58 protein-coding genes and 1 pseudogene (2 of these 59 cut by a window edge) are annotated in these 55,818 nt (G+C 68.4%); 37 read left to right on the top strand and 22 right to left on the bottom strand.

The window, feature by feature from the left end; genetic code table 11:
• A protein-coding gene (locus OG205_RS30830; RefSeq protein ID WP_330271484.1) for a DUF885 domain-containing protein crosses the window boundary here: on the top strand, window positions 1–514 show its 3' end. 896 nt of this gene lie to the left of the window's left edge; the window shows 514 of its 1,410 coding nt (coding positions 897–1,410); its start codon lies off the left edge, out of view; the stop codon is at window positions 512–514.
• Here the strand turns inward: OG205_RS30830 and dctA are convergent.
• The gene (gene dctA, locus OG205_RS30825; RefSeq protein ID WP_330271483.1) at window positions 404–1,738 is read right to left on the bottom strand and encodes a C4-dicarboxylate transporter DctA; all 1,335 of its coding nucleotides are present in this window, start codon (window positions 1,736–1,738) and stop codon (window positions 404–406) included. The two genes, OG205_RS30830 and dctA, sit on opposite strands and share 111 nt — an antisense overlap.
• Before the next feature lie 85 nt (window positions 1,739–1,823).
• Here dctA and OG205_RS30820 point away from each other — a divergent pair, with 85 nt between their 5' ends.
• Window positions 1,824–2,642, top strand: coding sequence for an endo alpha-1,4 polygalactosaminidase (locus OG205_RS30820; RefSeq protein ID WP_330271482.1), 819 nt, complete (start codon window positions 1,824–1,826; stop codon window positions 2,640–2,642).
• Here OG205_RS30820 and OG205_RS30815 read toward each other — a convergent pair.
• Window positions 2,615–3,355 (bottom strand): SRPBCC family protein, encoded by a 741-nt coding sequence (locus OG205_RS30815; RefSeq protein ID WP_330271481.1) that lies wholly within the window; start codon window positions 3,353–3,355, stop codon window positions 2,615–2,617. The genes OG205_RS30820 and OG205_RS30815 overlap by 28 nt on opposite strands.
• Window positions 3,352–3,957: an ArsR/SmtB family transcription factor gene (locus OG205_RS30810; RefSeq protein WP_330271480.1), complete on the bottom strand. Its 606-nt coding sequence runs from the start codon at window positions 3,955–3,957 to the stop codon at window positions 3,352–3,354. The genes OG205_RS30815 and OG205_RS30810 overlap by 4 nt, the downstream gene beginning before the upstream one ends.
• A gap of 144 nt (window positions 3,958–4,101) precedes the next feature.
• On the opposite strand from OG205_RS30810, the gene OG205_RS30805 reads away from it, so the two are divergent.
• The gene (locus tag OG205_RS30805; RefSeq protein ID WP_319976003.1) at window positions 4,102–4,275 is read left to right on the top strand and encodes a hypothetical protein; all 174 of its coding nucleotides are present in this window, start codon (window positions 4,102–4,104) and stop codon (window positions 4,273–4,275) included.
• On the opposite strand, the gene OG205_RS30800 is transcribed toward OG205_RS30805, so the two are convergent.
• The 3 genes from OG205_RS30800 to OG205_RS30790 form a co-directional block, all read right to left on the bottom strand.
• Window positions 4,257–5,234, bottom strand: a complete 978-nt coding sequence (locus tag OG205_RS30800) for a TIGR03617 family F420-dependent LLM class oxidoreductase (protein ID WP_330271479.1) — start codon at window positions 5,232–5,234, stop codon at window positions 4,257–4,259. The two genes, OG205_RS30805 and OG205_RS30800, sit on opposite strands and share 19 nt — an antisense overlap.
• Before the next feature lie 18 nt (window positions 5,235–5,252).
• Entirely contained in the window at window positions 5,253–5,954 is a 702-nt protein-coding gene (locus OG205_RS30795; RefSeq protein WP_330271478.1) for an excalibur calcium-binding domain-containing protein, read from the bottom strand.
• Window positions 5,955–6,072: 118 nt separating this feature from the next.
• Window positions 6,073–6,525 (bottom strand): DUF4442 domain-containing protein, encoded by a 453-nt coding sequence (locus OG205_RS30790; protein WP_330271477.1) that lies wholly within the window; start codon window positions 6,523–6,525, stop codon window positions 6,073–6,075.
• A 174-nt stretch (window positions 6,526–6,699) separates the two neighbouring features.
• Here OG205_RS30790 and OG205_RS30785 point away from each other — a divergent pair, with 174 nt between their 5' ends.
• Together OG205_RS30785 and OG205_RS30780 are read left to right on the top strand one after the other, a co-directional pair.
• Complete coding sequence (locus tag OG205_RS30785; RefSeq protein WP_330271476.1) at window positions 6,700–7,221, top strand: MarR family winged helix-turn-helix transcriptional regulator; 522 nt, start codon at window positions 6,700–6,702, stop codon at window positions 7,219–7,221.
• 2 nt (window positions 7,222–7,223) lie between these two features.
• Window positions 7,224–8,864, top strand: a complete 1,641-nt coding sequence (locus OG205_RS30780) for an MDR family MFS transporter (RefSeq protein WP_442916603.1) — start codon at window positions 7,224–7,226, stop codon at window positions 8,862–8,864.
• A gap of 60 nt (window positions 8,865–8,924) precedes the next feature.
• On the opposite strand, the gene OG205_RS30775 is transcribed toward OG205_RS30780, so the two are convergent.
• A complete protein-coding gene (locus OG205_RS30775; protein ID WP_090070060.1) occupies window positions 8,925–9,431 on the bottom strand; it encodes an inorganic diphosphatase in 507 nt (168 codons plus the stop codon).
• A 124-nt stretch (window positions 9,432–9,555) separates the two neighbouring features.
• On the opposite strand from OG205_RS30775, the gene dacB reads away from it, so the two are divergent.
• From dacB to hpt, 4 genes are read left to right on the top strand one after another with little or no spacing between them, the layout of a single operon-like run.
• The gene (dacB, locus tag OG205_RS30770; protein WP_330271474.1) at window positions 9,556–11,649 is read left to right on the top strand and encodes a D-alanyl-D-alanine carboxypeptidase/D-alanyl-D-alanine endopeptidase; all 2,094 of its coding nucleotides are present in this window, start codon (window positions 9,556–9,558) and stop codon (window positions 11,647–11,649) included.
• Window positions 11,650–11,677: 28 nt separating this feature from the next.
• Window positions 11,678–12,721, top strand: coding sequence for a zinc-dependent metalloprotease (locus OG205_RS30765; RefSeq protein ID WP_330271473.1), 1,044 nt, complete (start codon window positions 11,678–11,680; stop codon window positions 12,719–12,721).
• The gene (tilS, locus tag OG205_RS30760) at window positions 12,718–13,629 is read left to right on the top strand and encodes a tRNA lysidine(34) synthetase TilS (RefSeq protein WP_330271472.1); all 912 of its coding nucleotides are present in this window, start codon (window positions 12,718–12,720) and stop codon (window positions 13,627–13,629) included. The genes OG205_RS30765 and tilS overlap by 4 nt, the downstream gene beginning before the upstream one ends.
• A gap of 17 nt (window positions 13,630–13,646) precedes the next feature.
• Window positions 13,647–14,195 (top strand): hypoxanthine phosphoribosyltransferase, encoded by a 549-nt coding sequence (gene hpt / locus OG205_RS30755; protein WP_319975994.1) that lies wholly within the window; start codon window positions 13,647–13,649, stop codon window positions 14,193–14,195.
• Between the two features lie 538 nt (window positions 14,196–14,733).
• Here hpt and OG205_RS30750 read toward each other — a convergent pair.
• Complete coding sequence (locus OG205_RS30750) at window positions 14,734–16,392, bottom strand: substrate-binding domain-containing protein (RefSeq protein ID WP_330271471.1); 1,659 nt, start codon at window positions 16,390–16,392, stop codon at window positions 14,734–14,736.
• A gap of 365 nt (window positions 16,393–16,757) precedes the next feature.
• Between OG205_RS30750 and ftsH the strand changes: the two genes are divergently transcribed.
• From ftsH to OG205_RS30710, 8 genes are all read left to right on the top strand, one after another.
• On the top strand, window positions 16,758–18,953 hold the full coding sequence (gene ftsH, locus OG205_RS30745; protein WP_330271470.1) for an ATP-dependent zinc metalloprotease FtsH: 2,196 nt from the start codon (window positions 16,758–16,760) through the stop codon (window positions 18,951–18,953).
• Window positions 18,950–19,597 carry a GTP cyclohydrolase I FolE gene (folE, locus tag OG205_RS30740; protein WP_319975991.1) on the top strand — a complete coding sequence of 216 codons (648 nt, stop codon included), beginning with the start codon at window positions 18,950–18,952 and terminating at the stop codon, window positions 19,595–19,597. Before ftsH ends, folE begins: the two co-directional genes overlap by 4 nt.
• Window positions 19,598–19,629: 32 nt before the next feature.
• Entirely contained in the window at window positions 19,630–20,415 is a 786-nt protein-coding gene (folP, locus tag OG205_RS30735) for a dihydropteroate synthase (RefSeq protein ID WP_319976122.1), read from the top strand.
• Entirely contained in the window at window positions 20,408–20,803 is a 396-nt protein-coding gene (gene folB, locus OG205_RS30730; protein WP_330271469.1) for a dihydroneopterin aldolase, read from the top strand. Before folP ends, folB begins: the two co-directional genes overlap by 8 nt.
• Window positions 20,800–21,294 carry a 2-amino-4-hydroxy-6-hydroxymethyldihydropteridine diphosphokinase gene (folK, locus tag OG205_RS30725; protein ID WP_330271468.1) on the top strand — a complete coding sequence of 165 codons (495 nt, stop codon included), beginning with the start codon at window positions 20,800–20,802 and terminating at the stop codon, window positions 21,292–21,294. Before folB ends, folK begins: the two co-directional genes overlap by 4 nt.
• Entirely contained in the window at window positions 21,291–21,743 is a 453-nt protein-coding gene (locus tag OG205_RS30720) for a DUF3180 domain-containing protein (protein ID WP_330271467.1), read from the top strand. Before folK ends, OG205_RS30720 begins: the two co-directional genes overlap by 4 nt.
• Window positions 21,744–21,874: 131 nt before the next feature.
• Window positions 21,875–23,320 (top strand): DUF6779 domain-containing protein, encoded by a 1,446-nt coding sequence (locus OG205_RS30715; RefSeq protein WP_330271466.1) that lies wholly within the window; start codon window positions 21,875–21,877, stop codon window positions 23,318–23,320.
• Window positions 23,321–23,390: 70 nt separating this feature from the next.
• Window positions 23,391–23,729 carry a VOC family protein gene (locus OG205_RS30710; RefSeq protein ID WP_330271465.1) on the top strand — a complete coding sequence of 113 codons (339 nt, stop codon included), beginning with the start codon at window positions 23,391–23,393 and terminating at the stop codon, window positions 23,727–23,729.
• 26 nt (window positions 23,730–23,755) lie between these two features.
• Here OG205_RS30710 and OG205_RS30705 read toward each other — a convergent pair whose 3' ends face one another.
• Genes OG205_RS30705 through OG205_RS30695 form a run of 3 tightly spaced genes read right to left on the bottom strand, consistent with a single transcriptional unit; the run spans window position 23,756 to window position 26,239 of the window.
• Entirely contained in the window at window positions 23,756–24,841 is a 1,086-nt protein-coding gene (locus OG205_RS30705; RefSeq protein WP_330271464.1) for an NADH-quinone oxidoreductase subunit D, read from the bottom strand.
• A 43-nt stretch (window positions 24,842–24,884) separates the two neighbouring features.
• Window positions 24,885–25,307: a DUF1203 domain-containing protein gene (locus OG205_RS30700; protein WP_330271463.1), complete on the bottom strand. Its 423-nt coding sequence runs from the start codon at window positions 25,305–25,307 to the stop codon at window positions 24,885–24,887.
• A 17-nt stretch (window positions 25,308–25,324) separates the two neighbouring features.
• On the bottom strand, window positions 25,325–26,239 hold the full coding sequence (locus OG205_RS30695; protein WP_330271462.1) for an SAM-dependent methyltransferase: 915 nt from the start codon (window positions 26,237–26,239) through the stop codon (window positions 25,325–25,327).
• Between the two features lie 30 nt (window positions 26,240–26,269).
• Between OG205_RS30695 and OG205_RS30690 the strand changes: the two genes are divergently transcribed.
• The 5 genes from OG205_RS30690 to OG205_RS30670 all read left to right on the top strand — a co-directional run bounded on the left by OG205_RS30690 (window position 26,270) and on the right by OG205_RS30670 (window position 30,585).
• Window positions 26,270–27,415 carry a PrsW family intramembrane metalloprotease gene (locus OG205_RS30690; protein ID WP_330271461.1) on the top strand — a complete coding sequence of 382 codons (1,146 nt, stop codon included), beginning with the start codon at window positions 26,270–26,272 and terminating at the stop codon, window positions 27,413–27,415.
• 102 nt (window positions 27,416–27,517) lie between these two features.
• A complete protein-coding gene (locus OG205_RS30685; RefSeq protein WP_330271460.1) occupies window positions 27,518–28,408 on the top strand; it encodes a Rossmann-like and DUF2520 domain-containing protein in 891 nt (296 codons plus the stop codon).
• A 1-nt stretch (window position 28,409) separates the two neighbouring features.
• The gene (panC, locus tag OG205_RS30680) at window positions 28,410–29,300 is read left to right on the top strand and encodes a pantoate--beta-alanine ligase (protein ID WP_330271459.1); all 891 of its coding nucleotides are present in this window, start codon (window positions 28,410–28,412) and stop codon (window positions 29,298–29,300) included.
• A 9-nt stretch (window positions 29,301–29,309) separates the two neighbouring features.
• Window positions 29,310–29,780, top strand: a complete 471-nt coding sequence (gene panD, locus OG205_RS30675) for an aspartate 1-decarboxylase (RefSeq protein WP_330271458.1) — start codon at window positions 29,310–29,312, stop codon at window positions 29,778–29,780.
• Window positions 29,781–29,790: 10 nt separating this feature from the next.
• Window positions 29,791–30,585 (top strand): type III pantothenate kinase, encoded by a 795-nt coding sequence (locus OG205_RS30670; protein WP_319975978.1) that lies wholly within the window; start codon window positions 29,791–29,793, stop codon window positions 30,583–30,585.
• Here OG205_RS30670 and OG205_RS30665 read toward each other — a convergent pair.
• Entirely contained in the window at window positions 30,575–31,330 is a 756-nt protein-coding gene (locus OG205_RS30665; RefSeq protein ID WP_330271457.1) for a class I SAM-dependent methyltransferase, read from the bottom strand. The genes OG205_RS30670 and OG205_RS30665 overlap by 11 nt on opposite strands.
• A 136-nt stretch (window positions 31,331–31,466) precedes the next feature.
• Between OG205_RS30665 and lysS the strand changes: the two genes are divergently transcribed.
• From lysS to OG205_RS30640, 5 genes are all read left to right on the top strand, one after another.
• Complete coding sequence (lysS, locus tag OG205_RS30660) at window positions 31,467–32,921, top strand: lysine--tRNA ligase (RefSeq protein WP_330278264.1); 1,455 nt, start codon at window positions 31,467–31,469, stop codon at window positions 32,919–32,921.
• 114 nt (window positions 32,922–33,035) lie between these two features.
• Entirely contained in the window at window positions 33,036–33,386 is a 351-nt protein-coding gene (locus OG205_RS30655; RefSeq protein WP_330271456.1) for a histone-like nucleoid-structuring protein Lsr2, read from the top strand.
• 313 nt (window positions 33,387–33,699) lie between these two features.
• Window positions 33,700–34,692, top strand: a complete 993-nt coding sequence (locus OG205_RS30650; protein WP_330271455.1) for a FecCD family ABC transporter permease — start codon at window positions 33,700–33,702, stop codon at window positions 34,690–34,692.
• A gap of 11 nt (window positions 34,693–34,703) precedes the next feature.
• Window positions 34,704–35,771, top strand: a complete 1,068-nt coding sequence (locus tag OG205_RS30645; protein ID WP_330271454.1) for a FecCD family ABC transporter permease — start codon at window positions 34,704–34,706, stop codon at window positions 35,769–35,771.
• Window positions 35,768–36,565 (top strand): ABC transporter ATP-binding protein, encoded by a 798-nt coding sequence (locus tag OG205_RS30640; RefSeq protein WP_330271453.1) that lies wholly within the window; start codon window positions 35,768–35,770, stop codon window positions 36,563–36,565. The genes OG205_RS30645 and OG205_RS30640 overlap by 4 nt, the downstream gene beginning before the upstream one ends.
• Window positions 36,566–36,936: 371 nt before the next feature.
• On the opposite strand, the gene OG205_RS30635 is transcribed toward OG205_RS30640, so the two are convergent.
• A complete protein-coding gene (locus tag OG205_RS30635; protein WP_330271452.1) occupies window positions 36,937–37,734 on the bottom strand; it encodes a (2Fe-2S)-binding protein in 798 nt (265 codons plus the stop codon).
• A 317-nt stretch (window positions 37,735–38,051) separates the two neighbouring features.
• On the opposite strand from OG205_RS30635, the gene OG205_RS30630 reads away from it, so the two are divergent.
• From OG205_RS30630 to OG205_RS30600, 7 genes and pseudogenes are all read left to right on the top strand, one after another.
• Window positions 38,052–40,613, top strand: coding sequence for an ATP-dependent Clp protease ATP-binding subunit (locus tag OG205_RS30630; RefSeq protein WP_330271451.1), 2,562 nt, complete (start codon window positions 38,052–38,054; stop codon window positions 40,611–40,613).
• Window positions 40,614–40,694: 81 nt separating this feature from the next.
• Window positions 40,695–41,914, top strand: a pseudogene (locus tag OG205_RS30625) (IS30 family transposase).
• A gap of 246 nt (window positions 41,915–42,160) precedes the next feature.
• Window positions 42,161–42,778, top strand: coding sequence for a YbaB/EbfC family nucleoid-associated protein (locus tag OG205_RS30620; protein ID WP_330278262.1), 618 nt, complete (start codon window positions 42,161–42,163; stop codon window positions 42,776–42,778).
• Window positions 42,775–43,089 carry an ESX-1 secretion-associated protein gene (locus tag OG205_RS30615; protein ID WP_330271450.1) on the top strand — a complete coding sequence of 105 codons (315 nt, stop codon included), beginning with the start codon at window positions 42,775–42,777 and terminating at the stop codon, window positions 43,087–43,089. The genes OG205_RS30620 and OG205_RS30615 overlap by 4 nt, the downstream gene beginning before the upstream one ends.
• Window positions 43,090–43,096: 7 nt before the next feature.
• The gene (locus OG205_RS30610; protein ID WP_330271449.1) at window positions 43,097–44,224 is read left to right on the top strand and encodes a WXG100 family type VII secretion target; all 1,128 of its coding nucleotides are present in this window, start codon (window positions 43,097–43,099) and stop codon (window positions 44,222–44,224) included.
• Window positions 44,225–44,277: 53 nt separating this feature from the next.
• On the top strand, window positions 44,278–45,066 hold the full coding sequence (locus OG205_RS30605; RefSeq protein ID WP_330271448.1) for a hypothetical protein: 789 nt from the start codon (window positions 44,278–44,280) through the stop codon (window positions 45,064–45,066).
• Between the two features lie 2 nt (window positions 45,067–45,068).
• Window positions 45,069–45,713, top strand: coding sequence for a hypothetical protein (locus OG205_RS30600; RefSeq protein ID WP_330271447.1), 645 nt, complete (start codon window positions 45,069–45,071; stop codon window positions 45,711–45,713).
• Here OG205_RS30600 and OG205_RS30595 read toward each other — a convergent pair.
• Window positions 45,692–46,324 (bottom strand): DUF6928 family protein, encoded by a 633-nt coding sequence (locus tag OG205_RS30595; RefSeq protein ID WP_330271446.1) that lies wholly within the window; start codon window positions 46,322–46,324, stop codon window positions 45,692–45,694. The genes OG205_RS30600 and OG205_RS30595 overlap by 22 nt on opposite strands.
• Window positions 46,325–46,419: 95 nt before the next feature.
• On the opposite strand from OG205_RS30595, the gene OG205_RS30590 reads away from it, so the two are divergent.
• A complete protein-coding gene (locus OG205_RS30590) occupies window positions 46,420–47,442 on the top strand; it encodes an endonuclease/exonuclease/phosphatase family protein (protein WP_330271445.1) in 1,023 nt (340 codons plus the stop codon).
• On the opposite strand, the gene OG205_RS30585 is transcribed toward OG205_RS30590, so the two are convergent.
• Genes OG205_RS30585 through OG205_RS30575 form a run of 3 tightly spaced genes read right to left on the bottom strand, consistent with a single transcriptional unit; the run spans window position 47,414 to window position 49,978 of the window.
• Window positions 47,414–48,208, bottom strand: coding sequence for an SIR2 family NAD-dependent protein deacylase (locus tag OG205_RS30585; RefSeq protein WP_330278261.1), 795 nt, complete (start codon window positions 48,206–48,208; stop codon window positions 47,414–47,416). The two genes, OG205_RS30590 and OG205_RS30585, sit on opposite strands and share 29 nt — an antisense overlap.
• Window positions 48,208–48,519 (bottom strand): antibiotic biosynthesis monooxygenase family protein, encoded by a 312-nt coding sequence (locus OG205_RS30580; RefSeq protein ID WP_030480510.1) that lies wholly within the window; start codon window positions 48,517–48,519, stop codon window positions 48,208–48,210. Before OG205_RS30580 ends, OG205_RS30585 begins: the two co-directional genes overlap by 1 nt.
• A 10-nt stretch (window positions 48,520–48,529) precedes the next feature.
• Window positions 48,530–49,978: a M1 family metallopeptidase gene (locus OG205_RS30575; RefSeq protein WP_330271444.1), complete on the bottom strand. Its 1,449-nt coding sequence runs from the start codon at window positions 49,976–49,978 to the stop codon at window positions 48,530–48,532.
• A gap of 15 nt (window positions 49,979–49,993) precedes the next feature.
• Here OG205_RS30575 and OG205_RS30570 point away from each other — a divergent pair, with 15 nt between their 5' ends.
• Complete coding sequence (locus tag OG205_RS30570) at window positions 49,994–50,740, top strand: alpha/beta fold hydrolase (protein WP_442916602.1); 747 nt, start codon at window positions 49,994–49,996, stop codon at window positions 50,738–50,740.
• Here OG205_RS30570 and OG205_RS30565 read toward each other — a convergent pair.
• From OG205_RS30565 to OG205_RS30555, 3 genes are read right to left on the bottom strand one after another with little or no spacing between them, the layout of a single operon-like run.
• Window positions 50,689–51,198 (bottom strand): 2'-5' RNA ligase family protein, encoded by a 510-nt coding sequence (locus OG205_RS30565; RefSeq protein WP_330271443.1) that lies wholly within the window; start codon window positions 51,196–51,198, stop codon window positions 50,689–50,691. The genes OG205_RS30570 and OG205_RS30565 overlap by 52 nt on opposite strands.
• Window positions 51,198–52,067, bottom strand: a complete 870-nt coding sequence (locus OG205_RS30560; protein ID WP_330271442.1) for an A/G-specific adenine glycosylase — start codon at window positions 52,065–52,067, stop codon at window positions 51,198–51,200. Before OG205_RS30560 ends, OG205_RS30565 begins: the two co-directional genes overlap by 1 nt.
• Window positions 52,068–52,125: 58 nt before the next feature.
• Window positions 52,126–52,638 carry a beta-class carbonic anhydrase gene (locus tag OG205_RS30555; protein ID WP_319975960.1) on the bottom strand — a complete coding sequence of 171 codons (513 nt, stop codon included), beginning with the start codon at window positions 52,636–52,638 and terminating at the stop codon, window positions 52,126–52,128.
• A 154-nt stretch (window positions 52,639–52,792) separates the two neighbouring features.
• On the opposite strand from OG205_RS30555, the gene OG205_RS30550 reads away from it, so the two are divergent.
• Window positions 52,793–53,464, top strand: coding sequence for a hypothetical protein (locus tag OG205_RS30550; protein ID WP_330271441.1), 672 nt, complete (start codon window positions 52,793–52,795; stop codon window positions 53,462–53,464).
• A gap of 166 nt (window positions 53,465–53,630) precedes the next feature.
• On the opposite strand, the gene OG205_RS30545 is transcribed toward OG205_RS30550, so the two are convergent.
• Together OG205_RS30545 and OG205_RS30540 are read right to left on the bottom strand one after the other, a co-directional pair.
• Window positions 53,631–54,734 (bottom strand): LacI family DNA-binding transcriptional regulator, encoded by a 1,104-nt coding sequence (locus OG205_RS30545; RefSeq protein WP_330271440.1) that lies wholly within the window; start codon window positions 54,732–54,734, stop codon window positions 53,631–53,633.
• Window positions 54,735–54,868: 134 nt separating this feature from the next.
• Window positions 54,869–55,818: the 3' portion of a LacI family DNA-binding transcriptional regulator gene (locus tag OG205_RS30540; protein ID WP_093594115.1), read on the bottom strand. Its footprint extends 88 nt past the window's final position; only the last 950 of its 1,038 coding nucleotides appear in the window; its start codon lies beyond the right edge, outside the window — the gene reads right to left on this strand; its stop codon occupies window positions 54,869–54,871.

The following is a 55,818-nucleotide window of genomic DNA, read 5'->3' as shown; positions in this document are numbered from 1 at the left end:
CGAGGCCGTGCCGGGACATCACTTCGAGCACTCGAAGGCCGCGCTGCTGAAGGACCTTCCGGTTCTCAGGCGCAAGGCTCCGATCAGCGTGTTCAGCGAGGGCTGGGCCCTGTACTGCGAACGGCTCGCCGACGAGATGGGCCTCTACAGCGACGACGAGGACAGGCTCGGCATGCTCACGATGGACGCCATGCGCGCGGGCCGGCTCGTCGTCGACACCGGCCTGCACGCCCTGGGGTGGAGCCGTCGGCAGGCCGTCAGCTTCCTCGTCGAGAACACGCCGATGGGGCTCGCGCAGATCGAGTCCGAGGTGGACCGCTGTCTCGGCGAACCCGGCCAGGCGCTCGCGTACGCGTTGGGGCGCCTCAAGTTCCAGGAACTGCGCGCCACCGCGGAACGAGCGCTAGGGACGGCGTTCGACGTCCGCGACTTCCACGAGGCCGTCCTGCGCCACGGCAGGCTCACCCTCGCGCTCGTCGACGAGGTCGTGACCGCGTGGATCGCCGAGCACTGACCGCATCTGCTCGACGTCGAGCATGCCTTCCCAGCGGGACACCACGAACGTCGCCACGCAGTTGCCCAGCAGGTTCGTGAAGACCCGCATCGAGTCCATGATCCGGTCGGCGCCGAGCAGCAACGCCACTGCCGCGGCGGGGATCGAGCCGACCGCGGCGACGGTGGCGGACAGGGCCAGGAACGCCGAACCCGGCACGCCCGCCATGCCCTTGGAGGTCAGCACGAGCACCAGCACGATGGTCAGCTGATCGCCGAGGTCGAGCGGGATGTTCAGTGCCTGCGCCAGGAACAGCGTGGCCAGCGACAGGTAGATCGAGGCGCCGTCGAGGTTGAACGAGTACCCGGTCGGCAGCACCAGGCCGACGGACGTGGGTGCGCAGCCGGCGCGTTGCAGCTTCGCCATCATCCGCGGCAGCACGGCTTCCGACGACGCCGTGCCCAGCGCAAGAAGAAACTCCTCCTTGGTGTAGCGCAGGAACTGGAGGAGGTTGACTCGCGCGAACACCCACGCGATCACCCCGAGCAGGGTGCAGAACAGCAGGGCCGCGCCGTAGGACGCCAGGATCAGCCACAGGTACGTGCGCAACGACCCCAGGCCGTACTGCCCGACCAGGAACGCCATCGCGCCGAACGCACCGAGCGGCGCCAGTTTCATGATGTAGCCCAGCACCGCGAAGAACGCCAGGTTGATGCGCTCCAACAGGTCCACGACCGGTTTGCCGCGTTCGCCGAGCTGGGCGAGCGCGCAGCCGAACAGCACCGCGAACAGCAGCACCTGAAGCAACGCGTTGCGCGCCAGCGCGTCCACCACACTGGAAGGGATGAGGTCGAGCAGGAACTGGACGACGCCGGGGAGGTGGCCGCCCTGCGTCTTCGCCTCGACGGCGGAGGCGTCCAATGTGGACGGATCGACGTTCATGCCGTCGCCGGGACGCACGACGTTGCCGACGAGCAGGCCGAACGCGAGCGCGGCCGTCGACACGACCTCGAAGTAGATCAGCGCCTTCAGCCCGATCCGGCCGACCGCGCGCAGGTCCCCGACCTTCGCGATGCCCGTCGCCACCACGCAGAAGATCAGTGGTGCGATCACCATCTTGATCAGCTTGATGAAGCCGTCGCCGATCGGCTTCAGGTCGGCGCCGAACGAGCGGAAGAAGTGACCGACCAGCACACCGGCGACCACGGCCACGAGGAGCTGCAGGAAGAGCGACCGACTTTTCACCTGACGGAAGCTAAATCTCATTTATGAGCAATGGAGTGCTTTGCTGTTACGCCTGCGCTACCCCATGGATGACAGACTGCCGCGCATGAAAACCGCCGCGGCGGTGGCCGCCCTGCTCCTGCTGGTCACCTCCTGCTCGGACGAGCCGGACCTGCCTCCACGGGAGATGCCGCCCGCCGGCGGGCAGCTCGACTACCAGCTCGGCGGGGCCTACCAGCCCGATGTGCCGGTCAAGATCGTCGTGCGGGACCGCAGCAAGATCGTCGACGGCCGGCGCTACAACATCTGCTACCTCAACGCCCTGCAGACCCAGCCGAACAAGGCGGAGGGCGGGCTGGACTGGTGGCAGAAGAACCACGCCGACCTGCTCGTGAAGAAACCGGACGGTGAGGTCGCGATCGACCCGGAGTGGCAGGAGGGCATCCTCGACATCTCCTCCGGCGACAAGCGGACCAAGATCCTGGAGATCCAGAAGAAGTGGATCAAGGACTGCAAGACGTCCATGTTCAAGGGCGTCGAGCCGGACAACCTCGACTCCTACACGCGCGCCGAGGGGGCGTTCGATCTCAACGCCACCAAGGAGTTCATGAAAGCGTTCGTCAAATACGCGCATGAACAGGGCCTTGCGGTGGCGCAGAAGAACACCGCGGAACTGGGCAGCGCGGGCAAGAAGGAGATCGGCTTCGACTTCGCCATCACCGAGGACTGTCAGGCGCGCGACGAGTGCGGCTCCTACGCGGAGGCGTTCGGCAACGACTTCTTCCAGATCGAGTACACCGACGAGGGGTTCAAGAAGTCCTGCTCTGATCGCGGCGGACGGGTCTCGGTGATCCGCCGCGATCGGAACGTGGTGCCGTACGGGCACGAGGACTACGTCTACGAGGTCTGCCCGCCCACGGTCTGAGTCAGGAAGGCCTGCCACTTCTCGGCCTGCCCGGTCGCGTCGCCGAAGAGGTGGTGACCGAAGGCGCTGGTGCCGTGGAACCGGTAGATGCCCTCAGGACCACGCACGCCGAGGAAGTTGTGCAGGTCGTGACGGACGACGTAGTCCACGACCCCGTTGATGCCGAACGGCTTCAGCGTGACCTCGTCACCGACCTGCGCGTCCTCGGGAACGCCGAGGGCCTTGAGCAGCACCGGCCAGTTGTCGGCGCCCTCCGGCTGCTCCGGCCACTGGGCGAACACGTAGGTGCCCGGCCTGCCCGCGAAGTGCTTGACGTACTCGGCCATCGTGAACAGGTACATGTCCCAGCCCTTCGACTGCTGGTCGACGAACTCGTCGCCCCAGCCGTCGGCGAGGATGCCGGTGTGCACGAACCGCAGCACGGTCGTGCCCTGGTCGCGGCCCTCGATCAGGTACTCCATCGCGTGGAACGTGCCGTCCTCGCCCTTGTCGCTCTCGTAGGCGAGGCGCTTGCCCGGCTCCCACGAGGTGATCGTCGAGGACTCCTGGAAGAACCCCAGGTCGAGTGACATGCGGCCACCCACGCGTCCGTCGACCGTGTGCGGGCCCATGAACCACGAGTCGATGCCCGGGCCGGTCGCGATGGCGTCCCAGACCTGCTCCGGGGTCCCGTCGACCTCGATCTCCTTGCTGATCTCGAACTCGTGGGTCACGACTCTTCCTCCTTGGACGCGTTGGCGTTCACGCTCGGATGCAGGGCGACGACGACTCGGTGCGGACGCCCTCCTTCTGCCTGTTCGTCGTGGTACTTGGCGACCAGCTGCGTCATGAAGCCGGCGAGCTCCTCGGCGAAGGCCGCGCGGTCCGCCGCCGTGGCGAACCGGACCTCACCGTCCAGCGCGAAGGTCGCGAGCCGCTTCTTCGCCTTGGTCGACCCCGTGATCAACGTGCCGACGTCGCGCACCAGCCTCGCCGAGACCGCCAGCAGCCACCGCGCGGACAACCGGTCGGGCGACCGCGCCGGGTCGGGTTGCACGGCCGCGAGCGCCGTCGGGGAGATGACGTAGGAGGCGGCGGTCGCCTGCATGAGGCGCTCGTTCACGTTGCCCTTGCGCCGTTCCTCGACGAGCTCCACCAGGCCGTGCTGCTCCAGCGTGCGCAGGTGGTAGTTCACCTTCTGCCTGGGCAGCCCGACCTTCGCGGCGAGCATCGTCGCCGATCCGGGCTCCACCAGCTCCGCGAGCAGTCGCGCCCGCACCGGGTCCAGCGACACCTCGGCCGCCGAAGGGTCCTCGATCACCGCCACTTCGAACATGGCGTCAGCGTCACACCGAAAACAAAATTAGTCAAGAACTGAGTTGCTGTCGGTAACTTTGCTCCACCTGGGTGGCGTTCGAGCCGGTACCGTAAGCGGCGTCTCGATTGGTCGTTGCTTGTTCGCAACCCCTGAGGAGACGACATGATGATGATGCTGGCCCTGACCCTGCTGGCGCTCCCGTTCGCCCTGACCGCCGCCAACGTCGGCAGACGCAGGTGGATCCGCAAGAGGGGCGTCGCCAGGGTGCGCGCCGAACTCGGCGGTTTCCACGCCGAGCTGGCACGACAGGGGCTCAGTCACTTCTCGGGGCGCTGAGCCGGATCCTTCTGGAGCACATCGCCTGAAGGAGAGATCCTGGTGACGACGTCGCCGTAGCGCGCCAGCAGCGCGTCCGTGACGGTCTCGGCGGTGCCCAGGACGCAGAACTCGGCCAGCACCTCGTCCGTGATCAGCTCGCTCATCTCCGCCCACTGCTGCCGCCGTGACATGCGGTGCAGCTCCTCGTGCAGCGCGCCCCAGCCGTGCAGGTCCAGCACCGGCTTGTACGCGGGCGTCGACCCGTAGAACGCGATCTGCCGCTTGACGTCCGCGATCTCCTCGTCGTTGGTCGCGGCGAACACCGGGCCGCTGATCTCGAAGCCCTCCAACGTCTTTCCGGCCTTCGCCCGCCCGCGCTCCAGCGCAGGCAGCGTCACCTCGCGCAGGTACCGCTCTGTCGTGAAGTTGTGGCACAGGAAGCCGTCCGCGACCTCGCCCGCCACCTCGGTCATCAGGCCGCCGACGCCCGCGAGGTAGATCGGCGCGGTGCCGTGCGGGTTCGGGCCCGGATCGAAGAACGGCGTCATCAGCGTGTGCTTGTAGAACTCGCCGCGGAACGCCAGCCGTTCGCCGGTCTCCCAGGCGTGCCAGATCGCGCGGATGGCCAGGACGAACTCGCGCATGCGTGCGGCCGGCTTGCTCCACGGCATCGCGAAGCGCTTGGTGATGTGCGCCTCGACCTGCGAGCCCAGTCCGAGGTTGAACCGGCCCGCCGACAGCAGTCGCAGGTCGTTCGCCGTGGTCGCGACGGTCATCGGGTTGCGCGCGAACGCCACCGCGATCGCCGTGCCGAGCTCGACCCGCTCGGTCGCCGCGGCGGCACCGGCCAGCGCGAGGAACGGGTCGTGCTTGGTCTCGGCGAGCCAGAACCCGTCGTAGCCCCGGTCCTCCGCCCGCTTGGCGATCGCCCCGGCCTCGCCTGGGGTGTAGTCGACGGCACTGTTGTCCAGCTTCATGCCGATGAGGCTATTGGGTCACCGGTATCCGTACCGGGACTCGCAGGCGACGCCGTTGCGGTTGTCGTCGAGCTCGACGCGGTAGCCGGGCTGGCCCCAGTAGAGCGGCGCCTTGCCGGCCCTGCGCACGTCGTCGCAGCTCGCGTAGAAGACCGGCTTCGGCGTGGCCGTGGTGGCCGGCGGCTTCGGCTTGGTGGTGGTCGTCGTGGGCGGCGGCGGGGGAGGAGGCGGGGCCGAGGAGGTCTCCAGGGCGTCCTTGCCGCCGCACGGCGTTCCCCACAGCCCCATCGGAACGCGCTGCGCGGCGCCCTCGGCTTCCTTCTGCACGGGCGTCGGGGCGCCCGCGATGCGACCGGCGCCGTTGCCCAGAGCGAGCAACGCGTAGTCCGTGCCGTCGGCGAGAGTCAGCGCGCCGGTGGTCTTGTCGTAGCGCACCTGCTGGTTGAGGAGCATCGCCTTGGCGAAGCCGGCGGCGGCCTCAGCCCAGCACGGTCCCGGCTGGGCGAGGCCCGTGACCTCGGCCTTCGATCCGTCGGAGAGCATCACGGCACGGCCGTCGACGATCGACGCCACGCTGATGCCCAACTGGGCGGGCGCGACCGTGACCGACGACGCGGTCACCGGCGTGTCCTCGACCGGTTTCTCCACGGCAACGGGCCTCGACTGCTGTACCTGCGCCGCGCATCCCGCGGTCAGCGCGACCAGCAAGATCCCGCCCACAGTTCTCCACCCCGACATAACTCCAGATAGTGCCCTCGGAACGGAGAGTGGCCAAGGTTACGTATTTCGACCGGAACGGTTCACCGCAGTTTCGAACTGAAATACGGAGATGCCCAGTTCAGCGTGCGGGCTTCAGCGTCCAGACGACGGTCATCTCGCCGGTGGTCACGCCCTCGGCGTTGGTGATCGTGATGGTGACGGGGAATTCGGGGCGCGCACCGGACTCCAGTTCGGCCAGAACCTCGTCCGCGGAACGTCCGAGAACGGCCTCGGCGCGCAGCACGCCCATCGCGATCTTCTTGTAGGAGATGTCGGCGCGGACCGCGAGCGGCGTGGCCTTGCCGAGGTGCGCGGAGAACGCGGCCATCACGACGGCGCCGGACGTGGACTCGCCCAGGCCGAACATCATCGCGGCGTGCGGGCCGCCGATGTGGTTGTGCAGCTCCGGGGTGTCCGGCAGCGACGCGACGACGCGGCCTGCGGAGACCTCCTCGAACTCGATGCCCGTGGTCTTCACGTACGGCACGGCCTGCTTCATGGCATCGGCGACGAACGACACGTCTTGGCTCATGAGAGGCATGCTACCGGCGAGTAACCCAGGCTGCTACCCGTCGGTAACAACTACTCGCCGCGTCCGTACAACTCCACCGTGGAGTGAGACTCGGAACTCACTTGCATTCCGGTGGACCGAGATGGATGCTTGTACTGAGCAACTAGTTGGGTGCTACAAGCAACGAGGTGTCAGATGGTCGATCTGGGCAGGTGCTTCGGCACCGGCATCGATCCGGAGCACGAGCTCGCGGACCGAGTCGGGATGGCGATGGTCCGCATGAACAAGATGCACGCCCAGGTCGCCCATCAGATGGCCAAGCAGGGCATGGACAAGTCCGCCTTCGTGCTCCTCGCGACGCTCTCCGGTCTCGGAGAGTGCCGCTCGAGTGCGCTCGCGGAGGCGGTGCTCTCCGACCCGTCCACGGTCAGCCGGCAGGTCGCCGGTCTGGTGAAGGACGGGCTCGTCGAGAGGCGTGCTGATCCTGCGGACGGACGGGCCAGTGTTCTCGCGGTCACCGAAGCGGGCCGCGAACTGATCCGGAACCGGCGCAGGCAGCGCAACGAGGCGATTCAACAGGTGTTCGCGGACTGGGCCGAAGAGGACCTCAAGGGCTTCGCGGACCTGTTCGAACGCTTCGTCCAGGACTACGAGCGCACGATTCCGGCGCTTTTGACCGAACGCGGGACGGGGACCCGCGCAGGAGGGGAAGTCTAGAAATGTCAACCACAACCGATGCGACACCCACGCCAGGGGTCTCCCTGACGCATCGCCAGATCATGACGATCCTGTCCGGTCTGCTGCTGGGCATGTTCCTCGCGGCGCTGGACCAGATGATCGTCGCCAGCGCCATGAAGACCATCGCGGACCAGCTGCACGGACAGACGTTGCAGGCGTGGGCGACCACCGCCTACCTGATCACCGCGACCATCACGACCCCGTTGTACGGCAAGCTGTCGGACATCTACGGGCGCAAGCCGATGTACCTCGCGGCGATCTCGCTGTTCCTCGCGGGCTCACTGCTCTCGGGCATCGCGACGTCGATGTACGAGCTCGCCGCGTTCCGCGCGGTGCAGGGCCTCGGCGCCGGCGGTCTGATGTCGCTCGCGTTCGCGATCATGGCGGACATCATCTCGCCGCGTGAGCGCAGCAAGTACTCCGCCTACTTCATGGCCGTGTTCGGTTCGGCCAGCGTGCTCGGGCCGGTCATCGGCGGCGTGTTCGCCGGTCTCAACTCGTTCCTCGGTGTCACCGGGTGGCGCTGGGTGTTCCTCGTGAACGTGCCGATCGCGCTGCTCGCGCTGTTCGTCGTCGCCCGCGTGCTGAACATCCCGCACCAGCGGGTCAACCACCGCATCGACTTCGGTGGCGCCATCGCGCTGACCGTCGGCCTGGTGCCGCTGCTGATCGTGGCCGAACAGGGCCGCGAGTGGGGCTGGGCCTCGGCGACGTCGATCGCCATGTACGTGGTCGGTGTGCTCGGCCTGGTGGCGTTCGTGTGGGTCGAGAACCGCATGGGCGACGAGGCGATGCTGCCGATGCGGATGTTCCGCAACCACACGTTCTCGCTGGGCAACGCGATCAACTTCGTGCTCGGCATCGGCATGTTCGGCGGCATGGTCTCGCTCCCGCTGTACCTGCAGATCGTCAAGGGCGTCACGCCGACCACGGCCGGTCTGATGCTGCTGCCGATGACGTTCGGCATCATGTCGGCCACCGCGATCGCCGGCAAGGTCACGTCGAAGACCGGGCGCTACAAGGTGTTCCCGATCATCGGCGCCGGACTGATGGCGGTCGCGCTGTTCCTGCTCAGCACCATCGGCACGGACACGCCGAGCTGGCTGGTCATGGGCTACATGTTCATCATGGGCGCCGGCCTCGGCCAGTGCATGCAGACGCTGCTGCTGGCGATCCAGAACGACGCCGAGCCGCGTGACATGGGTGTGGCGACCGCTTCGGCGACGTTCTTCCGCCAGATCGGTGGCACCGTCGGTACCGCGGTGTTCCTGTCGATCCTGTTCACCACGGTCGGCGACAAGATCGCGGAAGGCCTGAAGGCCGCGGCGCAGACCGACGCGTTCAAGATCGCTCTGGGGCAGAACCCGGAGTTCGCGAAGATGCTGCAGGGCGGTGGCGGATCCGGTGTGGACATCAACAACACCGAGTTCCTCAACGGCCTCGACCCGGTGCTGGCGAAGCCGTTCCTCGACGGGTTCTCCAGCGCGATCGACACGGTGTTCATGACCGGCGGCATCGTGATGATCGCGGCGTTCGTCCTCGTGTGGTTCCTGCGCGAGAAGCCGCTGTCGACCAGGTCCGGCCTGGAGCGCGTGGCGGACGCGGAGTCCATCGCCGTCTGAGTTCTACACGGGCAACAAAAAGAGGGGCCGCTCCGAGCGGCCCCTCTTTTTCGTCGTCAGCTAGTGCAGCGTTTCGCCGCGCGCCTCGGCGTCCTTGAGACGCTGGTAGGAGCGCTTGACCTCGGCCTCGGCCTCGGTGCGGCCCACCCAGCTCGCGCCCTCGACGCTCTTGCCGGGCTCCAGGTCCTTGTAGACCTCGAAGAAGTGCTGGATCTCCAGGCGGTCGAACTCCGCCAGGTGGTGGATGTCGCGCAGGTGCTCGTGGCGCGGGTCGAAGGCCGGGACGCACAGAACCTTGTCGTCGCCGCCCTTCTCGTCGGTCATGCGGAACATGCCGATCGCGCGGGCGGCGATCAGGCAGCCGGGGAACGTCGGTTCCTGGACGAGGACGAGGGCGTCCAGCGGGTCGCCGTCCTCACCCAGGGTGTTCTCGATGAACCCGTAGTCGGCCGGGTACTGCGTCGACGTGAACAACGTGCGGTCGAGGCGGATGCGGCCACTCTTGTGGTCCACCTCGTACTTGTTGCGCACGCCCTTGGGGATCTCGATCAGGACGTCGAATTCCACTGGTCCTCGCTCATGTAGCCCATTCGTGATGCCCACTAGTGTGGACCACAACGCCTTGTCAACCCTCATCGGAGCGGTGGTTGGTGGGTGTGAGATTGCCCGTACCGAGCTGACGGAGGTCCACTTGCCGGACGAGCCCCAGTGGCCGACCGAGGACGACGACGCCGGGTCGGCCGCTGCCGCGTCGGAGTCGACGGTGCAGGTCAGCCGCCCGTCCGTCGACCAGCCGACGATGCGTTTCCCGCTCGCCGCGATCCTGTCGGCACCGTCCACTCAGGAGCCTCTGCGTTCGTCGCCGGTCCGTTCCGTCCCGAACGGTGTGGGCGCCGGTCATTCCTCGTCAGGTGTGCCAACGACCGGCTCCGGCGGTTCCGGCGGGCCTTCCGGCGGATCCGCCGGTGGGAAGTCTCACGGGGCGATTGGTCCAGAAGTCGGCCAACCTCGGGCCACGCCGACGCGGATCGAACCGAAGAACGACCAGACCCGCGTCGTGCCGAGGCCGGAGCAGAGGACCACGGAGCTCTCGGTGCCGAACGCCAAGACGGCGCGCGTCGACCAGCTGCCGAACTCCGAGCCGTCGTGGTTCGACAAGAAGAGCCGGCCCGAGCAGCAGCCCGCGCGGCCCGAACAGCGGCAGCCGCGCCCCGAACAGCCGCGCCCCGAACAGCAGCGTCCCGAGCAGACCAAGCGCGTCGACCAGCTCCAGCACCAGGAACCGCCGCGCCAGGAGCAGCAGCGTCCGGTGTCACCGCCGCCCCCGCCTGCCCGGCAGGAGCCGAAGCCCGTCCGCCAGGAGCTGCCCGTCACCGGCTACGAGGAGGAACCGGAGGACCGCCTCGCCACCGACGACGAGCCCAGGAAGGGCCGCAGGTCCCTCGTCGTGGTCCTGAGCCTGCTGGTCGTAGCGGCGCTGGCCGGCGCCACCATCTACGCGGTCAAGGAGTTCGGCGGCACCAAGGCGATCGAGACCAGGCCCCCTGCCGCTCCCGCGAACGTCCAGCCGCTGGTCAAAGCCGTCACCGCGGGCGCACCGGCGCCGACCCCGGCAGGCGTGGCGCAGGCGCTCGCCGGACCGGCGGCCAGCAGCGCGCTGGGCACGCTCACCGGCAGCGTCATCGATCCCGCCAGCGGTGCCGCGCTGTGGCAGCAGGGCGACACCACGCCCGCGACCCCGGCGTCGAGCCTCAAGATCCTCACGGCCGCCGCGGCGTTGCTCAGTCTCGAGAAGACCGACCAGCTGTCCACCAAGGTCGTCCAGGGCGCGGAGCCCGGCACCGTGGTGATCATCGGCGGCGGTGACCCGACGATCTCCGGTGCGCCCGGCAAGTCGGTCTACCCCGGCGCCGCGACGCTCGACGACCTGGTCAACCAGGTCAAGGCCAAGGGCCCGGTCACCAAGGTCCAGTTCGACCTGAGCCGGTACAAGGGCGAGGCGCTCGGGCCGCAGTGGGAGACGGCGGACATCGCGGGCGGCTCGGTCGCGCCGATCGTGCCGTTCATGCTCGACGGCGGCCGGGTCGACCAGTCCAACGTCAACGGCACGCGCACGGGCAGCCCCGGCCAGGCGGCGGCGGACGCGTTCGCACAGCGCGTCGGGGCCTCCGGAGCCACGGCGGGCGCGGCTCCCGCGGGCGCGCAGGTGCTCGGCGAGATCAAGTCGGCGCCGGTCGAGCAGCTCGTCGACAACATGATGCAGATCTCGGACAACGTCCTGACCGAGGCGATGGCGCGCGAGATCGCGATCAAGACGGGCAACGAGGCGTCGTTCGCGGGCGGCGTCAAGGCCGTGCGGGACGTGCTGACCAAGAACGGGTTCGACCTCACCACCGCGAACTTCGTGGACGGCAGCGGGTTGTCCGCGTCGAACAAGATCCCGGCCAAGCTGCTCACCGACGTGCTCACGGCGGCGGCCAAGCCCACGCTGGACGACGCGCGCACCGCGAAGCTGCGGCCGTTGCTGACGGCTCTCCCGGTCGCGGGCGGCAGTGGCACCCTCGCCGGTCGCTACGGCGGGACCGCGGCGCCGGGAAAGGGCTGGGTGCGGGCCAAGACCGGCACCCTCACCGGGGTCAACGCGCTCGCCGGCATGGTCGTCGACGTGGACGGGCGGGTGCTCGTGTTCTCGTTCATGTCCGCGAGCAACCGCAACCCGGAGACCGAGGTGCGGCCCGCACTCGACGTGCTGGCCGCTGCGTTGCGGGGTTGTGGCTGTTCGTAGCGGGCCGTGCGCAGGTAGCGTCGGAAGCGTGAACGGCGCGACGGAGGCAGAGCTCGGCCCGGTGGACTGGGAGCTGGCGGTTTCGACCGCCACGCGGCTCGTCCGGCCGGGCCCCGTGATCGGCAAGGACGAGGCCGACCACGTAGTAGGCAGACTTCGCGAACTCGCGCCCCAGGCGGAGGTGCACGTCCGCGAGCTGACCGGACTCGGTCAGGGGCTGCCGCTGCTGCCGGGCGAGGTCGTCGACAGACCGGCGTGGGTCGCGGCCGCCGCGCAGGGCCTCGCCGCGCTGACAGCGCCCGCGATGCCGCGCCAGACAGGTCCGATGGCGGGCATCCTCGCGGGCACGGCCGGTGTGCAGGCGGGCGTCGTGCTGGCGTTCCTGTCCTCACGGGTGCTCGGCCAGTACGACCCGTTCAGCCCGAACGAGCAGCTCGCCGGGCGTCTGCTGCTGGTCGCACCGAACATCGTTGGCGCGCAACAGGCTCTGGACGTGCCGGACGACGACTTCCGGATGTGGGTGTGCCTGCACGAGTGCACGCACCGGCTGCAGTTCACCGGCGTGCCGTGGCTGCGCAGGTACTTCTCCGACCAGGTCACCGCTTTGCTGTCCTCAATGGACGAAGAGCGCGCGCCGCTGTCCGACCTGATCCGCGACTTCCGGCACAAGCTGCGCGAGGGCGACGGCCCGATGGGCCTGATCGAGCTCATCCAGTCGCCCCAGCAGAAGGCCGTGCTGGACCGGCTGATCGCACTGTCCACTTTGCTCGAAGGCCACGCCGACCACGTGATGGACGCGGTCGGCCCGTCGGTCGTGCCGTCCGTGTCGACGATCCGCACCCGCTTCAGCGCGCGGCGCAAGGGCGGCGGCCTGCTCGACCGGATCCTGCGCACCGTGCTCGGCGTCGAGGCGAAGGTGCGCCAGTACGAGGAGGGCGCGGAGTTCACCTCGTACGTGGTGGAACGGGTCGGGATGGACGGCTTCAACTCGATCTGGACGTCCGCCGAGACGTTGCCGACCCGAGCCGAGATCGCCGAGCCCATGAGCTGGCTGCGTCGCGTGTCACCGTGAACGGACCGGTCGCCGAGATCCGGGTGGCGGTCCGTCGGTTCCTGGACGAGGTGCGCCCGGAGGCGGTGACCGTCGCCGTGTCGGGTGGTGCGGACTCCTTGGCGTTGGCCGCCTGTGTGGGTCGGCTGGTGCCCGGCGCGTTCGCTGTGGTCGTCGATCACCAGTTGCAGCCGGGGTCGGACGACGTTGCTTCGCGGGCGGCTCGGCAGTGCTCCTCGTTCGGGCTCGTGGCTCGCGTGGAGGCCGTGGAGGTGGCCGGGCCTGGTGGTCCCGAGGCTGCGGCCCGCAACGCCCGCTACGCGGCTCTCAGGCCGTCGTCCGGTGTCGTGCTGCTCGGCCACACCCTCGACGACCAGGCTGAGACGGTGCTGCTCGGGCTGGGGCGCGGGTCCGGGCCGCGTTCGATCGCCGGCATGCGTGCGTTCGACGCGCCGTGGGGGCGTCCGCTGCTCGGCGTGTCGCGGGCGGTCACTCGTGCGGCGTGTGTGGAGCAGGGGATCGAGGTGTGGGAGGACCCGCACAACGTCGATCCGTCGTTCACGCGTGTGCGGTTGCGTTCTGAGGTGCTGCCGTTGCTGGAGTCCGTGCTGCAGGGCGGTGTTGCTTCGTCGTTGGCGCGCACGGCTGCTCAGTTGCGTGAGGACTGCGACGCGCTCGACTCTCTTGCGGAGGCGTTCGCCGGCGACTGCTGTGCCGTTGGCGACATCTCCGAGCTGCCGGTCGCGCTGAGGCGCAGAGTGCTCAGGGCGTGGCTGATCGAGGAAGGCGTGCCTGAACTGTCCGATTCGCACCTGCGACGCGTTGACTCACTGGTGAGTGAATGGCGCGGTCAGGGCGGTGTCTGGCTACCTGGCGGCTTTGTCGTGCGGCGCGCGCATGGCAGGCTCGTTGTGGAACCACAGTCTTAAGCAGAGGGGACCTGTCCGTGTACGACGGCGACATCGCATCCGTGCTCATCACCGAGCAGGAGATCAGCGACAAGGTCACCGAACTCGCCAAGCAGGTCGCGGCTGATCACCCAGAAGGTGACTCCGACCTCGTGCTGATCACTGTGCTCAAGGGCGCTGTGATGTTCATGGCCGACCTCGCACGCGCGCTGCCCGTTCCGGTGCAGCTCGAATTCATGGCCGTTTCGTCCTACGGATCCTCGACCTCGTCCTCGGGCGTGGTGCGGATCCTGAAGGACCTGGATCGCGACATCGCCGACCGCAACGTGGTGATCGTCGAGGACATCATCGACTCCGGACTGACGTTGTCGTGGCTGTTGAAGAACCTGCAGTCTCGGAAGCCTCGGTCTTTGCAGGTCTGCACTTTGTTGCGGAAGCCTGACGCGGTCAAGGTCGAGGTGCCGGTGAAGTACGTCGGGTTCGACATTCCCAACGAGTTCGTCGTCGGGTACGGGCTGGATTATGCGGAGAGGTACCGCGATCTGCCCTACATCGGGACGTTGGACCCGAAGGTTTACTCGAACTGAGCGTGTGTGAATGACGTGAGACGGGGGCGTTGCCGGTTGCGGCGGCGCCCCCGTTTTGCGTTGGCGGGCGGGGGCGTGCGGGTTCCGTTGCGTGCGGGCCGTCGCGTTCCAGCGGGGTTGGTCGCGTTCCGAACGTTCAGTCACCTTGCGAGGGTGCTTCCGCAGGTCGTGACGAAGTGCGGGGTTGCGATTGGGGCTTGACCTTGAGCCTCTAGCTGGGCGCGTAGTCGGCCTCAAAGACCGGGGTTCACAGAGCCCCGGCCGAGCCCAGACAGGGTGGCACCCAGCCCCTCAAGGTCAAGCCCCAATCGCCATGAGCGGAGTGCACCGCTACCCGGCGCTCTAGGTTCAGACGGCTCGCTTCGCGTCGCCACGCCAGGCTTCGTACGTGGTTGCTTTGCGTTGGTGGGTGCCTGGTGGCACCGCGTGGGGCGAATTGCCGTGCCTGATCGCGTTCAGAGACAAAGACATGGACAAGACGAAAGAAAAGACAAAGCCGGGCCTCCCGCAGGAGACCCGGCTTTGCGTTGAAGGGAAATCAGCAGTTCGGGCGGCAGCGCCGTTGCGAGACTGCGTCGAGCAGTACGCCGCGGATGTCCTCCGGATTGCGTGCCTGGTACGCCTTGCCTCCGGTTGCCGCGGAGATCGCGCGGAGTGCGTCCATGTCCACCTCGTCGCCGAGGCCCACCATGATGATCGGGACGGGCTTCGCGGGGTCGGACTCCCGCTTCAGGGTCTCGATCAGTGCGCCGGTGTCGATCGACGAGATGTCGTCGTTGCGGCCGTCGGTCATGAGAACGACGGAGTTGACCTTCGACGCGTCATAACCCGAGAGAACGTGTCGGTAGGCGGCCAGGGTCGTGTCGTTCAGGGCTGTGCCGCCGCCGACCAGGCCCGGGAGTTGTGAGGCTCCTGCTTCCAGGCGTTTGCGGCGGGTCACGCCTGCCAGCGGTTCGCCCAGTGGGCCGATCGGGACCAGTTCGATCCAGTCGTTCGGGGGTTTCTTGTCGGTGGAGAAGGCCCACAGGCCGATGGCCGTGGTGTCCGGGAGCATCGAGAGAGCCGTCATGGACGCCTCGGTGGCGGCCTCGACGCGGGTTTTGCCGTTGCCGCTCTTCTCGATCATCGAGCCGGAGACGTCGATGACCGTGAGCATGCGCATGTCGAGGCTGATGGCGCCCCAGGTGCGGAGCAGTTCGGAAACCTGGTCCGCGCCAGGGGTCTCGATCAGCTTGACGTCGCCTGCCTGCACGCCTTCCACGTCGGTCGACCACTTCGCCGGGGCGGCGCCCTGGACGGTGCGGAAGCCCGCTTCGCCGAAGCGCTTGGACGTCTGGGCGGAGCGCAGGGTCTTCTCGAACTCCGCCGCCGCTTCGCCGATGCCCTCTGTTTCGTTCGGGCGGGAGACCCTGACCAGCGGGTAGTCGAAGGAGAGGGTGCCTTCCTTCGGCGGGGCGGCGAGGACCGCGTTGTCCTTCGCCGCGCGGTTGTTCGCCACGACCGATTGTTCGGTGGCGGCAAACAGCGGGGCCTTGTCGGCGTCCGTGGTGACCTTGCCGAACGCGTCGCGGACTGACGGAACGGCGCTGCGGCCTACGCGCAGGAGGGTGCCGACCAGTTCAGGCTTGGGCGTTCCGTCTGGATTGCCCAGCAAAGTACGGATCACGAACAGCGAGGCGAGGCCCTCCGACGTCATCGTCGGGTCGCTCATCGAGATCTGGACCTTCGGGTCGACGACCTTCGCCCAGGAGACGGGCGTGACCGGGAAGCCGATCTTCGACATCGCCTGTTCGGAACCCGCCATCACCAGCGGGCTGGACGCCAGCGAGGGCTTGATGTCCAGCTTCGGGGCCTCCGGGCCGGTCTCCGCTGCCTGCCGCTGGGCCTCTGCGGCCCACATCGAGGAGTCGGGGATCCAGAGGGAGTGGGGGTTGATCTGGGCGGTGGGGAGTTCGTTCGCCACGTCGGCCGCGTTGCGCGACTCGACCTGAACCTGGACGCACCGGCCGTTCACGACCGGTTGTGACCGCTGGTAGTCCTGCGCCGCCGCGTTCACCACATCCAACGCTGCGGGGGTGACGGCGACCTTCAGCGGCAACGCGCCGGAGCAGTCGGCACCGCTGGTGACACGCAGTGCCACGACCGTGACGCCTGCCGCCGCGACCACTCCGAGCAGGGCGGCCACGGGGAGGGCCACCCGCCGGAACAATCCGGGGGACGTATGACGTGCTGACATACAGTTACTTACCTTCGGTCACGGGTTCACTCTTTCGAGTGGCGGGGGAACGCTCGGGGGATGAATGAGGATGACATGTGACCCCCAAACGTAATGAGATGGCGTGACCTGCGTCACTCGTCTGGACGGCGGTATTTGTTCCGGATGAACCAAACTGCGTGAACATGCGTGGTGGGGGTCACCCGCGGGAACCACGGATCGCCCCCGCCCGTTGGTTGCTCAGTACCCGGCCAGCGAGCGGTAGGCTGGTCGGACGCGGTATGTGGGTCTTCCACTGCCCGACGCGCAAGTCAGGGAGGGTCGAGGCCGCCCCCGGCCGTAAGTGCATGGACCGCAAGCGCCTGCTTCGCAACCCGCTGCTGTGGATCGCTGCGGTGTTGCTGCTCTACTTCGTCTTCACCGTGCTTTTTGACGACTCGCGGGGCTACCACCCCGTGAAGACGTCCCAAGCGCTCCAACAGGTGCGGGACGGGAACGTCAAGGAAGCCACGATCGAGGACAAGGAGCAGCGTCTCCGACTCACCCTCACCGACGGCAAGACCTTCGAGGGCAGCAACCGCCTGATCACGCAGTTCCCGGCCAGCTCGACGGACGAGATCTTCACCGTCCTCGACCAGGCCGGCAACAAGCCGACCGTCGAGACCAAGGTCAGCCAGGAATCGATCCTGATGCAGATCTTGATCTACCTCGTGCCGCTCGGCCTGCTGTTGCTGCTGCTCATGTGGATGATGAACAACGCTCAGGGCGGCGGTAACCGCGTTCTGAACTTCGGCAAGTCCAAGGCCAAGCAGTTGTCCAAGGACATGCCCAAGACGACGTTCGGCGACGTCGCCGGTGCCGAGGAGGCCGTCGAGGAGCTCGAGGAGATCAAGGACTTCCTCCAGAACCCCGGCCGCTACCAGGCGCTCGGCGCCAAGATCCCGAAGGGCGTGCTGCTGTACGGCCCGCCGGGAACCGGTAAGACGCTGCTCGCCCGAGCCGTCGCCGGCGAGGCGGGCGTGCCGTTCTACTCGATCTCCGGCTCCGACTTCGTCGAGATGTTCGTCGGTGTCGGTGCGTCCCGTGTGCGCGACCTGTTCGAGCAGGCCAAGCAGAACGCGCCGTGCATCATCTTCGTCGACGAGATCGACGCGGTGGGCCGCCACCGCGGCGCGGGCATGGGCGGCGGTCACGACGAGCGCGAGCAGACCCTCAACCAGCTGCTCGTCGAGATGGACGGCTTCGACTCGCGCGGCGGGATCATCCTGATCGCGGCGACGAACCGTCCCGACATCCTCGACCCCGCCCTGCTGCGCCCCGGCCGCTTCGACCGGCAGATCCCGGTGTCCGCACCGGACCTGAAGGGCCGCAAGCAGATCCTCCGGGTGCACTCGAAGGGCAAGCCGCTGGCCGCGGACGCCGACCTCGACGGCCTCGCGAAGCGCACCGTCGGGTTCTCCGGCGCCGACCTCGCGAACGTCATCAACGAGGCCGCGCTGCTGACCGCGCGCCACAACGGCACCGTCATCGACGGCGCCGCGCTTGAGGAGTCGGTGGACCGCGTGATCGGCGGTCCGGCCCGCAAGAGCCGGATCATCTCCGAAAAGGAGAAGAAGATCACCGCGTACCACGAGGCCGGGCACGCCCTGGCCGCGTGGGCCATGCCGGACATCGACCCGGTCTACAAGGTCACGATCCTCGCCCGCGGCCGCACGGGTGGTCACACCCTCTCGGTGCCGGAAGAGGACAAGGACCTGATGACCAGGTCCGAGATGATCGCGCGACTGGTGTTCGCACTGGGTGGCCGTTCCGCCGAGGAGCTCGTCTTCCACGAGCCCACGACGGGTGCGTCCAACGACATCGAGCAGGCGACCAAGATCGCCCGCGCGATGGTCACCGAGTACGGCATGAGCGCGAAGCTCGGTGCGGTCAAGTACGGGCAGGAACAGGGTGAGCCGTTCCTCGGCCGCTCGGCCGGTCGCCAGGCGGACTACTCGCTGGAGGTCGCGCACGAGATCGACGAGGAGGTGCGCAAGCTCATCGAGGCCGCGCACACCGAGGCGTACGAGGTGCTCGTCACCTACCGCGACGTCCTCGACGACCTCACGCTCGAACTGATCGAGAAGGAGACCCTGCACCAGAAGGAACTGGAGCGGATCTTCGCGCGGGTCGAGAAGCGGCCGCGGATCACCCAGTTCAACGAGTTCGGTGGCCGCACGCCGTCCGACATCCCGCCGATCAAGACGCCCGGCGAGCTCGCCAAGGAACGCGGCGAGCCGTGGCCGCCGGTCGTCGAGGACACCCTCGACGACGAGCCGGAGACGCCGGCGGCGGAGCCCGCCGCGGCGGAACCGGCCACGGAGGCGCTGCCGTCGCCGAACGGGTCGAACGGCGTGCACCAGCCAGGTCAGCCTTCGAACCAGTCGGGTCCGCCGAACTACGGCGCCCCGCCCGGATGGACCCCGGCGACCGTGCCCGGCGGCAAGCCGCACAACGTCTGGGAGCCGAAGAAGCCGCAGTCAGACCAGGACGAGCGGCAGTGACCGAGCAACAACAGCTCGACGGAGACGCCGGCCTCACCCACCACGGGGAGGCCGGCGTCTCCGCGCGGCGGGTCTTCGACCAGCCGCGGGCAGAGGCTGCGGTACGCGAACTTCTGATCGCGTGCGGTGAGGATCCGGACCGGGAGGGTCTGCGCGAGACACCCGCACGGGTGGCGCGTGCCTACCAGGAGTTGTTCGCGGGCCTCTACACGGACCCGGACAGCGTCCTCGCGAAGACGTTCGACGAGAGCCACGAGGAACTCGTCCTCGTCACCGACATCCCGATGTTCAGCTTCTGCGAGCACCACCTGCTGCCGTTCCACGGCGTCGCGCACGTCGGGTACATCCCGAACGAGCACGGCCGCGTGACGGGGCTGTCGAAGCTGGCCAGGCTCGTCGACCTCTACTCCAAGCGGCCACAGGTCCAGGAGCGGCTGACGTCGCAGGTCGCGGACGCGTTGGTGCGCAGGCTGGAACCGCGCGGCGTGATCGTGGTGATCGAGGCCGAGCACCTGTGCATGGGCATGCGCGGCGTGCGCAAGCCCGGCTCCCGCACGACGACGTCCGCGGTGCGCGGGCTGCTGCGCACGTCCGCCTCCTCGAGGGCGGAGGCCATCGAGCTGATCAGGGGCCGGATCCGGTGAGTGGGCTGCCTCGTCCCGGTCGGTGCGTCGTGATGGGCGTGCTGAACGTGACGCCCGATTCGTTCTCCGACGGCGGCCGCTACATCGACCGGCGTGACGCGGTGTCGCACGGCGTCGACATGTTCAAGCGCGGTGCGGACGTGATCGACGTGGGCGGCGAGTCGACCCGGCCCGGTGCCGAACGCGTCGAACCGGCCGAGGAGATCGCCCGGATCGTGCCGGTGATCCGCGCGCTGGTCGCGGAAGGCGTGCCGGTCAGCGTGGACACCATGCGTGCTTCCGTTGCCACCGCGGCGTTGGAGGCGGGCGCGTCCATCGTGAACGACGTGTCCGGTGGCCTGGCCGATCCCGGGATGGCCGCCGTCGTCGCCGCTGCGGGTGTGCCGTACGTGCTGATGCACTGGCGTGGGCACAGCACGGAGATGGACGCGTTGGCGACGTACGACGACGTGGTGACGGACGTTCGTTCGGAGCTGCTTGAGCGCGTCGAAGCCGCGCTGGCCGCCGGCGTCGCGGAGTCGTCGATCGTGCTCGACCCCGGTCTGGGCTTCGCGAAGCTCGGCGACCACAACTGGGAGTTGTTGCAGCGCCTGGACGAACTGGTCGAGCTGGGTTTCCCGGTGCTGGTGGGGGCGTCGCGCAAGCGCTTCCTCGGCACGTTGCTCGGCAACCGTCCACCGGACGGCAGGGAGGACGCGACCGCGGCGGTGTCCGCTTTGGCCGCGTTCAACGGAGCGTGGGGTGTGCGGGTGCACGACGTCGACCGAACGCTGGACGCGGTCGCCGTCGCCGGTGCGTGGAGGCGGGGACATGGCTGACCGGATCGCGTTGACGGGTCTGCGGGTGCGCGGGAACCACGGCGTGTTCGAGCACGAGAAGCGCGACGGGCAGGAGTTCGTCGTGGACGTCACGCTGTGGCTCGACCTCAGCACGGCTTCTCGCACCGATGACCTGAAAGAGACGTACCACTACGGCGAACTCGCCGAGATGGCCGCGGCGATCGTCGGCGGCGAACCGCACGACCTCATCGAGACGGTGGCGGGCAAGATCGCCGACGCGGCGATGACGGACTCACGGCTGCACGCGGTCGAGGTGACGGTGCACAAGCCGTCCGCGCCGATCCCGCTGACCTTCGACGACGTGTCGGTGACGATCCGCCGCTCGCGCCGGCTGGCCGCGCCGTTGCCTCCCAAGGAATCCCGGTGACCCGCGCGGTTCTCTCGATCGGCTCGAACCTCGGAGACCGGTTGCACTTCCTGCAGTCCGTGGTGGACGGGTTGCGGCCCTTCGTCGTCGCCGCTTCGCCGGTGTACGAGACGGCGGCCTGGGGCGTCGAGGACCAGCCGGACTTCCTGAACGCCATCGTGATCGTCTCTTCGGACGACGTGGACGAGTGGGGCTGGCTGCGCCGCGGTCAGGCGTTGGAGAACGCCGCCGGACGCGTGCGGGAGAAGCGCTGGGGACCGCGCACGTTGGACGTGGACGTGGTTTCGGTGGACGGGGTGACCTCGGACCACCCCGAGCTGCTTCTGCCGCATCCTGGGGCGTTTGAGCGCGCAACAGTTCTCGTCCCGTGGCTCGACGTCGAGCCGGACGCGGTGCTGGCGGGCCACGGACCCGTTGCGGGCCTGGAGTTCTCTGCCGAGGGCGTGCGGCGGCGTGACGATCTCGTGCTTTCGGGTTGGATGGACGCGTGAGGTTCACCCGTCCCCGAGACCTGGCGGCCGTCGCGCTCATCGGCGCGCTGCTGGCCCATCTGCTGCTGCGGCTCACCTACGACACGTTGCCGCCGTTGCCCGTCCTGGCCGGGTCGACGCTGTTCGTCCTCGCGGTCGTGGAGGTCGTGTTCGCGTTCTCGTTGCGCGCCAGGATCCAGCGCCGCGAGGGAGCGCGTCCGGTACAGCCGCTGACGGCCGCCCGAGCGGTCGCATTGGCGAAGGCTTCGTCCGTTTTGGGCGCTTTGATGTTCGGTGTCTGGGCCGGGTTGCTGATCTTCGTGATCCCCGTCCGCGACTCGTTCGCCGCGGCCTCGAACGACCTGGTCGCGGCGGTTGTGGGGATGATCGCGGCGGTCGCGCTGACGGCGGCCGCACTGTGGCTGGAGCACTGTTGCAAGACACCGCGAGAGAGTTCCGGGAACGAATAGATACCCGGCCGTAGGTCTCAGTCGCATAACTGCGCGGTACCGTAGTGCCCATGACCGGGCGAGGCGCGTCGACCGACGACGAGCAAGATGATCACGGTCGTGGCTCAGGGCGATTGCTGTTAGTAGCGGCATTGGCGCTCGCCCTCGTGGCCGCGGCGGTGCTCGTGCTGAGTGACAGCGCCCGCATGCTGCGTCTGGCCGTGGTGGCCGCGTTGTGGGCGGCTCTGGTGGGCGCGTTCCTCGCCGCCAGGTACCGCAAACAGGTCACCGAGCGTGACGACGAGGTGGCCGATCTCCAGTCCGTCTACGAACTGGAACTCGAGCGCGAGGTGGCCGCGCGCCGCGAGTACGAGCTCGAGATCGAGTCGGAGACCCGCAAGCGGATCGAGGAGGAGTCGCGCGCGGACATCGAGGCCCTGCGCGCCGATCTCCACTCGCTGCGCGACAACCTCCAGGCGTTGCTGGGCGGTGACGTCCTCGTCGAACGCGTGGCCCTGCGCGCCGAGTCGACCCGCCTGCGTTCGCTGGGTTCGGAGGCGTCCCGGCTGGCCGGGATCCCCGAGAACCGCATCATCAACGCCAAGCCCGCGATCACCGCGTCCTCGTCGGTGGAGAAGCCGTCCGAGCGCACCGAACTGATCGAGCGCGTCGTCCACGACGCCAAGATGCAGGCCCCTCGCCGCGAACCCCTGCGGCCAGAGCCCGTCCGCCCGGATCCGGCCAGGAACTCGCCCCGCCCGCAGCCCGCCGTGGTCCGCCGTGAACCCGTGAAGGCCGCGAAGCAGGAACAGGTCAGGCCGCAGCCCCGTCCCTCCGCGGCCGCCGCCGTCTCGGCCAGGCTGGGCGGCGCCACCCCCGCTCCCGCGCCGCAGAAGGCGCCGCAGAAGGCCCCGCCGCCGCCGACCGTGAAGGCCCAGCCCGTCCAGGCTCAGCCCGCGCAGGCGCAGGTCCACCGGACCGAACGAGTGCCCCGCCCGCCGCAGCCTCCGGCCCGCACCGAGGCGTTGTCGCGCCCGGAACAGCCCCCGAAGGCCCCCGCGGCCATCGCGAAGTCCGTGGAGACCCGCAAGCCGGAACCACGGTCCCGCGTCGCCGAGCGCACCGAGATGATCGACCCGAAGGCCCTGCAGGCCACCGGAGGCAACGGCCGCCGCCGTGCCGACGACCGCCCGGCCCCCGTGCAGGACAGCGGCTCGTGGGAAACCCTGAAGCCGGACGCTCCCGCTGCCACCCCCGCCGGCCGCCGCCGGTCCGACGACGCACCGGCCCGCCGCACCGCCTCCGAGGACTCGCTGGTGTCACTCCCGCCGGTGAGCCGCCGTTCCGCGGCCGAGCAGTCCTCCGCCAGGCTCCCGGCGGTCTCGCCCAGCCGACGTTCACCGGTCGACGAGACCCCGGTCTCCGGTCGCCGCGTGGCCGAGGACTCGTCCACGCGCCTGCCCGCCGTCTCGACCGGCCGCCGTGCCGCACCGGAAGACCCTTCCGGCGCGCACGCGGACGGCAAGTCGGTCAGCGAACTGCTGGCCTCGCTCGGCGGAGGCGACGCGCCTCGCCGCCGGCGCCGTCGCGACGACTAGGACGTGCGGCGAAAGCGCCGGTCACAGCTACCAGAAGGAGCGAATGTTGCCTGGCGCCGAACTGCGAGGGGTGACTCTGGACTGTGCCGACCCGCAGACGCTGGCGGCCTTTTACAGCGCACTGACCGGGATGCACGAGCTCTTCAGCTCGGACGAGTTCGTCGCTCTGACGGGCGGCTCAGGGTGTGATCTGGGATTCCAGCGGGTCGACGGATACCGGGCTCCGCAGTGGCCGGGTCAGGACGTGCCACAACAGTTCCACCTGGATCTCCGCGCCGACGACCTGGACGCGGCGGAAGCGCTGGCGCTGAAACTCGGAGCGGCCAAACCGGACCACCAGCCCGGCGACGGACGCTGGCGGGTGCTCCTGGATCCGGCCGGCCACCCCTTCTGCCTGACGTCTTCCTGACATCACCGGCGTCGACCAAGTCGCGGTTACTTGTCGATGTCGCCGACGATCACGGCGAACGAGCTCAGCACAGCCGGCAGGTCGTCCACCTTCGTGCCGGGCAGGAGTGCCGACAGCGCCTGAACGTTGTTGAACGACGGCGTGCGGAGCTTGAGGCGCCACGGCGTCTTCTCGCCGCGCGACGACAGGTGCACGCCCGATGTACCGAGCGGTGCCTCGACCCGCGTGTAGACCGAGCCCTCGGGAGCCTTGATGGCCTTGGGCAGCCGGACGTTCACCGGGCCCTGCGGCATCTGCTCCAGGCACGCCGCGGCCAGTTCGACCGACTTCCGGACCTCGTCCACGAGGCACCGCACCCGTGCCGCCGCGTCGCCCTCGGTCCGGACCACGGGGGTGAAGCCCAGCGTCCGGTAGGCGGGCAGCGGGTCGTCGCGGCGCAGGTCGAAGTCCACTCCGCTGGCGCGGCCGATCGGGCCGGTGACGCCGTACGCCAGCGCGTCCTCGTGCGGCAGGACGCCGAGGCCCTGCAGCTTCTCGAAGTCGATCGGCAGCCGCGCGACGTCCACAGTGGACAGGAAGTCGGCGACCCGTGAGGTCCAGCCGGCCGGGACGTCCTCGCGCAGGCCGCCGATCCGGTTGAACATGAAGTGGATGCGGCCGCCGGACGCCTCTTCCATCAACGCCTGCACGCCCTCGCGGTACGTGGCGGCGTTGGGGGACAACGGGGTCAGGAAGACCATGTGTGCCATCAGGCGGTTCAGTTCGCACAGCAGGGCGCGCAGCCGTTGGGCGCGGGCCGGGACGTCCATGCCCGTCATGCGTTCCACGGCCAGCGCCACGGCGAGCTCGTTGCAGAAGGCCGAGAGCCAGTCGTGGCGGTTGGCGAGCGTCAGGACCTGACGGTAGTCGCGCACCTCGAACAGCTTCTCGGCGCCGCGGTGGAGATGGCCCACGAGCGGCTCGGCGGCGGTGATCAGCAGGTCCGGCGTGACGGTCAGGCGCAGGCGGTAGGCGCCGTGGGCCGACGGGTGCAGTGGGCCCAGGTCGATCACGCGGTCCACGCCCAGGTACCGGGCGCCCGCACCCACGCCGACGGTGATCTGCTCGCTCACCCGAGCATGGTTTCACGGCGCCGGGCACCCGTCCGGACGCGGCTTACGACCTCGTGATCGCGAAGAAGAAGCAGCCGTGCGACAGGCTGCGGACCTGGAGCGACTCGATCGAGGGATTGTTCAACAATCCTTCAACCGCACGATCGAACGATCCGGGCTCCACGACCTCGCCGTCGTGGATCTGACCTGCGGCGTTGTAGGAACGCAGGATCCGGGGACTGTTCAGCAACTCAACGGGGAGACGATCCAACGAAGGCTCCTCCGAGCACTCCACGTGCGTGAAGATCGGCCCGACCTCGGCGTACGGGCCCTTCCCGGACGACGGCGAGTAGCGGAACAGCCAGACCGGCTCGTCGGCGAGCGACTTCCGCAGACAACAGCGCAACGGCACACCCGGCTCGGAGGCGCGGTGCTCGCGGCCGGGGTCGGAGAACGAGTCGGACGGCGACACGGTGTGGATTCGCATGACTCCAACGATCGTCGTCAGTCACCGCGAAAGCTGGCGGGATTCGGACGCCAGGGCGGCAGCGCCGGCAGCAGGTCCGACACGGCCACCCCACGCCCGTGCAGCAGCCATCCGAACGCCCCGAGCCCGGCGGGCGAGCGCAGTTCGGCGATCCGTCCGGCACGCGAAGCGGACTCCAGCCAGTCCCACCCGGACCCGGACACCTCCGCGGTCAAACCCAAGGCCGCCAACGCATCCCGCTGCGACACCAGCACGAAGTCCCCGCCGGCAGCCGCGGCACAGGCGTCCAGCGCGACGTGCGCGGTGATGTCACAGGACCCGTCGAAGACCACGGGAACCTGACGCCCGTCCCGATACCCGGTCAGCGAGAAGTGCCGCGACGACACGAGATGCCCGTAGTCGATCGCGAGTGCTGCCCCGCGCACCGAAGCCACGGCCGCGGCCCACGCCGCATCGCGAGGCGCGCCGACCTCGGCCGGTGAACCGTTCTCGAGCGACGGCCACCACCGGCTGATCCACGGATCGGACGAAGGCCCGCGAACCACCGGACAGGGAATCGCGTCGAGCCACTCGTGCCCGACCAGCAGCCCGACGCACGACGGCACAGAGGTGGTCCACCGAACCCCGGGCAGTTCCACGAACGGCCCGACCTCGACAGCGGTCACCCGCAGCCGCTCACCCAGCGACCCGGACGCCATCGACCGCACCGCGAACGCCAGCTCACCCCCGCCCGCCCCGACGTCCACGAAGTCCACGACCGGGGGAAATCCGAGCGCCGCGTCCACCCGCGACAGCAGCTCCAGCAGCCCGGCGGCCAGCTCCGGACCGACCAGCGGAGACGTCCGGAAGTGCGACGAAGGCTTCTCCCCGCGGGCGAAGAAGCCACCGGGGCCGTACAACGCGGCGTGCCAAGCGGCTTCCCAGTCGAACATCGGACAAGTGTGCATCTAAGGTCATTTCCCGTGACCGACGCCGACCTCACGCCGACGCCGACGAAGAAGCGCATCGAGCAGCGCCGCTGGACCGTCCTGTTCCCCGTCGTGGCGCTGATCGCGCTCGCCGCGGCCGGGCTAGTGCTGTTCGCACTGGGCACGTCGAGCATCGGCATCGAGCCGCTGCTGGTCGGTGCCGCCGCGGCACTGATCCCCGTCGCCTTCGTGGTGACCGCGTTCCTGTGGATCGACCGGTGGGAACCGGAACCGGCGAAGATGCTGCTCTTCGCGTTCGTCTGGGGTTCCTGCGGGGCGACGATCAGCTCGCTCGCGTTCAACCAGACGAGCCGCGTGCTCGGCGATCTGCTGACCAACGACGGCACGACGTTCACCGCCGTGGTCGGGGCGCCGATCGTCGAGGAGGCGACCAAGGCCGCGTTCCTCATCGCCGTGTTCGTGCGACGCCGGCACGAGTTCGACGGCGTCGTGGACGGCATGGTCTACGCGGGCATCACGGCCGCGGGCTTCGCGTTCACCGAGAACATCTGGTACTTCGGCCGGGTCTTCCTCGAGGACGGGCTCGGCAACATGGGCGGCGGCGTGATCGCGCTGTTCGTGCTGCGCGGTGTGCTGTCGCCGTTCGCGCACCCGCTGTTCACGGCCATGACGGGCATCGGTGTCGGCATCGCGGCCACCACGAGCAACGCCACCGTGCGCATCCTCGCGCCGATCGGCGGCTACCTCACGGCCGTCGGCCTGCACTCGCTGTGGAACTTCTCGACCACCGTGGGCACCGGGTCGGCCTTCATCAACCTGTACTTCCTGATCATGGTGCCGGTGTTCGCCGGAGCCGTCTCGATCGTGGTGTGGCAGCGGCGCAGGGAACAGCGGATCGTCGCGGGGCAGCTCGCCGCGATGGCGCAGAACCGGTGGATCGCCAACAGCGAGGTGGCCCTGCTGGCCAGCCTCAACGGCCGCAGGAACTGGCTGCGGGCGGTCAAGCGCAAGTCGGGTGACGCGTCGGTCAAGGCCGTGCGGAGCTACCAGATCGCCGTCACCGAACTGGCCTTCCTGCGGCACCGCATCGAGCAGGGAACAGCCGGTCTGAGCGCCGAGCAACGCCACGGGGTGCTGCTCGACAGCCTGCACGCCGCCAGGGCCGCCGCACGCCGGTGAATCCGGTCACCGACCAGGTGCACGAAACGTTGGCGGGATTACCCTCGGCGTCGTCGTCCGGTACCCGCACCAGGGACTGGAACGTCAGAAGGAGTTAGTCGCATGGACGCGACCCCACGTCCGGCGAGGCTCGCCGTCGGTGTCATTTCGGCAGGCCGCGTCGGATCCGTGCTGGGCGCCGCGCTGGCCAGGACGGGCCACGTGGTGACCGGCGTTTCCGCCGTCTCCCAGGCCTCCCGCAACCGCGCGGGCGAACTGTTGCCCGGCGTCCCGATCGCCGACCCCACCGAGGTCGCCGCACGCGCCGACCTGGTGCTGCTGGCCGTGCCGGACGACGAGCTGGAAGGCCTGGTCAAGGGACTCGTCGCCACGGAGTCGCTGCGCGCGGGCCAGATCGTCGTGCACACCAGCGGCGCGCAGGGCGTGCAGGTCCTCGAACCCGCCGCCGAACTCGGTGCGCTCACGCTCGCGCTGCACCCCGTCATGACCTTCACCGGCCGCCAGGAGGACCTGCTCCGGATGACCGCCGCGTGCGTCGGCGTGACGGCCGCGGACGGCGACGAGGTGGCCTGGAGCGTGGGCGAGGCGCTGGTCGTCGAGATGGACGCCGAGCCGGTCCGGGTCCCCGAGGCCGTCCGCCCGCTCTACCACGCGGCACTGGCCCACGGCGCGAACCACCTGATCACGCTGGTCCGCGACGCTGCCGACCTGCTCACGAACGCCGGCGTCGCCAACGCCGAGCGCCTGCTCGGCCCCCTGCTGTCCGCCGCGCTCGACAACGCGCTGCGCCACGGTGACCGCGCCCTCACCGGTCCGGTCGCCCGCGGCGACACGGGTACCTTGCGCAAGCACCTCGACGTGCTGGCCGGGCAGGCACCGGAAACCCTGCCCAGCTACCGCGTGCTCGCCCGCCGCACCGCCGAGCGGGCCGAACGCTCCGGGCTGCTCAAGCCCGACGCGGCCAACGACGTTCGCACCACTCTTGAGGACTGACGTGACGAAGCCACTGACCAAGGACGACTACCGCCCGGACGACGTCACGGTGCACCGCGACCCCGTCCGCCTGAACCGGGTGATCAGGGCGCTGCGCAACGCCGGGCGCAACGTGGCCCTGGTGCCCACGATGGGCGCCCTGCACGCGGGCCACCGGCAGCTGATCCGCGAGGCGCAGGTCATGCAGAACACGGTGATCGTCGTGTCGATCTTCGTGAACCCGTTGCAGTTCGGGCCGAACGAGGACCTCGCGAAGTACCCGCGCCAGTTCGAGTCCGATGTGGACATCTGCCGCGATGAGCGGGCGGGCATCGTCTTCGCGCCGTCCGTCGAGGACATGTACCCCGAGGGCGCGCAGGTGACCGTGCACCCCGGACCGCTGGGCGACGAGCTCGAAGGCGTGGTCCGGCCCGGCCACTTCGGGGGCGTGCTCACGGTCGTCTCGAAGCTGTTCAACATCGTGCAGCCCACGTACGCGGTGTTCGGGCAGAAGGACTACCAACAGCTTCAGCTCATCCACAAGATGGCGCGGGACCTCAACTTCCCGCTCGACGTCGTCGGCGTGCCGACCGTCCGCGAGTACGACGGCCTCGCGCTGTCGTCGCGCAACGCCTACCTGACCCCGGAGCAGCGTCAGCACGCCGTGACGCTGTCGGCCGCGCTCACCGCCGGCGCGCACGTGTCGTCGCAGGGCGCGGACGCGGTGCTCAAGGCCGCGCACGACGTGCTGGCGCAGGTGCCCGAGGTCGAAGTGGACTACCTGGAACTGCGCGGGACCGACCTCGGTGCCGCGCCGGAGAACGGCGACGCCCGGCTGCTGGTCGCGGCCCGCGTCGGTACCACCCGCTTGATCGACAACATCGCGGTGTTGCTCGGCGAAAGCGACGAGTAGGGGGATGCCATGTTCCGCACGATGCTGAAGTCCAAGATCCACCGCGCCACCGTGACGCAGGCCGACCTGCACTACGTCGGCTCGGTGACGGTGGACGAGGACCTGATGGAGGCCGCCGATCTGCTGGCGGGCGAACAGGTCGCCATCGTCGACGTCTCCAACGGCGCCCGGCTGGAGACCTACGTCATCCCCGGCGAGCGCGGCACCGGCGTGCTGGGCATCAACGGCGCCGCGGCGCACCTGGTGCACCCCGGCGACATCGTGATCCTGATCGCCTACGGGCAGATGGATGACGCGGAGTCGCGCGCCTACAAGCCGCGCGTCGTGTTCGTGGACGCCGACAACAAGGTCGTCGACCTCGGCGTCGATCCCGCGCACGCCCCCGAGGGGTCCGGGCTGGTGAACGGCTCCACGAGCGCACCGTCTTCTGAGACCGTTGAGGCGACCGCGCTCGACGCCTTGATCCAGGCCGAGAACTAAGGAACACCACGTGCTGCTCGCCATCGACGTCGGCAACACCAACATCGTGCTCGGTCTGTACGACGGGGTCGGCGACTCGGCCCCGCTCGTGCGCGACTGGCGGATGCGCACCGACGCCAGGATGACCGCCGACGAGCTCGCGCTGACCATGCGCGGCATGTTCGGCGAGTACGCCGACAAGATCACCGGCATCTCCGCGCTGTCCACCGTGCCCGCCGTGCTGCGCGAGCTGCGGGTCATGCTCGGCCGCTACTACGACGCGGTGCCGAAGATCCTGGTCGAGCCTGGCGTGAAGACCGGCGTCCCGCTGCTCGTCGACAACCCGAAGGAGGTGGGCTCGGACCGCGTGATCAACACGCTGGCCGCGCACCACCTCTACGCGACCTCGTGCATCGTGGTCGACTTCGGCACGTCCACGAACCTCGACGTGATCTCGTCGCGCGGCGAGTTCCTCGGCGGCGCGCTGGCGCCCGGCATCGAGATCTCGGTCGACGCCCTCGCCTCCCGCGCCGCCCAGCTGCGCAAGGTGGAGCTGGTCAGGCCCCGCAACGTGATCGGCAAGAACACCGTGGAGTGCCTGCAGTCCGGCATCGTCTACGGGTTCGTCGGCCAGGTGGACGGGCTGGTGCGCAAGATCACCGAGGAGCTCCAGCAGACCGATCCGGGGCCGGTCACGGTGATCGCCACCGGTGGCCTCGCGCCGCTGGTCGTGTCGGAGTCCTCGACGATCGCGCACCACGTGCCCGACCTGACGCTGCTGGGGTTGCGCATGGTGTTCGAGCGCAACATGTCCGCTATTCGCTGACGCGGACCATCCGGTAGACCTCCGAGCGCAAGGGGACGTCGAACGGCCCGTTCGACGTCTCCGGGCGTTCGCGGAGGAATGCGAGCATCTTCTTGTTGATCGCCGCGCGCTCCTCATCCTCGATGACGAGCATGCGCGAATAGGTGTTGGTCGTGGCGATGAGCGCTTCCGGTGACTCCCTGCGGTGCACGTGCGGGAACGTGGCGTGCTCGGGCGGCCCGAACGACGGGTGCGTGATGATTCCCGTCGGGTCCTCGCGCCGGTCCTCGACGCTGCTGCGCGACACGTTCTCCAGCTCGGCCATCCACTCGACGTCCGGGACGGTGTCGATCCACAGTGCCGCCAGCACCCCGCCGGGCCGCAGCACACGGGCGATCTCCGGCATGGCCTTCTCCTGGTCGAACCAGTGGAACGCGGTGCCGACGAACACCGCGTCGAGGGTCTGGTCCGGGACAGGGATGTGCTCGGCGTGACCCGGCAGCGCTCGCACGCCGTGCACGCGGCGGACCAGCTCGGACAACATCTGCTCGTTGGGCTCCACGGCTGTCACGCGGTGGCCTTCCGCGACCAGTCCCGCAGTCAGCTTGCCGGTGCCGGCGGCCAGGTCGAGCACGTCCAGGTGCTCGGTCGTGCCCAGTGGCTCCAGTGCCCACCGGATCGCCGCCACGGGATAGTCAGGCCGGTGTTCGGCGTAGGCCTCGGCCTGCGCGCCGAACGAGTCCGCTCGCCTCGCGTGTAGATCCATCACCCCAACTTAGGGTGTCGGGTATCCGGCGGGGTATCCGGTTCGCTTCGCCCATGAGCCCTTCCGTACCCTTCTCGGCGTGAGTGAGCAGCCGAAGCAAAACCTCGTGACCAGCGAAGAAGACCTGCCAGAGCAGATGCGCGTGCGCCGGGAAAAGCGTGCGCGGCTGCTCGCTTCCGGCAAGGAGCCGTATCCCGTCGAAGTCGCGCGCACGCACACGTTGCGCGAGATTCGCGACGCGCATCCGGAACTCGAACCCGACACCCAGACCGGCCAGATCGTCGGCGTCACCGGGCGCGTGATGTTCATGCGCAACACCGGAAAGCTGTGCTTCGCAACGTTGCGCGAAGGCGACGGCACCGAACTGCAGGCGATGCTGAGCCTCGCCGGTGTCGGTGAAGAAGCGCTTTCCGAGTGGAAGACCGACGTCGACCTCGGCGACCACGTTTTCGTGAGCGGTGAGGTCATCAGCTCGCGCCGCGGCGAGCTTTCCGTGATGGCCGACGGGTGGCAGCTGACGTCGAAGTCGCTGCGTCCGTTGCCGGTCGCGCACAAGGAACTCGGCGAGGAAACCCGTATTCGTCAGCGATACGTCGACCTGATCCTCAGGCCGATGGCGCGCGACACTGTTCGGACCCGTGCGAACGTCGTTCGTTCTCTGCGCGACTCGTTCCACCGGCGCGGATTCCTCGAAGTCGAGACGCCGATGTTGCAGTCGCTGCAGGGTGGTGCCAGCGCGCGTCCGTTCATCACGCACTCGAACGCGCTCGACATCGACCTGTTCCTGCGCATCGCGCCGGAGCTGTACTTGAAGCGCTGCGTCGTCGGTGGCATCGAGAAGGTCTTCGAGATCAACCGCAACTTCCGCAACGAGGGCGTGGACTCGTCGCATTCGCCCGAGTTTTCGATGCTGGAGTACTACGAGGCGTACGCCACGTACGACTCGAACGCGGTACTGACGCGCGAGCTGATCCAGGAAGCGGCGGAAGCCGTGACCGGATCTCAGATCGTGACGCTGGCGGACGGCAGCGAGTACGACCTCTCGGGTGAATGGACGACTCTGAGCATCTACGAGTCGTTGTCCGAAGCTGTTGGTGAGGAAATCACCCCCGAGACGCCCGCCGAGACGCTGCGGAAGCTTTGTGACCGCCACGAACTCGAGGTCAACCCGAAGTTCGGGCACGGCAAGCTGGTCGAGGAGCTGTGGGAGCACCTGGTGTGCGACTCGCTCTACGCGCCGACGTTCGTGCGCGACTACCCGGTGGAGACGTCTCCGCTGACCAGGCAGCACCGCAGCAAGCCGGGTGTCGCCGAAAAGTGGGATCTGTACGTGCGCGGATTCGAACTCGGAACCGGTTACTCCGAACTGGTGGACCCGGTCATCGAGCGGGAACGCCTGGAAGCACAGGCGCGTCTTGGCGCGGCCGGTGACCACGAGGCGATGCCGATCGACGAAGACTTTCTGCGATCACTGGAGTACGGAATGCCACCGAGTGGTGGCGTCGGAATGGGTATCGATCGGCTGCTGATGGCCCTCACGGGTCTGGGTATCCGGGAGACCATCTTGTTCCCGCTCGTTCGCCCTGAATGAGTAACTTTCCGGATGTCGATAGGTGCAATGCGGCACCTGTGCGCTAACCTGCGTCGCAGAAGGCTTTAGTTGGCGACGCGGGTGACCGCGCATTCGGGGTCCAGGAGGATACGCATGGCGCAGAAGGTCACGGTGACCCTCGTCGACGATCTGGACGGTTCCACCGCTGAGGAGACCGTCGAGTTCGGACTGGATGGTGTCAGCTACACCATCGACCTTTCCTCGGGCAATGCGGGCAAACTGCGTGACGCTCTTGCCGACTTCGTGGGAAGTGCACGTCGTGCGGGTGGTCGCAAGCGCCTTGGGCCCGGTCGTCCGGTCGGCAGCGTGAAGGCGCGCCCCGCTTCGGCGGATCGTGAGCAGAACCAGGCCATTCGCGAGTGGGCCCGCAAGCAGGGCATGAAGGTGTCGGACCGGGGTCGCATCCCGGCCGAGGTGCTCGACGCCTACCACCAGCAGGGCTGAAATTCGGTAAAACACGAAGGGGTTCCGAGGATGATTCCTCGGAACCCCTTCGTGTTATTTGGGTGACCGATCAGCTACCGGCAGGCGCCCAGAAGGCGGAACGGTGCTATCCAAACGAGATCGTGAACACTCTTGCCGCCGACTTTTTAGTTGATCCGACAACGGGTTTGGCGAATGTTTTTTCACAGTTCGCCGCGGCTGTTCTTCTCCTGGTCGGACCGGTGATGTGACCAGAACCGCGCCCTGGACCGCGGTCTGACCAGGTGGTTCGGTTAGGCTTACCTCTCCTGTCTGGAGTAGAGGAGGGTGGGCCTTGGGGCGTAGGTCGTTGGGCCTGCTCTTCCTGCTGGTCGTGCTGGTCGCCGTGTGCCTGGCGAGCATCGCGATCGGCTCGAAGGAGATCCCGCTCTCCGGGGTCTGGCACGGTCTCTTCACGCCGACCGGCGTCGAGGACGACGTGGTGATCCGCGAGCTGCGGATCCCGCGGACGTTGCTCGGCATCGCGGTGGGCATCGCACTCGGTGTGGGTGGCGCTCTCATGCAGGGCCACACGCGCAATCCGCTGGCCGATCCCGGCATCCTCGGCGTCACGCACGGCGCGGCGCTGGCGGTCGTGCTCTCGATCTTCCTGCTCGGCGTCGACTCACTCGTCGGCTACATCTGGTTCGCCTTCGCCGGCGCGATGATCGCGAGCGTCGTGGTGTTCCTGCTCGGGTCGGCAGGGCGAGGCGGCCCGTCACCGGTGACGCTGGCGCTGGCCGGTGCCGCGGTCTCCGCGCTGATGAACGGCCTCGTGTCGGCCATCGTGCTGCTCGACCAGCAGTCGCTCGACGCGTTCCGGTTCTGGCAGGTCGGCGCGATCGCCGGCCGCGACCTGACGGTGCTGACCCAGGTCACGCCCTTCCTGTTCGCCGGTCTGGTGATCGCGGCGCTCAACGCGCCCGGCCTCAACGCCATGTCGCTGGGCGAGGACGTGGCGAAGTCGCTGGGCGTCAACACCGGCAGGACGCGCTCGCTGGGCATCTTCGCCATCACGCTGCTGGTGGGCGGCGCCGTCGCCGCGTGCGGGCCGATCGGGTTCCTGGGCCTCGTGGTGCCGCACGTCGCCCGCGCGTTCACCGGGCCGGACTACCGCTGGATCCTGCCGTACTCGGCACTGCTCGGAGCGATCCTCATCCTGTTCGCCGACATCGTCGGCAGGGTGGTCGCCCGTCCGTCCGAAGTGGAGGTCGGCGTGATGCTGGCCCTGATCGGCGCTCCGTTCTTCATCTTCCTGGTGCGGCGCAAGAAGCTGGTGAAGATTTGACGACGACCGCGGTGAAGACCCCCGCAGCCAAGGCACCCGCTCTGCGACTGGGTGCCGCCTCGTTCAAACTGCGCCGCCGGCCGTTGCTGGTCGTGGCGGCGTCGCTGGTGGTGCTGGCGGCGGTGCTGATCGCCGACATCATGATCGGCGACTTCCCGCTGACCGTGACCCAGGTCGTCGACACGCTGCTGGGCGGAGGCACGCGCCGCGACCAGTTCGTGGTCATGGAACTCCGGATGCCGCGAGCGCTGACGGGCCTGCTGGTCGGTGGCGCGCTGGGCCTGTCAGGGGCGATCTTCCAGGCCATCGTGCGCAACCCGCTGGCCTCGCCCGACATCCTCGGTGTGACCTGGGGAGCGGGCGCCGGCGCGGTCTCGGTGATCACCTTCGCCGGTTCGCTCGGCGTGGTGACCGGCAGCGCGGCGTCGATCGGCGTCCCCCTGGCGGGCCTCACCGGCGGCCTGCTCGCGGGCCTGCTGGTCTACGCGCTGGCGTGGCGGCAGGGCATCGAGGGCTTCCGGATGGTGCTGGTCGGCATCGGCATCACCGCCGTCGCCGGCAACTTCACGCACTACCTGCTGACCGTCGGCGACGTGCAGGACGCGGGCCGCGCGATGGTGTGGATCACCGGCTCCCTGAACGGCCGCGGCTGGGAACACGTCGTGCCCGTCGCTCTGGCACTGGTCGTGCTGGTTCCGGTCGCTCTGATCGGTGGCCACGTTCTCGGGGCTTTGCAGTTCGACGACCAGACGTCGCGCGGGCTTGGTGTGCGGGTGAACGTCGCGCGGTCGTTCCTGATCATCGTGGCGATCGTGCTGGCGTCCGTGGCCACCGCCGCGGCCGGCCCGATCACGTTCGTGGCCCTGGCATCGCCGCAGATCGCTCTGCGTCTGTCCGGAACCGCGCAACCGCCGCTGTTCGGCTCCGTCGTCATCGGTGGGGCGCTGGTCATGCTGTCGGACCTGGTCGCGCGAACGATCTACCGCACCGAACTGCCGGTCGGCGTCGTCACCGCCGTGCTCGGCGCGCCCTATCTGATGTTCCTGCTGATCCGAAGCCGCCGGGAGGCGCGGGTATGAGTGTGCGTCTTGAGGCTTCGTCGCTGTCGATCGGTTACGGGGAACGGCTGGTCGTCGACAGCTTGGACCTGTCGATCATCGGTGGGACCGTGACCGCGGTGATCGGGCCCAACGGGTGTGGCAAGTCCACGTTGTTGAAGGCTCTGGGGCGGTTGCTGCCTGCGCGGTCCGGGGCGGTGTTGCTGGACGGCAAGCAGATCGATTCCATGTCCACCCGGGATGTTGCCCGGGTTCTCGGGATGTTGCCCCAGGCTCCGTCTGCTCCTGAGGGGCTGACGGTCGCCGATCTCGTCGCTCGGGGGCGGCATCCGCACCAGTCCTGGTATCGGCAGTGGTCTTCCGATGACGCGGCTGCTGTTGACGCGGCGTTGGAGATGACCGGGATTCTGGATCTGGCCGAGCGCACCGTGGACGAACTGTCCGGTGGGCAGCGGCAGCGGGCCTGGATCTCGATGGCTCTTGCCCAGGGCACGGATCTGTTGCTGCTGGACGAGCCGACTACCTATTTGGATCTGGCTCATCAGATCGATGTGCTGGATTTGGTGCAGGAGCTGCACTCGTCCATGGGGCGGACGATTGTGATGGTGCTGCACGATCTGAACTTGGCTGCCCGGTATGCGGACAACATCGTCGCCATGCGGGGTGGGCGAATCGTTTCCCAGGGGACGCCGGCTGAGGTGCTGACCGAGCAGATGCTGCTGGACGTGTTCGGGTTGGATGCTCGGGTTGTCGAGGATCCGGTTTCTGGGACGCCGTTGGTGGTGCCGGTCGGGTCGCGGCATCGGTTGCCGTAGGGGCTGTTCGCGGCTGTTGCGTTCCCCCGGTTGCTTGCGGCGGGTTCTGTTGCGTGCTTCCCCTGGGGGCTCTGCCCCCAGACCCCCGGCAATCTGATCGGGGGAGGGCGCCACGGGCAGGTTGATGGCACGCCTGTTGCGTTGGGCGGCCGCCGGTTGCTTAGAGGGTTGCGTTGGCGGTGGGTCCCGTCACGAGCCGCACCAAGAGCGGGCCACATGTGAGAAGGAGGGTCAAGTCGACGAAAAGCGTGTCGACTTGACCCTCCTTCTCACATGCAGCAAGAGCTATGGCGCGACTCGTGACGGGACCCACCGCCCAGCCCGCTTGGTAAGGACGGCTCGCCTTCGGCATCGCGGGTGAGTGGCCTTGCTCAGTTGCAGGTGCGCGGGCAGGCCGTGCACGGCTCCGCGTTCGGCAGCACGTAGTGGAAGCAGCAGCTGTTCCGCTTGCGCTTCCAGCCCTCGTTGGTGAAGTGCAGGGTGGAAGCGGAGACGAACGGCTCCAGTTTCTCCGGCAGGATCATCGCCGCGTCGGTCACGCCCGCGTTCTCGTCGCCGAACAGGCGGCCTGCTGCCCACGGGCCGTACTCCAGCATGTCGGTCGCGGCGGCCCAGAGTTGGCGGCGGCCGAAGCGGACCACCTGGCCGAAGGAGGCCACGAACTGGGCTGCGTGGGCGGCGTAGCGGGCTCGCAGGATTGCTGCCAGGGCCGCTTCGTCCGCTACGACGGTGGCGGCCGGGTGGTTCGAGGCCGGGTCGTCTGGCAGGCAGGCGAACTCGTCGCACAGGACGGCCGTGCCGTTCGGGTGCGGGCGGCCCGAGGTGCTGAGGCGGAACGCCATGTCGGACGGCTTGAGCGTCGGGACGCGGCGGGCGGTGTGGAACAGCAGGCCCGCGAGGTAGCCCGGCAGGTGCAGGTACCAGCCCATGACGTAGCCGGCGGTCGCGCGGTCGTCGGACTCGCCGTACTGCTCGACCATCCACTCCGCGAGGTCCTTGCGCCACAGGTCGAAGCGCGTGGGCTCGGCCAGCAGGTCCGAGCAGACCGTCCAGTCTCCAGAAGGCGTGCCGAAGATGATCTCGGTACCGGTCTGCAGGCGGGCGATGGATTCGGCCAGTGGCGTGAGCGCACGCGGGTTCTGCTGTGAGACCCTCGTAGGTACGGTCAACGCGCAAGTCCAATCTCATGCGATGAGGCTTGCCTAACCTTACCTAGATCGTTCTTCTTTCGCCTCCCCAGGTGGGCCCGGTCACAGGAGTATCGCTCAACGGTCGGTTGTTCGCGTTCAGCGGACATCGCCCGATCTGTGGAATCCGTTGCTCCCGACCTGCGTTGATGCTGATGTCAATGTTCTCCGGACGCGGCTTGCCGCTGATGGGAGCCACAGGCCTCGGAACCGCCCACTACAGTGGAGCCACGGTGCCGCGCTCACCAGGGTAGATCGGTGGAGCCGAGGACCGCCGACGCAGCAGTCAGGGAGTGCGAATGTTCGAAAGGTTCACCGACCGCGCGAGGCGGGTGGTTGTTCTTGCCCAAGAAGAGGCAAGGATGCTCAACCACAACTACATCGGCACCGAGCACATCCTCCTGGGTCTGATCCACGAGGGTGAAGGTGTCGCCGCCAAGGCGCTCGAGTCGTTGGGGATTGCGCTGGAGGGCGTCCGCCAGCAGGTCGAAGAGATCATCGGCCAGGGCCAACAGGCTCCGAGTGGACACATCCCCTTCACCCCCCGTGCGAAGAAGGTCCTGGAGCTCTCGCTGCGCGAGGCGCTTCAGCTCGGCCACAACTACATCGGCACCGAGCACATCCTGCTCGGCCTGATCCGCGAGGGCGAGGGCGTCGCCGCCCAGGTCCTCGTGAAGCTCGGGGCCGACCTCAACCGGGTGCGTCAGCAGGTGCTCCAGCTGCTGTCCGGTTACTCCACCGAGAAGGGTGCGGCGGAGTCGACCGGTCGTGGCGAGGGCACGCCGTCCTCCTCCTTGGTCCTCGACCAGTTCGGGCGCAACCTCACGGCCTCGGCCCGTGAAGGCAAGCTCGACCCGGTCATCGGGCGTGCCAAGGAGATCGAGCGGGTCATGCAGGTGCTGTCCCGCCGCACCAAGAACAACCCCGTCCTCATCGGCGAGCCCGGCGTCGGCAAGACCGCCGTCGTCGAGGGGCTGGCGCAGATGGTCGTCAAGGGCGAGGTGCCCGAGACGCTCAAGGACAAGCAGCTCTACACCCTCGACCTCGGGTCGCTGGTGGCGGGCTCGCGCTACCGCGGTGACTTCGAAGAGCGCCTGAAGAAGGTTCTCAAGGAGATCCGCACGCGCGGCGACATCATCCTGTTCATCGACGAGATCCACACCCTCGTCGGCGCGGGTGCCGCGGAAGGCGCGATCGACGCGGCCTCGATCCTCAAGCCGATGCTGGCTCGTGGCGAGCTGCAGACGATCGGTGCCACCACCCTCGACGAGTACCGCAAGCACGTCGAGAAGGACCCCGCGCTGGAGCGCCGCTTCCAGCCGATCCAGGTGGGCGAGCCGTCGCTCGAGCACACCATCGAGATCCTCAAGGGCCTGCGCGACCGGTACGAGGCGCACCACCGCGTCTCGATCACCGACTCCGCGCTGGTCGCCGCCGCCACGCTGGCGGACCGGTACATCAACGACCGGTTCCTGCCCGACAAGGCGATCGACCTCATCGACGAGGCCGGTGCGCGCATGCGCATCCGCCGGATGACCGCGCCGCCAGACCTGCGCGAGTTCGACGAGAAGATCGCGGACGTCCGTCGCGACAAGGAGTCCGCGATCGACGCGCAGGACTTCGAGCGCGCGGCGAAGCTGCGTGACGCGGAGAAGACGCTCCTGGGCCAGAAGGCCGAGCGGGAGAAGCAGTGGAAGGACGGTGACCTGGACGTCGTCGCCGAAGTCGACGACGAGCAGATCGCCGAGGTCCTCGCCAACTGGACCGGCATCCCGGTGTTCAAGCTCACCGAGGAGGAGACCACGCGTCTGCTCCGCATGGAGGACGAGCTGCACAAGCGGATCATCGGCCAGGTCGACGCGGTCAAGGCCGTGTCGAAGGCGATCCGCCGCACCCGCGCCGGTCTGAAGGACCCGAAGCGCCCCTCCGGCTCGTTCATCTTTGCCGGCCCGTCCGGTGTCGGTAAGACCGAGCTCTCGAAGGCGCTGGCGAACTTCCTGTTCGGCGACGACGACGCGCTCATCCAGATCGACATGGGCGAGTTCCACGACCGGTACACCGCGTCGCGGCTCTTCGGTGCTCCTCCCGGTTACGTCGGCTACGAAGAGGGCGGCCAGCTCACCGAGAAGGTGCGCCGCAAGCCGTTCTCCGTCGTGCTCTTCGACGAGATCGAGAAGGCCCACCAGGAGGTCTACAACACGCTGCTCCAGGTGCTGGAGGACGGCCGCCTGACCGACGGTCAGGGCCGGACGGTGGACTTCAAGAACACCGTCATCATCTTCACGTCGAACCTGGGTACGTCGGACATCAGCAAGGCCGTCGGCCTCGGCTTCACCTCGGGTCAGGACGGCGCGTCCAACTACGAGCGCATGAAGAACAAGGTCAACGACGAGCTGAAGAAGCACTTCCGCCCCGAGTTCCTCAACCGCATCGACGACATCATCGTCTTCCACCAGCTGACTCAGGACGAGATCATCAAGATGGTGGACCTGATGATCGCCCGCGTCGAGGCGCAGCTGAGGAACAAGGACATGGCGATCGAGCTCACGGATCGCGCGAAGATGCTCCTCGCGAAGCGCGGCTTCGACCCGGTGCTGGGCGCCCGCCCGCTGCGCCGGACGATCCAGCGCGAGATCGAGGACACCCTGTCGGAGAAGATCCTGTTCGGCGAGATCCAGCCGGGCCAGATCATCATCACCGACGTCGAGGGCTGGGACGGCGAGTCGGACCAGCACGACAAGGCGCAGTTCGTGTTCCGCGGCGAGGCCAAGCCGAACCGCGTGCCGGACTCCCCGCCCGTCGAGCTCGCGGCCCCCGCGGCCATCGAGCCGCAGGACGCTCCGGCCAACGAGTCCGAGTGATCTAGGCAGTACGTGAGAACGGCCCCCAGGCTTCCGCTTGGGTTCTAGGAGTCGTCGCAACACCCCGGTTGAGGGGTTGCGATGGAGTTCGAGATCCGGGATCGGTCGGTCAACCGGGGCAGGCGTCGTCTGACGTGCGAGCGCGAGGCTTATCTTGCGCTCGTGCGTCGGGGCGTGAGCAGTCGAGAAGCATGTGGGATTGTCGGGATCAACGTCCGGACCGGTAACGCTGGCGCAACGGACGTAACCCGACGGGCAGTGAAGCAGGGGCGTCGCCGATCATCTCGGCGGCGTCTTCTGTTGTGCGGGGCCGGTTTCTGAATGAAGACGAACGCGTCGTCATCGCCGACCGCCGCCGCGCCGGCGTCACGATCCGCCGGATCGCCGTCGAGTTGGGTCGTGATCCCGCGACGGTGAGCCGGGAGTTGCGGCGCAACGCGCACACGGTCAGCGGCGACTATCGCCCTCATGCCGCGCAGGTCCGTGCCGATGCCCGCCGGCCACGGCCGAAAGTCCGCAAGCTCGTGGCCGATGCCGTGCTTCACGGTGTCGTGCAGGACCATCTGGCGCGGAAACGCAGTCCTGAACAGATCGCGGCGTTGCTGCGACGGGACTTCCCCGACCGGCCGGAGTGGCACGTGGTCCACGAGACGATCTACCAGGCCCTCTATGTCCAAGGACGCGGCGAGCTGCGACGCGAGGTCGCCCTCGCGTTGCGCACCGGCCGCACCATGCGCAAACCCCGCCGTCAGCCAGGGCAGCGTCAGCCGCGGTTCCTCAGCCCGATGGTCATGATCAGCGACCGGCCCGCCGAGGCTGAAGACCGCGCTCTGCCAGGACACTGGGAAGGCGATCTGATCATCGGTAAAGACGGCGCCTCCGCGATCGGCACCCTGGTCGAACGCGCCACCCGCTACGTGATGTTGCTGCACCTGCCCCACGGCCGCACCGCCGAACACGTCCGCGACGCCCTCACCACCACAGTCCAGACATTGCCCGCCCATCTGTGGCGATCACTGACCTGGGACCAGGGCGCCGAGATGGCCGGCCACGCCGCGTTCACCCTGGCCACCGACATCCCCGTCTACTTCTGCGACCCCGCCAGCCCCTGGCAACGCGGCACCAACGAGAACACCAACGGCCTGCTACGCCAGTACTTCCCCAAAGGCACAGACCTCTCGGCCCACAGCCCCGAACACCTCACACACGTCGCCACCGAACTCAACCAGCGCCCACGCAAAACGCTCGGCTGGGACAACCCAGCCGAGCGCCTCACTAAACTCCTGACCAAAGCCAGTTGAACACCTGTGTTGCAACGACCCCTAGAAACCGCCTTCCGGCCTGGGGGCCGTTCTCGTCTGAGTGCCGTGTCGGGTGGATCACCCGGCTACCTCGATTCGTCCGTTTCGCCGCGAACCGGAAACTCCTCCTGCCACCATGTCCTCCGCTCACGTGATCTTGCGCGGGCGAGTGTCCAGGGGGAGGTCCGTGTGCCGTCGGCGGCGTTCGAGCAGTTGGTCGCTCAGTTCGAGCGGTTCCAGTCTCAGATGCAGCGCGTTGACCAGCAGTTCGCGAAGGTCGGCGAGATGCAGCAACAACTCACCGAACTGGAGGCGGTCGCCACCTCGGCAGACCGCGCCGTGACGGTGGTGGCGGGGCCGTCCGGCAGCATCAAGGACATCCGGCTGACCGACCAGGCGATGCGCCGCCCACCGCACGCCCTCGCCGCCGAACTGATGTCGACGCTGCAGAAGGCCGTCGCCGAGGCCGCCCGCCGCCAGGCAGGCATCGTCGAGGGCGCGATCGGCGACGACATGAAGCTGTCCGACCAGGTTCTCGAAACCCAGGCGCAGCTCTTCGGAATGTCCAAAGAGGAACTCCGCGCCGTGAGAGCCGACGAGACCGCCCCCGCGGCACCGCCTCGTCCGCCGATGCCTCCCGCGCGGCCGATGCCCCCGCCTCAGAACGCGGGCCAGGTCCGGCAGCCACCCGTGCAGCCGCCCGCTCCGCCGCGCAGGCCCGTGCCCGAACCGCACGACGACTTCTCCGACCAGAACATCATGCGCGGCAACGCCTGGGACGACAGGTCGCAGCCGCCGCCCGCTGCTCCGTCCACAAAGGATGGCAAGTTCCTGAACCTCTTCGACGACGAGGACGGCCGGTGAGCGGGTTCAGCGTCGAACCGGAGGAGTTGCGGGCGTACGCCGACAAGCTCCAGGGCCACCGCGGGTTCGCCGGCGAGGTCACCGGTCTCGTCGACAAGTCCGACGTCGGTGACAAGTCGTGGGGCGTGGTCGGGATCTTCGTGAAGCAGCAGTACACGGAGATGCTCGGTGATCTCAAGGAGACGCTCACCGCGATGACCGAGGGGCTGGACTCCGGCGTGGAGAAGTTCCGCGACACCGCCCAGGGCTATGCGGACCAGGAAGTGGCCCTGCAGAAGTTGCTCGACGGCATCCACGTCGAGAGGGGGTGACAGCGACATGGCGGAACAGGACTACACGGCCGGAAGCGGCGACACGCAGGTCAAGGTCACGGTCGGGGAGAAGACCCTCGGACAGAAAGCCGAGGAGAACGCCCCGATCTGGGGCAACTTCGTCAAGGCCAAGGAGGCCGCGGGCAAGACGGGCGACACCGGAGGCGTTGCCGGACTCACTTCCGAAGGCAGCGCGCTGGTCACGTCGGTCGTCGAGTTCGGCCAGGGCATGGTGACGGACCCGATCGGCTGGCTGGTCGGGCAGGGCCTCAACTTCCTGATCAGCGTGGTGCAGCCGCTGGAGGACGCGATCCACTTCGTCAGTGGTGACGGTCCGGCGTTGCAGCAGGCGGGCGAGAACTTCGGGGCGATCGCCCAGGGCATCTCCGATCTGAGCACCAGGTTCACCGAGGACCTGCAGAGCACGGTGACGAACTGGGGCGGCAGTGCTTCGGAGGCCGCCGCGACGAAGCTGGGCGAGTTCGCTCACGGCATCGACGGAGTCGCGGGCCAGGCGGGTGAACTCGCCGAGTTGCTGATGATGTCGTCGATGGTCATGCAGGTGATCGAGGACGTCATCAAGGCGATCCTCTCCGAGCTGATCACGTGGCTGATCATGATCTGGATTCCGGCGCTGGCCGCCGCTGTGCCGAGTTGCGGCGCGTCCACGGCCGCCGCGGGGGCGGCGACTGGCGTTCGTGTTGCCTCCACCGCGAGCCGTGTGTCGCGCATCGTCGCGAAGCTGCGACAGCTGCTGACCAAGATCATGGACTTCGTGCGCAACCTGGCGACCAAGGCGAAGAACCTCGGCACCGGCTTCAAGAAGGCCATGGCGGACAAGAAGGTCCGGAGCCAGGAAGCGACCGACGCGCTCCACGGCAAGAAGAGCTGGGAAAAGTTCAGGAGCAATCCGCTCACCAGGATGGACAGCCACGACGGCATCGTCGGCGAGCGCATGAAGCAGGGATTCGGGAAGTCGATGCTCGACGCCGTCGGCAACGAGGCCCTCGCCCAGATCAACTACGGCCACGAAAAGGGTGCGCGAAACTCGTCCCTGCTACAGCAGGCCGCAGAGTCGCGTGAGACCGGAACTGATCACTCGAAACAGCGCATCGAAGGGTATCTGGACCTCTGATCATGGATCTTCTGAAGCTGTGGGTGACTGACTACCTGCTCGATCCTCTTGTGTTGACCAGCTTTGTCGGCCTGACCTTGTTCATGGTCGGGCGGCGCTGGCTCCAGTTCCGCAGCCACGGAAAGGCGCGGGACGAGCAGATCGCCGCGCTGACCCCGCTGGCCCAGCGTCTCGGCGGCAAGGTGCTCGGTCCCGACGAGGCGGCCATGTGGACGGCCGAGCTGTGCAAGCCGTTCTCGAACGAGTTCTCGATCGCGTTCCGGTCGAAGCGGCAGTGCGACCTGTCGCTGGACTTCCAGCGCGGCCAGTGGCACGTCAGGGTGACCGAGGAGTCGATCCGGTACGACAGCCGCGGTTTCGGAGTGCGCTGGATGCAGGAGCACCGCATCGAGATCGCCACCGCTCGTCTGGCACCGCTGAAGGTCACACGGCCGAACAAGTACAGCCTCCACAACGGACAGCCGTTGTCGCCCGGTCAGCTCAAGTCCGAGTGGAAGCAGATCGTCGGCAACGAACCGGAGACCGCGAAGCAGGCCGATGCCGAGTGGTTGCCGGTGCCGTTGCTGCCGCCCATGGACCAGGAGTTCTCGGCGTACGGCAGTGATCCTGCTGCTGCGGCGAGGGAGCTGAACTTCGACGCTCTGCACTGGCTCATCGACCAGGCGGAGAGCCTGCCCGGCTGGGCCAGCAGGATGTCGCTGACCTTCGAGTCGGGCTTCGTCTACCTGGCCGCGCCCGACCACATCTACCCCGACGACCTGATGGTCGTGGTCGACACGATCTGCGGGCTGCTCGACCGCATGCCGGGCGCGCGGCCCCGGCACCCTGCTGCGACCGTCTGACGATGCAGTCCTGGGAAGTGCGGCTCTGGCTTTCGTTCTCTGCGTCGGCGCTCTCGCCGCCGTGGTCGGCCGATCTGACACGGGCGATGGCGAGCCAGTACGGGACGGTGCTCAAGTGGCTCGGCCGGGCGTCGGGGTCGAGCTTCGACCACGCGCTGGACTTCTCACGGAACGGATGGCGGGTTCGGGTCAGCGAGGCGTCGATGGAGGTGGCGTCGTCGATCGGCACTCGGACCGCCCAGGAGACAAGGATCGAGGTGGCCACCGCTGGCCTCGTGCCGTTGAAGATCACGCAGGCCTTCGGTGGAGGCCTCGGCGGGAGATGGGCGGGCGAGATGCCGCGCACCGTCGAGAGCGAGGACCGGCCGCTGTGGATGCCGCTGAGACTGCCGGTGTCCGTGGACCACGCGTACGTGGCGTTCACCAGCGACCTCGTCGGTGCGGCTCACGTGTTCAACCCGGACGTGGTCGCGTGGCTGCTCGCTCAGACCAAGCAGCACGAACTGCACAACCTGTGCCTTGAGTCCGGGATCGCCTACACGGTGATCGACGGTCCGATTCTTCCGCAGTTCCTGCTGCGGAAGGTCGACGCGATCATCGACCTCCTCAGCCTCGTTCCCGGCAGTCAGCGGGGCGTCACGGCGTAGCCCGCCAGCACGACGTCCTCCAGCTCCGGGTCGTCGTCCTCGTACGCGCCCTCGTACTGGAAACCGAACAGTGCGCGCAAGGCCGCCTCGGCCAGGTCGAGCGGGTGGAAGCGGAACGGGTACTCGTCGTCGGAGTCGAGGCTTTCGAGGAACTCCGGATCGCCTGCCAGGTACTTCTCCTCGAACGGCAGGGGAGTGCCGACGTCGGCGATCACGCCGCTGTCGGGGGAGAGGCTGTACGCGCGGCGCAGCGTGCCGTCCGGCTCCCAGATCGCGTAGGAGAAGAAGTCGACGACGCTGTGCATCGCATGTAGGTACAGGGTGCGGCCGGCCGCCTCGGTGACGAAGTGCTCGGGCAGGGCGGCGTAGGAGTCGCCGGCGGCATCCCAGGTGCAGATGATCGACAGGCCCTCGAACACGCCGGCGTAGACCTTGCCCTCCGGCGGGTTGCCGTAGTGGAGGTTGCCGTCCTCGATCGGGCGAATGTCGTGGGACGGGTAGAGGCGTTCCACGAAGGCCGCCGTGGCCTCTCGGTCGATCTTCGGCGCTGCCCGCAGCGCCTTGCTGACGTCGTCGGATGCGTAGAAGAGCATCCAGTCCTTGGCTCCCATCGGGCCCCCTCAGAGTCGGTTGGAATCAGCATGACGGAGGGGTCTGACAATTTTTCGCGGGCAACGGGAGCAGGGTGCCGGCCGTCCATTCGGGTGTGAGCACCACACCGGAGACCGACGCGCGTTCGGGCACACTGCACGGCGTGGCCACCACCGAGGTGAAGCCGGCCAGGAGCGGGATCGCCACGTTCTTGCTGGTCCTGAGCGCGATCGCGTTCGTCGCGGCGGCGTTGGTCAGGCTGCTCGGCATCGACGGGTCGCGGTACACGATCGCCGCCACGTCGCTGACCCCCTACGTCACCGTCGTCGGCCTGCTCGTCGGGTTGCTGGCGTTGTTCCGCAAGAGGTGGGTCGTCGGGCTGACGATGACTCTCGTCGGAATCGTGCTGGTCGCGAACGTGGCGCCGAGGGCGTTCTCCGACGCGCGGCCGAACGGGGTGGGGCAGCAGGTCAGGCTGATGACCGCGAACCTGCTCACGGGCATCGCGGACGCGCAGTTCATCGTGCAGGAGGTCCGCAAGCGCGGCATCGACGTCCTCGCCATGCAGGAACTGACGCCCGACATGGTGCGCGACCTCGACCGGGCCGGGCTGAACCAGGTGCTGCCCAACCGGGTCTTCCTGGACGAGCCGGGCGGCTCCGGCAGCGGGCTCGCCTCGAAGTTCCCGCTCACGCGGCGGAATCTGACGCCGCCGGGCACGTTGCAGCAGGCAGGGGCGCTGGTGGACCTGCCGGGCAAGGACATCGAGGTCGTCTCGGTGCACCCGTTGCCGCCGGTCGTCACCGCGGGGCCGGAGGCGTGGCAGCGTGAGCTCGCCGGGCTGCCCTCGCCCGACTCGACCGGATCGATCAGGGTGCTCGCGGGCGACTTCAACGCCACGCTCGACCACGTCGGCCTCACGCGGCTGCTGAACAAGGGCTACGTCGACGCCGCCGACCAGGTCGGCAAGGGACTCATCCACACCTGGCCCTCGAACAGCGGGTTCTGGCCGCCGCCGGTCACCATCGACCACGTGCTGGTGGACTCGAAGGTCCTGGTGGACACGGTGGACGTGTTCGACGTGCCCGGCAGCGATCACCGGGCCGTCGTCACGCAGTTCGTCGTGCCAAGGCTGTGAGGGCTTCCAAGGCGCCGACCGGCAGCGACACGCCTCGGCCGTGCCGCACCGCGGGTTCGCGGGTGTTGATCCGGATCAGCGAACCGGAAGCTGCGCTAGCCAGTTCGGCCTGACGCCGCACGGTCGGCACGGCGGTGCCGGCGCCGATCTCGATCACGGCGAGCTTGCGGTGCGAACGACGCCACTCCGTCAGCTCGTCGAGCTGCTGCTGACTGCGGTGCGGTACCCAGCCCCAGTCGCCGAACATCAGGATGTTGGGCCGCGCCAGCCCGCCGCACGAAGGGCACGAAGGCAACTCGCCCACCGCACGCATCGTCGTCTGATCGACGGTGACGTCGAACGAGCACTCCCAGATGTCGTCAGTGCACGGTTCCACGCACTGGGCGTGGTGGATCGAACCGTGGACCTCGGCGACGTCCGTGAAGCCCGCCTTCTGGAACTGACCATCCACATTGGACGTGAAGACCCGCGCACCCCACGACCGCAGAACGGCGAAACCCTCGTGTGGCACCGTTTCGCGGTACAGGTTGAGCCGGTGGCCGTAGAAACCCCACGCCAGCGCGGGATCGTCGGCGAAGTGCACGGGGTCGGCGATCTCCTCGAACTTCAGCCCGAGGCGCTCGTAGGGCGGATACGCCCGCCAGAAGCCCTCGGTGCCGCGGAAGTCCGGGAGGCCCGAGTCCACCCCCATGCCCGCACCGGCGCAGACGAGCACGGCGTCCGCGCCGGCGATCAGTTCAGCGGCTTGGTCGTAGGACTGCTCGATCACTGCTTGGGCTTGCTCCCGAGCACGACCTCGAACTCCAGCAGGTCGGCGCCGCTCGACACGGGCCGTGCGCGCTCACCGGAGTGTGCGGCCGCACCGGCCTCGCCGTCGCGCCACGCGGTGAAGGCCTCATCGGTCTCCCAGTGCGTGACGACGAAGTAGCGGTCCTCGCCCGCGACCGGGCGCAGAAGCTCGAAGCCGAGGAAGCCGGGCTGGTTGTCGACCGCGCCCAGCCGGGCGGCGAACCGCTTCTCCAGCTCGGGGCCGTTGCCCTCGGGGACCTTGATCGCGTTGATCTTCACGACTGCCATGACACCGACTCTAGCGGCGCACACCGACAGGCAGCAGGTACTGATCGCCGGGAATGCCCGAGTCACGGAACCAGGCCTTGAAGAACCCGTCCAGCGGCTGCCCCGAGGCCTGCTTGAAGTGGTCCTCGAACTCCGGCCAGGTGGCGTTGCCGTCGCGGTGCTTGGCCGTCCACGACTGCAGGGCCTTGAAGAACACGTCGTCGCCGACCGTCTTGCGCAGCGCGTGCATGCCCATGAGGCCCTTGTCGTAGACACCGCGGAACTCGTTGCCCTTGCCCATGTCGTAGAGCTTCGGCGCCCAGAACGACGACCGCTCGCGCCGTTGCTCGACGCCCTCGCGGTAGCGCTGGTCGAGATCCGTGCCTTCCTTCTCCAGCCACAGCCACTGCGCGTAGGACGCCAGGCACTCGTTCAGGCAGATGTCCGCCCAGCTCGTGATCGACACCGAGTCGCCGAACCACTGGTGGGCGTTCTCGTGCACGACCGTCTCCAGGTCCGCCCACGCGGCGTAGATCGGCCGGGTCTGGGTCTCCAGCGAGAACCCGATCTGGTCGGCCACCCAGATGCTGCCCGCCGCGCGCTGCGGGTACGGGCCGAACTTCGTCTCCAGGTACGCGAGGACCTCGGGGCCCTGGGCCTGGATCGGCTTCTTGGCGGCGGACGTGCCGGGGGCGTAGGCGTCGAGCACCGGCGTGCCGTTCGGCAGCTGGGAGCGCACCACCTCGAACTTGTCGATGGCCACCGTGGCCAGGTACGTCGCGAGCGGCGTCTCCTCCGACCAGTTGAACGTCGTCCAGCCGCCGTCGCGCGTCACCGGGCCTTCGAGGCCGTTCGAGATCGCCGTCCAGCCGTCGGGGACGCGGGCCGCGATCTTCAGCGCCGACTTGTCGCGCGGAGTGTCGTTCGCTGGGAACCACGTCGTCGCGGAGTGCGGCTGACCTGCGGCGAAAGCGCCACCGGTGGACGAGACCTGCCAGCCGCTGCGGCCCAGCGAGGCGTCGTCGATCGTCGTGGGCTTGCCGCCGTAGGCGATGACGGCGGTGAACGGCTTGCCCTTCGCGAGCGGGGCGGCAGGCGTGATCACCAGCTCGTGGTCGCCCTCCTGCGCGAACTTCGCCGGCTGGCCACCGACCTTCACCTCGCTGACCTTCAGGCCCTTCAGGTCGAGGTTGAAGCGCGACAGGTCGGACGTGGCGGTCGCGGTGACGGACGCGACGCCGTCGAGCTGCTTGGCCCCGGGGTCGTAGGTGATCGCGAGGTCGTAGAGCGTGACGTCGTAGCCGCTGTTGCCGTCCGTCGGGTAGTAGGGGTCGCCCGCGCCCGCACCGGCCTCCACAGCCGCCTCCGGTGACGTCTCCCGCTGCTTCGCCGGATCGTTGCTCGGCGTTCTGAACACGACGAGCAGACCTGCGACGAGCACGATCAACACCAGGGCGATCAGGTACGGGCGGGCCTTCATGCGTTAATCATCCCTGTGTCGGTGGTGGAGTTCGGCGGAACGGGTCAAGGCGTACTGCTCCTGCACGGTCTGATGAGCAGGGCCACCGCCTGGTGGCCGGTCGCGCAGTGGCTGCGGCCGTTCGGCCGCGTGGTCGGGATCGACCAGCGCGGGCACGGCCGAAACCCGCGGCGGGGGCCGTTCCGCACCGAGGACTTCGTCGCCGACGCCGCTGCCGCCATCGAGGACCTGGACCTCGGTCCCGCCGTGGTGATCGGGCACTCCATGGGCGGGCTGCACGCGTGGTGTCTCGCGGCGGCCCGTCCGGACCTGGTGCGCGCGATTGTGGTCGAGGACTTCGCCCCGGACAACAGGGGAAGGACGATCGACGAGTGGAAGTGGCTCTTCGACGCCTGGCCGGTGCCCTTCCAGTCGCTCGGGCACGTGACGTCGTACTTCGGCTCGCCCGTGTTCGCCGAGTACTTCGAGGAACGCGAGGACGGCTGGCACCTGATCGCGGAGATGGACGACCTCTACGAGATCGCGGGCCACTGGGGCACGCGCGCGTACTGGGACCTCATCGACGCCGTCGAGTGCCCGTCGCTGGTCATCGAGGCAGGTAAGGGCGGTCAGCTGCCGAACCAGATGGAAGAGGCGGCACGGCGTTCGAGTGGCCGGTACCTCTACGTCGAAGAGGCCGGCCACGTCGTGCACGCCACCGCGCCGTGGGTCTACCGGGGTGCGGTGGAGGCCTTCTTGAGCACGTCGATCTCGCCGGTCTGAGTGTCGACGACCGACACCTCGCGGACCTTCGCGCGGATCGGCTCGACCGGGAACACCGCGGCGAACGCGGCCTTCATCGCCTCGTCGTCGATGTCGTGGACGAGCGTGCAGTGCGGCACCCAGTTGCCCGGCAGGTAGTAGGCGCTCGGGTTCTTGACCTTGCTCGCCAGCACGTCGTGGATCGCGGAGTGGACCGCGAGCAGTTCGGTGTCGACCACCGCGCCCAGCATCAGCACGTTCTCCGAGGTCGAGAACGTGCTGAGCGTGTGCAGGTAGAGGTCCGGCAGCCACAGCCGTTCCAGGTCCTCGCGCAGCTCCTTGCGGACCTTGGGGCCGATGGTGCTCGCGACGGCGTAGGTCAGGTGCGGCGCCCACGCGTGCTTCGTGCCCACGCGTCGTTGCAGCTCACGGACCTTCTTGTCCGCCTCGTCGTCGAAGAACGCCACCAGCGCGTGCATCAGTGCTCCCCGGGCAGTGCGAACAGGCCGTCCCGCGTCTGCTCGACTAGGCCGTCGTCCAGCAGCGAGACCAGGCACTTCTCGCGCTGGGTGATGTCGTTCCAGACGATGTCGAGCTGGATCTTGGGCACCGGGCCGGGCGCGCCCCGCAGCACGTCGAGCAGCTTGCCGCGCACCTGACGGTCCGTGCCGGCGAACTTCTGCACCTTCTTCTCCGGCCCCGCGTAGGCCGGCCTGCCGTTCAGTTGCCACGCGCACTCCGCGAACAACGGGCAGTCCGCGCACTTCTGGTTCTTCGCCGTGCAGATCAACGCCCCGAGCTCCATCAACGCCGCCGAGAACACAGCGGCGTCGTCCTGGGCCTCCGGCAGGATCGCCTCGACGTCACGCAGATCGCGCTTGGTCGACGGCGGACCGGCGTCACCGGCTCCGTGCACGGCCCGCGCGACCACGCGCCGGACGTTCGTGTCGACGACAGCGCACTTCTGCCCGTACGCGAACGTGGCCACCGCACGAGCCGTGTAGCTGCCGATGCCGGGCAACGACTCCAGCGTCTCGATGTCCGACGGCACCACGTCGCCATGGTCGCGTGCGATGGCGGTGGCGGCCTCGTGCAGCCGCATGGCACGACGCGGGTAGCCGAGCTTGCCCCACATCCGCAGCACCTCGCCCTGCGAGGACGCGGCCATCGCCGACGGCACCGGCCAGCGCGCCAGCCACTCGTGCCAGATCGGCTCGACGCGGGAGACCGGCGTCTGCTGCAACATGATCTCGCTGACCAGCACGCCCCAGGCGGTGCAGTCGGGACGGCGCCACGGCAGGTCACGGGCGGTGGTGTCCCACCAGCCCAACAGCAACTCGTGATTCATCGCCTGCCATTGTCGCGCAACGAAAAGGCCCCCCGGAGGGGGCCCTTCACAACGAACTTCAGGCGGCGGCGGTCTCGGCGGCGTCGACCTCGCGCAGTTCACCGGTGTGCACGTCGTAGACGAACCCGCGGATCTTGTCCGTGTGCGGGATGAACGGGCTGCGCCGCAGCCGGGCCATCGACCCGCGCACGCTCTGCTCGACGACCTTGAACGCCTCGACGGCCCAGGTCGGGCGCAGACCGGTGTCGGTCTCCAGCTCGTCCTTGAAGTCGTCCTCGGTCACCATCTCCAGGCCGCAGTTCGTGTGGTGCACGAGCAGCACCTCGCGCGTGCCGAGCTTGCGCTGGCTCAGCGCGAGCGAGCGGATGGCGTCGTCGGTGACGACCCCTCCCGCGTTGCGCAGCACGTGCGCCTCACCCTGCTTCAACCCGAAGATCTCGAACACCCGGATGCGCGAGTCCATGCAGGTCAGAATCGCCACCTGCAGGGACGGCTTCGCGGACGAGCGATCTCCTGGAACCACGTTCCCGAGCTCGTAGTTCCGCTTGAGCAGTTCGTCGATCGCGGTCATGTGACACACCTCCATGGCCTACCGGCGGACCCCACGTCGATTGGAACCGGAGTTAGCGCACGTTCACAAGGGGTTTCCGCTCAATATCACGTTCACCGGATCGAGCGACGCTCGCCTACGCCTGGATCAGACCTGGTCGGGCTACGTTCGGGCCGTGATCGAGCCCACAGGTCCGCTGCCGCCCACGGTGTACTGGCGCCGCCGCCTCGCCGCGATCGGGGCAGGGCTGGTCACACTCCTGCTCGTCATCTGGATCGTCGGGATGTTCGGCTCGGACGCCGAGACCGCCCAGCCCTCGAACGCGGCCGCTGCGTCGTCCTCGAACCCGCCGCCGAGCATGTCCGAGAGCCCGGCCGCCGCGTCGTCCTCCTCAACGACCCCGCCGCCCTCACCGACGGAGACCACCCCTCCGCCTCCGCCTCCCGGGCCGCCGCAGCCCTGCCCGGACGACGTGATCGGGGTCGTGGCGAAGGCCAACAAGCCCTTCTACACCATCGGTGACCAGCCGGAACTGTCGATGGACGTCGTCAACACCGGCCCGGTGCCGTGCATCAGGGACATCGGGCGCCAGCACCGCGAGCTCACAGTGCTGACCGCGGACGGCGCGACCGTGTTGTGGTCGAGCAACCACTGCCTCTCGGCGGTGGGCACGGAAACCCGCGTGATGCAGCCCAAGGAAGCCTTCAACTACGGCACCAAGTGGGCGGGCTCGACCTCGACGCCGGGCTGCGGCGCGCACACGCGGGTCGGGCCGGGCGACTACCTGCTGGTGGCGAAGCTGGCCGGAAAGGCCAGCTCACCCGTTGTCTTCAGACTCGAGCACTAAGTGCTGTGACCGGCGGCCTTCACCGCGTCTTCCGGCGCTCAGCAGGGCACCTCGCGACACCGGCCCCGCGCCCCCGTACAACCAGTACGAGGACGCGGGGCCGGCGCCGCGATGCACCCGTCTGACCGTCGAAAGACGGGGCAAAGGCCGACGGTCACAGCACTTCTCAGGGCCCGAACCAGCGCTCATCCGCACCACCGCGCGGCGCCGCCGACGTGTTGCCGATGATCAGTTCGGTCGCGAGGTTGACCGACCTCGGCCGCGTGCGCTCGTTCGTGTCGAGCAGCAGCTTGCCCGCCGCCCGGCCCTTCTCCAGCACCGGCTGACGGACCGTCGTGAGCCCGGCCTCCTCGCCGGCGCGGATGCCGTCGAACCCGGTCACCGTGATGTCGTGCGGGACGCGCAGGCCACGGCGGGCGGCTTCGGTCATCGCGCCCAGCGCCAGCACGTCCGAGGTGCAGATCAGGGCGGTGATCTGCGGGTCGCGGTCGAGGACCTGGGCCGCGCCGGACGCACCGGAGACCATGTTGTGGTCGAAGCGCTCGGCCACGGGCACCTGCGACCAGTCGACGCCGGCCTCGCTGAACGCCTCTGCCAGACCCGACAGGCGGTTGCGCTGCACGTGGAAGTGCGCGGCGTGCTGGCGGTCCGGCGTCACGAAGCCGTCGTTGCGGTCACGCGCGAGACGCATGCAGACGACGCCGATGCGGCGGTGGCCCAGCCCGATCAGGTGCTTCGCGAGCTCGTACATCGCGCCGCGGTCGTCGATGCCGACGCGGTCCACGGTGCCGAGGTCCGGCTGGTCGCAGACGACGGTGGGCACCGGGCGTTCCAGCACGGCGGCGAGGTGCGGGTCGTCGTCCGGCACCGAGTAGACGACGAAGCCGTCGACACCGGCACGGTGGACGGACGCGACGTCCTCGCGTTCGGGGTTGGCGGGCACCAGCAGCAGACCGGTTCCGGCGTCCTCGCACGCGAGCGCGAGGCCCTCCAGGAACCCGATCGCGGCCGGGTCGCGGAACGCGTAGGAGAGGTTCTCGGTGAGCAGCAGGCCCACCGCCCCGGCCTTGCGCGTGCGCAGCGAACGCGCCACAGGATCCGGGCCGGGATAACCCAGCCTTCGGGCCGTGTCCAACACCCGCCGACGCAGCTCGGGCGAGAGCTGGTCGGGACGGTTGTACGCGTTGGACACCGTTGTCCGGGAAACGCCCAGCTCAGCGGCCAGAGAGGCCAACGTCGCCGGACGTCGCACATGCATCGACCGTGCCATGAAAGGACCGTAACGGTTCAGAACCAATTCGTGAAGTCAGGGTGACCTGCGTCCCTCAAATGACGCATCCGCGCAGGTTGACCCATCTGCCTTGTTCAGAAGTTGGTCCAGACCAATTAGGTCAATCGGTCATCTCATTTCGGAGGCGCAGACGATTCCCTCGCGACGAGCCGCGGCCGGAACACGCGGGTGTAGTTGTCGGTCCCCTGCCTGCGGCGATCGGGATCCAGGCGCAGCACGAGCTCGTCGATCGCGGCCGCGGCCATCTCCTCGATCGGCTGGGCGAGCGTCGTCAAAGCGGGCGAAGAATAGGCAGCCAATGGGATGTCGTCGAACCCGACCACCGACAGCTCTCCGGGTACCGAGATCCCTCGCTGGTGCGCCTCGCGCATGACGCCGAGCGCCATGTGGTCGGACGAGCAGATCACCGCCGTGGGCGTCACCGTGTCCAGTAGCTGCGCCACGGCCTGACCGCCGCCCTCCGCGCTGAACGGCGCGTGCGCGACGTACTCCGAGCCCGCCGGCAGGTGGTTCTCCTCCAGCGCGGCAGCCCAGCCGGCGCGCTTCAGGCGCGACGGCAGCGAGCGCGCCGGACCCGAGACGAACCCGATCCGTTCGTGGCCCAGTTCGATCAGGTGCTTGGTGGCCATGTAGCCCGCGAGCTGCTCGTCCACCGTCACGTCGGGCACGTCCAGCGCGGGCGTGGCACCGTTCAGGAAGACCATGTGGACGCCGTCCGCCAGGAGCTTCGCGTAGTAGCTCGGGCGGGGCGCCTGACCGAGCGGCACCTCGACGTTGGTGATCTCCGGTGACACGAACACCATGCCCTCGACCCCGCGGGCCAGGAGCATCCGGACGTACTCCTCCTCGCCCATCGGGGCGCCGCTGCGGGTGTTGCACAGCAGCGACGAGTAGCCCAGGCGCGCGGCCCGCGTCTCCAGGGCCTCGGCGAACGCCGGGAAGACCGGGTTCGAGAGCTCCGGCACCAGCAGGCCGATCACGCCGGTGCGTTGCAACGCACCGAGTCCGCGCGGGGTGTACGGCATCTCCGCGAGGACCGACAGCACCCGCTGCCGGGTCTCCT

The sequence above is a fragment of the Lentzea sp. NBC_00516 genome, assembly GCF_036346835.1.
In the GTDB taxonomy this organism is placed as follows: Bacteria; Actinomycetota; Actinomycetes; order Mycobacteriales; family Pseudonocardiaceae; genus Lentzea; species Lentzea sokolovensis.
Note: the sequence above shows the minus strand (reverse complement) of the source record. Positions and strands in the feature narration are given on the sequence as shown.

What these genes read in the sequence shown, in the direction of transcription:
- OG205_RS30610 (WP_330271449.1), top strand. Translation starts at nt 43,097, where the DNA reads ATGGCGGAACAGGACTACACGGCCGGAAGCGGCGACACGCAGGTCAAG.
- folB (WP_330271469.1), top strand. Translation starts at nt 20,408, where the DNA reads ATGGCTGACCGGATCGCGTTGACGGGTCTGCGGGTGCGCGGGAACCAC.
- OG205_RS30560 (WP_330271442.1), bottom strand. Translation starts at nt 52,067, where the DNA reads ATGAATCACGAGTTGCTGTTGGGCTGGTGGGACACCACCGCCCGTGAC.
- OG205_RS30575 (WP_330271444.1), bottom strand. Translation starts at nt 49,978, where the DNA reads ATGAAGGCCCGCCCGTACCTGATCGCCCTGGTGTTGATCGTGCTCGTC.
- OG205_RS30820 (WP_330271482.1), top strand. Translation starts at nt 1,824, where the DNA reads ATGAAAACCGCCGCGGCGGTGGCCGCCCTGCTCCTGCTGGTCACCTCC.
- OG205_RS30655 (WP_330271456.1), top strand. Translation starts at nt 33,036, where the DNA reads ATGGCGCAGAAGGTCACGGTGACCCTCGTCGACGATCTGGACGGTTCC.
- OG205_RS30805 (WP_319976003.1), top strand. Translation starts at nt 4,102, where the DNA reads ATGATGATGATGCTGGCCCTGACCCTGCTGGCGCTCCCGTTCGCCCTG.
- OG205_RS30685 (WP_330271460.1), top strand. Translation starts at nt 27,518, where the DNA reads ATGGACGCGACCCCACGTCCGGCGAGGCTCGCCGTCGGTGTCATTTCG.
- folP (WP_319976122.1), top strand. Translation starts at nt 19,630, where the DNA reads ATGGGCGTGCTGAACGTGACGCCCGATTCGTTCTCCGACGGCGGCCGC.
- ftsH (WP_330271470.1), top strand. Translation starts at nt 16,758, where the DNA reads ATGGACCGCAAGCGCCTGCTTCGCAACCCGCTGCTGTGGATCGCTGCG.
- OG205_RS30810 (WP_330271480.1), bottom strand. Translation starts at nt 3,957, where the DNA reads ATGTTCGAAGTGGCGGTGATCGAGGACCCTTCGGCGGCCGAGGTGTCG.
- OG205_RS30800 (WP_330271479.1), bottom strand. Translation starts at nt 5,234, where the DNA reads ATGAAGCTGGACAACAGTGCCGTCGACTACACCCCAGGCGAGGCCGGG.
- panD (WP_330271458.1), top strand. Translation starts at nt 29,310, where the DNA reads ATGTTCCGCACGATGCTGAAGTCCAAGATCCACCGCGCCACCGTGACG.
- OG205_RS30620 (WP_330278262.1), top strand. Translation starts at nt 42,161, where the DNA reads ATGCAGCGCGTTGACCAGCAGTTCGCGAAGGTCGGCGAGATGCAGCAA.
- OG205_RS30665 (WP_330271457.1), bottom strand. Translation starts at nt 31,330, where the DNA reads ATGGATCTACACGCGAGGCGAGCGGACTCGTTCGGCGCGCAGGCCGAG.
- OG205_RS30785 (WP_330271476.1), top strand. Translation starts at nt 6,700, where the DNA reads ATGGTCGATCTGGGCAGGTGCTTCGGCACCGGCATCGATCCGGAGCAC.
- OG205_RS30700 (WP_330271463.1), bottom strand. Translation starts at nt 25,307, where the DNA reads ATGCGAATCCACACCGTGTCGCCGTCCGACTCGTTCTCCGACCCCGGC.
- OG205_RS30695 (WP_330271462.1), bottom strand. Translation starts at nt 26,239, where the DNA reads ATGTTCGACTGGGAAGCCGCTTGGCACGCCGCGTTGTACGGCCCCGGT.
- lysS (WP_330278264.1), top strand. Translation starts at nt 31,467, where the DNA reads ATGCGCGTGCGCCGGGAAAAGCGTGCGCGGCTGCTCGCTTCCGGCAAG.
- OG205_RS30580 (WP_030480510.1), bottom strand. Translation starts at nt 48,519, where the DNA reads ATGGCAGTCGTGAAGATCAACGCGATCAAGGTCCCCGAGGGCAACGGC.
- OG205_RS30545 (WP_330271440.1), bottom strand. Translation starts at nt 54,734, where the DNA reads ATGGCACGGTCGATGCATGTGCGACGTCCGGCGACGTTGGCCTCTCTG.
- OG205_RS30780 (WP_442916603.1), top strand. Translation starts at nt 7,224, where the DNA reads ATGTCAACCACAACCGATGCGACACCCACGCCAGGGGTCTCCCTGACG.
- OG205_RS30790 (WP_330271477.1), bottom strand. Translation starts at nt 6,525, where the DNA reads ATGAGCCAAGACGTGTCGTTCGTCGCCGATGCCATGAAGCAGGCCGTG.
- OG205_RS30595 (WP_330271446.1), bottom strand. Translation starts at nt 46,324, where the DNA reads ATGGGAGCCAAGGACTGGATGCTCTTCTACGCATCCGACGACGTCAGC.
- OG205_RS30600 (WP_330271447.1), top strand. Translation starts at nt 45,069, where the DNA reads ATGCAGTCCTGGGAAGTGCGGCTCTGGCTTTCGTTCTCTGCGTCGGCG.
- OG205_RS30565 (WP_330271443.1), bottom strand. Translation starts at nt 51,198, where the DNA reads ATGCACGCGCTGGTGGCGTTCTTCGACGACGAGGCGGACAAGAAGGTC.
- OG205_RS30630 (WP_330271451.1), top strand. Translation starts at nt 38,052, where the DNA reads ATGTTCGAAAGGTTCACCGACCGCGCGAGGCGGGTGGTTGTTCTTGCC.
- OG205_RS30640 (WP_330271453.1), top strand. Translation starts at nt 35,768, where the DNA reads ATGAGTGTGCGTCTTGAGGCTTCGTCGCTGTCGATCGGTTACGGGGAA.
- OG205_RS30555 (WP_319975960.1), bottom strand. Translation starts at nt 52,638, where the DNA reads ATGACCGCGATCGACGAACTGCTCAAGCGGAACTACGAGCTCGGGAAC.